Below are 57,671 nucleotides of genomic sequence, written 5' to 3'. Positions count from 1 at the left end.
ACGTTCGGGGTGCGGGCCAGCACCAGATCGCTGATCGTCACCGCGCCCGTCTCGTCGGCCGGCGGGGCGTACCAGATCGGCAGCCCAGGGCTGGAGGGGCGAGTCGATTCTTCCTGTGCCGGTGGTGGCTCGAAGAACATACTCTCACCATACGGAAAAATCCTGAGGTCGCGCGGTCCGCGGATCACGGGCAGGAGCGCGGGCGCGGCACCGGTGATCCGGCGCGACGCGTTCCCGGCACTCAGGGGAGGCCGCCCATCCCGGCGCGGTCCCCGTTCGGGCCGGGTGCGGTACGGCGCGGCCTCGGGACGCCTCAGCCGGAACCCTGGGCTCTGGCCTGGCGGTAACGCGTGGGGGAGACCCCGAACTCGGTGACGAACGACTGCCGGAGGCTCTCGGTGGAGCCGAACCCGCAGCGGGTCGCGATGTCCGCCACGGAGAGGGAGGACGAGACGAGGAGCTGCTCGGCCGCTCGCGTGCGCGCGTGCCTGACGAAGCGGCCGGGTGTCTTGCCCAGGTGCTCCAGGCTGAGCCGGGTCAGGTGGCGCTCGCTCACGTTCAGCTGGGCGGCCAGCGTCGCGGGGCTCAGATCGCCGTCGAGGTTGCTGACGACGTGGTCGACCACCTGCCGGACCAGCGGGTGTTCCGGCGGCGGCGCGCCCACGAACATGCTGATCTGCGCCTGGTCGCCCGGCCGCTGCAGGTAGGTCACCAGGGCGCGCGCCACGATGCGGGCCAGGTGAGGACCGTGGTCCTCCTCGATGAAGGCGAGCGTCAGGTCCAGGGCGCTGGTGACGCCGGCCGCGGTCGACACGCGTCCCTCGCGGATGTAGAGCGGGCACGGGTCGACGGTGACGTTGGGATGGTGGGCGGCGAGCGCTCCCGCGTACCTCCAGTGCGTGGTGGCGCGATGCCCGTCCAGCAGCCCGGCGGCGGCGAGCAGGGTCGCGCCCGTGCACACCGACGCCACCCGCCGGCTGACCGCGGCGAGCCGGCGGATGTGCGCCAGGAGCACGGGATTGCCCGCGGCGGCCTCGTGACCGATCCCGCCGGAGACGACCAGGGTGTCGAGCGGCCCGGTGACGCGTTCGAGGGCCACCTGGCTCTCCAGCGTCAGGCCCGAGTCGCAGGACAGCGGCCTGGCGCCCGAGGTCGCGAGGCGGGTCAGGTAGGGGGGAGCCGCCCCCAGCTGGTTGGCCATGTGGAGCGGCGTGGTCACCGAGGCGATGTCCAGCAACTCCGACTGGGGGTACCCGATCACGACGGTCAGTCGCTCGTCCATGAATGCCCATCCTGCCGGAGAACCGACACGAATCCTCAGTTTATCGACAGGAACGCCGCTCCCGGCCGCCCTCGGCGACCGGGAGCGGAGGCGGGGACCCCGGTGCGGTGGCGTACCGGCGTCCCGGGCATGCCGTCCACCGGTGCCGGCGGATCACCGCTTCGTCAGGCCGCCGACGCTGAGCAGGAAGTCTCCGCCGCGTTCGTCGACACCGGCCATGATCGACGCCTGCCGCCCGCCGTCACTCGCGACCGTCCAGAACGTGAGCGTGGTGGTCCCCAGCGCGGTCTCGCAGGTCTGGACGGCCGGTTCGAGTTTGGCCGTGTTCCCGCGCGCGGCCAGCGTCCAGTCGCATCCGTTCTCGGTCCGGGCCGTCATGACGCTCTTGCGGCCGCTCGTGAACGTGACGAGACCCTGCTGCGCCGTCTGGACGGAGCGCACCTGGCCGTCCGGGTCGGTGTACCGGGTGGTGAGGAGGTTCACGCGGGACCGCGGGTCGGACGCGTCGTACCGCCATGTCCCGGGAAAGACCTCGCGCGCCCGGGCCCAGGCGTCTTTCGTCACCTTGGTACGGCTGCCCTTGTCGAGACGGAACGCGTAGTCGCCGTTCGGCTGGTGGCTGACGGCCTCGATGGCCTCCCGCTCGCGGTTCCCGGACACGGTGACCGACCACTTCGTGATGGTGTACGTCGAGCCGATGACGCGGTTGAAACAGTTCTGGGAGGGGGGATCCAGCTCCAGCGAGGTGGAGCGCACCGCGAACGTCCACGTGCACCCCTGGTCGGTGCGTCCCACGATCCCGCCGCCGGCCGCCCTGGAGAACACGATGTCCCCGATCTGCGGGACGTGGAGCTGCGGGATGGGAGAGCAGTTCGTGCTCGTGTCGGGGCAGCTGACGACCGCGATGTTCCGCATGCTCTCGCGTACGGGCTGGTCGTAGTTCCACGTCCCCAGATACTGGTGCGAGCGCGGGTTTCCGGTCTGCGCCAGGGCCTGCCACGGCCCCGCGACGCCGACGGCGATCCAGGCCATCAGGCTCAGGGACAGGGCGACCACCAGTGGTGCCGGACGTGACGGCAGGTGCCGGCGCCGGGTCGTGACACGCGTGTCGAGCATGGGAATGCCTCCTGTACGGGGGTACGCGCTGAAACGGTGACGAGAGCCACCGGGAGGGCGGTGCCGGGCGGTGCCGTATGCCGTGCGCCCGTTGCGATCAACCGCGATTCAGCACTTTACGGACGGGTCACCCCTCGCTCATCGGCGCTGCGTCCCATCTTCGGGATACTCCGCGTGCCGTAGCCCGGCCGGCTCCTCGTCCCGGCGCCGTACGAGCGTCCCTGCTCGCCGGGGTGACCACTTCGGCCATCCGGGCGAGGCGCGACCGGCGCCTTTGCCCGCCCGTTCACGGGGCGGATCCGGCCGCCCGACGTCACCAGCGGGCGATGGGCGGACATGAGGTTCCGGCCGCGCGGGAGACGCCGGAAACGAGCGTGGGTCCCCGGAGGCAAAGCCTCCGGGGACCCACGGGTGTGGCCGACTGCGGCCGGGCGTCGCTACTTGGTGAGCGGGGCCAGCTTGGGGTCGTTGGCGTACGCCTCGACGACGTTCTCCTTGGTCACGATCAGCGGCTCAAGCAGGTACGACGGGACGACCTTCACCCCGTTGTTGTACGACTTGGTGTCGTTGACCTGGGGGGCCTTGCCGGCCTGCAGGTCCTTGGCCATCTGGATGGTCTGCTTGACCAGCTCGCGGGTGTCCTTGTTGATCGTCGAGTACTGCTCGCCGGCGACGATCGACTTGACCGACTCCGCCTCGGAGTCCTGACCGGTCACCACGGGGAGGTCCTTGCCGGCACCCTTGACCGAGGTGATGATGGCGCGGGCCAGCGTGTCGTTGGGGGAGAGCACCCCGTCGAGGGTCTTGCTGCTGTAGGTGGAGGTCAGCAGCGAGTCCATCCGGCGCTGGGCGTTCTCGGCCTTCCAGCCGTCGGTGGCGGTCTGCTTGATGTCGGTCTGGCCGGAGCCGACCACCACGGTGCCGTCGTCGATCTTCGGCTTCAGCACCTCGATCGCGCCGTCGAAGAAGACCGCCGAGTTGTTGTCGTCCGACGAGCCGGAGAACAGCTCGATGGTGTAGGGGCCGTCGGCCTTCTTGGCCTTCATGCCGTCGAGCAGGGCCTGGCCCTGGAGCTGGCCGACCTTGAAGTTGTCGTACGCGATGTAGTAGTCGACCGCGTCGGTGTTCTTGATGAGCCGGTCGTAGGCGATGACGGTCGCGCCGGCCGCCTTGGCGGCCTCGACCTGGGTGCTCAGCTGCGCGGCGTCGGTCGCGCCGATGACGATGACCTTGGCACCCTTGGTGACCATGGCGGAGATCTGCGCCTGCTGGTCGGCGACGGTGGAGGAGGCGCCGGCGTACTGCACGTCGGACTTGAAGCCGGCCTCCGCCAGGCCGTTGGTGAACAGGTCACCGGCGAGGACCCAGTTCTCCGAGGTCTTCGACGGCAGCGCGACGCCGATCAGCGAGTCGGCGGCGAAGCCCTTGGCGCCCTCGGAGGCGCCCGCGGAGGCGCCCGTGTCGGCGGCGGGGGTCTGCGAGCGCTCGGAGGCGCACGCGGTGAGCGACAGAAGCGCGATGGCCCCGGCCGCCACGCCCTTGACGAGGATATTGCGCATTTTCAGAGGTGCCCTTCTTAGAAGAATGACGGGGTGGAAGCCTTCCGCCCCGTCGACGGTGACCGGTTAGCCGGCCACCGGACTCTTGCCGCGGTCCTGGTCCGTTTCCGTGCCGGACGCCGGGCCGCTCGGTGTCTCCCGGCGGAACGGGCGCGTCAGCGATCCGATGACCGAGAAACGCCCCTGCTTCTTGTTGTAGACGTCGAGCGCGACGGCGAGCAGCAGGACCAGGCCCTTGATGATCTGCACCCGGTCGGAGCCGACACCCATCAGCTGCAGGCCGTTGTTGAGCACGGCCATCACGAGGCCGCCGACGATGGAGCCGCTGATCGTGCCCAGGCCGCCGGTGACCGCCGCGCCGCCGATGAAGACGGCGGCGATCGCGTCCAGCTCCCAGCCGATGCCGTCCTGCGGCCCGGAGGCGGCCGAACGGGCGACGAAGATCATGCCGGCCAGCGCCGCCAGCACCGACATGTTCATCATCACCAGGAAGTTGACCCGCCTGAGCTTCACGCCGGACAGCTCGGCGGCCCGCGCGTTGCCGCCGACCGCGTAGATGTGCCGGCCGCCGGCCGTGTTGCGGGTGATGAACGCGTAGATGACGACCAGGACGCCGAGGATGATCCCGGAGACCGGGAAGCTGGTCCCGACCCGCCCGCCGGCGAACTGCAGGCTCGCGAACACCACCACGACGACCGGGACGGCGACCCGGATCGCCGAGATCCACATCGGGGCGACGTCGGCATCCATCTCCCGCCGGGTCTTGCGGGCCTTCCACTCCCTGACCACCACGGCCACGCAGACCAGCAGGCCGAGCAGGAGCGTGAGGTTGTTGTAGCCGGTGTCCGGGCCGACCTCCGGCAGGAAGCCGGAGCCGATGATCCTGAACCCCTCGGGCACGGGAATGGTGTCGGCGTTGCCGATGTACTGGTTGCCGCCCCGGAACAGCAGCATGCTGGCCAGGGTGACGATGAAGGCCGGCACCCCGACGTACGCCACCCAGAAGCCCTGCCAGGTGCCGATGAGGACACCCACCGCCAGGCCGATCAGGATGGCGAGGAACCACGGCACCGAGTAGTCCTGCATGACCTTCGCGACCACGATGCCGACGAACGCGGCGATCGAGCCGACGGACAGGTCGATGTGCCCGGCGACGATGACCATCAGCATCCCGATGGCCAGGATCAGGATGTAGGAGTACTGGCTCACCAGCGAGATGAGGTTGCCGGAGTTCAGGGTCAGGCCGTCGGTCAGGATCTGGAACAGCAGGACGATCGCCACCAGCGTGAAGATCATCCCGAACTGCCGGGCGTTGGAGGTCGTCCCTCCGAACAGGGATTTCTGGAGTTCTTTCACACGGCTCATGGTCGGCGTGCCTTCTTCGCTGAGGTCATCTGCTTCATCAGGAGTTCCGGGTTGGCGTCTCGCCGGTCGATGTTGCCGGTGATGGTCCCCTCGAACACCGTGTAGATCCGGTCGCACAGGCCGATCAGCTCGGGCAGCTCCGAGGAGATGACGATGACGCCCTTACCCTGGTCGGCGAGCCGCTGGATGATGCCGTAGATCTCGTACTTGGCGCCCACGTCGATGCCGCGGGTCGGCTCGTCGAGGATGAGCAGGTCGGGGTCGGTGAACATCCACTTGGCCAGCACCACCTTCTGCTGGTTGCCGCCGGAGAGCTTGGTGACCCCCTCGTCGACGGTGGGGGCCTTCACCCGCAGGCTCGTCCGGTAGCCCTCGGCCGCCTTGTGCTCCCGCACCGGGTCGATCACGCCACGGGTGGAGACCTTGGACAGCTTCGCGGCCACCATCGAGGTCTTGATGTCGTCGAGCAGGTTCAGGCCGATCGACTTGCGGTCTTCGCTGACGTAGGCCAGGCCGTGCGCGATGGCGTCCGACACCGACTTCAGCACGATCTCCCGGCCGTCCTTGAGGATCTTCCCGGAGACGTAGGTGCCGTAGGACCGGCCGAAGATGCTCATCGCGAGCTCGGTGCGCCCGGCGCCCATCAGCCCGGCGAACCCGACGATCTCGCCGCGTCGCACGGTGAAGCTGGAGTTCTTGACCACCAGGCGTTCGGCGGAGATCGGGTGCTGGACCGTCCAGTCGCGCACCTCGAAGAAGACCTCGCCGATCTCGGGGGTGTGGTCGGGGAAGCGGCTGTGCAGCTCCCGGCCGACCATGCCCCGCACGATCCGGTCCTCGTCGACGCCGTCCGCCTTGATGTCGAGGGTCTCGATCGTCCGGCCGTCGCGCAGGATGGTGATGGTGTCGGCGATCTGCTCGATCTCGTTGAGCTTGTGGGAGATGATGATCGAGGTGACGCCCCGCTGCTTGAAGTGGCGCAGCAGGTCCAGCAGGTGCTGGGAGTCGGCCTCGTTCAGCGCGGCGGTGGGCTCGTCGAGGATGAGGAGCTTCACGTCCTTGGCGAACGCCTTCGCGATCTCCACGAGCTGCTGCTTGCCCACGCCGATGTCCTTGATCAGCGTGTCCGGGTCCTCCTCCAGGCCGACCCGGGCCATCAGCTCCAGCGCCTGGCGGTTGGCGACCTTCCAGTCGATCACGCCGCCGCGGCCCGGTTCGTTGCCGAGGAAGATGTTCTCGGTGATGGACATGCCGGGCACCAGGGCGAGCTCCTGGTGGATGATCACGATGCCGGAGTTCTCGCTGGCCCGGATGTCGGCGAACCGGCTCTCCTTGCCCTGGTAGCGGATCTCGCCGGAGTAGGTGCCGTACGGGTAGACCCCGCTGAGCACCTTCATCAGGGTCGACTTGCCGGCGCCGTTCTCCCCGGCGATCGCGTGGATCTCACCGGCCCGGACCACCAGGTTGACGTCGGAGAGCGCCTTGACCCCGGGGAACTCCTTGGTGATCGAACGCATCTCCAGCAGGACGGGTGCGTCGCTCATGACCGGCCCGCCCGAGCGGCCCGTGCCGGGTAGGGCCTCGGGACGGCGGTGTCGCCGTCTCTGGGCCGGCAGCGGGATCCGCGCGCGTCCGGCTGCAGGGGACCGCGCCAGGTCACCACCGACATGGTTGCCTCCGGGAGGTTCGTCATCAGTTCGTTCGCCTTGCTGTGGCCTGAACCACATCTGGAAGCCAAGGACTTTCCGCAAAATCTAAATTAATTCATTCTTCGCGCGGTTCGCCGCGAGGCGGTGACGGGTGCCGTCGCCCTGGTCGCACGTGTGCCATCTCGTCGTACCTGGTCACACGCCGCGCCCGGCCGCCGTCGGAAGGCGGCTCGGCCGGTCGTCGCGGCGCCCGCCGGGGGGCGTGTCCGTGCGCGGTCCCGGCCGTACGCGACGCCGAAGGAGGGCGGAAGTCAATGATCATAACGATTCCGGTTCCCTCCGATCGGCCATGACATCGTTGTCAGCAGGCAGCGGGTAGAGACTCCACCCGCGTTACGGGTGTGTCAATCGGCCCCCTCCCAATGTGGCCATTTTGTAACGTATCGTGACGCCAAGTGAGATTTACGGCACATGATCCTTTGGCTGGTTCGCCGGTCCGGGCGGCGCGACGCGCGCCGGACCTCCGGTGACCGGCCGTGCCGGCCCGGCTCGGCCGGGTGAGCATGACCCGGCTCGGCATGGTGTGGCTCGGCATGGCCCGGCTCGGCCCGGTGTGGCTCGGCCCGGCATGGCCCGGCATGGCCCCGGCCCGGTGCGGCTCAGTGCAGGGAGATGCCCCGGTCGACCAGTTTGGTGGGCAGCACCACGGTGCGCGGCCACGACCGGTCTCCCTCGATCCGCCGGAACAGCAGCTCGGCGGCCGTCCTGGCCAGCTCGCGGGCGTCGTAGGCGATCACCGTCAGCGGGTACGGCACCAGGTTGGCCATGTCGAAGTCGTCGAACCCGAGCACCGCGGCGTCGCTGCCGCGCCGGTGCAGCTCCTCGATCACGCCGAGGGTGATCCGGTTGTTCAGGCTGAAGAAGGCGGTCGGCGGGTCCGGCCGGTCGAGCAGCTCGGAGACGACCCGGGCGGCCGCCACCGGGTCGCGGACGCCGTCGCGCACCAGCCGGGTGTCGTACGGCGCGCCGGCCGGGGCCAGCGCGTCCTGCGCGCCGTCGAGCCGCTCGCGCATCGTGTAGACGCCGATCGAGTCGAGCAGGATGCCGATCCGGCGGTGGCCCGCCTCGACGAGGCGGGCCACCCCGGCCCGCGCGCCCCCGCGGTTGTCGAGCAGCACCGTGTCGGCGAGCAGCCCCCCGGCCGGCCGGTCGAGGAAGACCACCGGGGTGCCGAGCTCGACCTCGGCGCGCATGAACGAGTGGTCGTCGCCCGCCGGCACCACGAGCAGCCCGTCGACGCGGCGGGCGCACATGTCCCGCAGCAGCTGCTGCTCGCGCGCCGGGTCCTCCTCGGAGCTGGCGATGATGAGCATCGTGCCGTGCTGCCGGGCGACCTCGGCGGCGGCTCCCGCGATCGTCGCGTAGAACGGGTTGGCGATCTCCTCGATCAGCAGCCCGATCGTGGCGGTCGCCTGCCCCGAGCGCAGCGAGCTGGCCAGGTGGTTGCGGCGGAAGCCCAGCTCGGCCACGGCGGCGAGCACCCGTTCGACCAGTTCGGGCTGGACGTGCGGCGCGTTGTTCACGACCCGCGAGACGGTCTTCAGGCTCACTCCGGCCCGGGTCGCCACGTCCACCATGGTGGGCCGCCTCGTACGGCCGCCGTCGCTGGTCATGCCACGAACCATACCGACACGCCGTCCGGCGCGGTGACAACGTTGTCCGAGCCGCCGGGGCCGCAGGCCCCGGCGGGGCGCCACCGGGCGCCGGCGCGGGCGGACGACCGTGCTCGCCGACCGTGATGTCGCCTCGCTCACCCGGTTGGAGGGTGGTCCGGGAGGCTCGTCCGGCCCGGCCGGGCGGCCCGGGAAAGCGAGTGGTTTCGGGAAGGTTACACGTCCAGCTCTTGACAACGTTGTCTTCCGAGGGAAACGTTGGGCCGCGATCACACCCGGGTGCGCTCCTTTGTGCGCCCGCCGTTCTCTCACGCCCCCATGGAGCTTCCCGCATGGTCTGAGACCCATGTCCCGGCACCGGTGACGACGCCGACGCCCCCACCGGCGCGCGGCGAGCCCTCCCGAGGTGCCGGCAGGTGCCCACGCGGCCGATCGGCCGCGACGGTCACGCTCCTCACCTCCGACGTTCGACGTTCTCGACGCCCCTATCGAGTCAAAAGGCACCCGCCATGTCGCATCCCCCCATTGCCCGAATCCTGTCCCTGCGGCGGTTCGCCGCGGCCACGGCACTGTCGCTGCCGCTGTGCCTGCTGGTCGCCGTACCCTCGGCGAGCGCCGCGGCCCCGCCCGGCGACTTCGGCTCCTCCTTCGAGTCGTCCGACCCGCAACCCGCGACGAGCACCGTCGAGGCCGGTACGGACGGCAAGCCGATCCAGGCGAACCTGAGCGGATCGAGCCCGACCGGACTGCCCGGCAGCCTGCTCGGCCAGGTCAGCGCGGTGTCCGCGAGCGCGGAGAACGCGCCGAACGAGACCGCCGCGGCCCTCAAGGACGGCAACCCGACGACCAAGTGGCTGGCGTTCGCCAGGACCGGCTGGGCGGCCTACAGGCTGGCCAAGCCCGCGGCGGTGGTGAAGTACTCGCTCACCTCCGCGGACGACGCGCCGGGCCGCGACCCCAGGGACTTCACCCTGCAGGGGTCGGACGACGGCGGCACGTGGACCGACCTGGACAGGCGGACGGGACAGAGCTTCGGCGGGCGGTTCGCCACCAACGTCTACGAGTTCACCAACACGACCGCCTACGAGCACTACCGGCTGAACGTCACCGCGAACTCCGGTGACTCGATCATCCAGCTCGCCGACTGGAACATCAGCGACGGCTCGGACGTCAGGCCGCCGGTCACCCCGATGGTCAGCGTCACCGGTACCGGCCCGGTCGGCGGCCACACCATGAAGCCGCGGGCCGGGTTCACCGGGACGGCCTCGATGCGCTACTCGGGCGGCGCCGAGACGGCCGGACGCTCGTACGCGACCAACCGGCTGTTCGACGTCGACATCCCGGTCGGGCCGAAGACGCGGCTGGCCTACAAGGTCTTCCCCGAGTTCACCGGCCAGGACGCCCAGTACCCCTCCACCTACGTGGCCGTCGACCTGCACTTCACCGACGGCAGCTACCTGAGCCGGCGCTCGCCCGTCGACCAGCACGGCTACCCGCTCACCGCCGCCGGGCAGGGCGCCTCGAAGGTGCTCTACGCCGACCAGTGGAACGCGGTGCGCTCCGAGATCGGGGCGGTCGCGAACGGCAAGACGATCGACCGCATCCTGCTCGCCTACGACAACCCCCAGGCGGCCGCCGCGACCCGCTTCCAGGGCTGGCTCGACGACCTCGTCCTGACGGGCGTCCCGGCGCCGATCGACGGCTCCCGGCTGACCGACTACGTCGACACCCGGCGCGGGACCAACTCCACGGGCGGGTTCTCGCGCGGCAACAACCTGCCGATCACCGCGGTGCCGAACGGCTTCAACTTCCTCACGCCGGTCACCAACGCCACGTCCAACTCCTGGGAGTACGACTACCAGCGGGCCAACAACGCGGCCAACCTGCCCATGCTGGAGGGGCTCGCGATCTCGCACGAGCCCAGCCCGTGGATGGGTGACCGCAACCAGATGTCGATCATGCCGGTGCCGGCCGGCGGGCCGCTCACCGGGACTCCCGGCGGCCGGGCGCTCGCCTTCAGCCACGACGACGAGATCGCGCGGCCGGACCTCTACCGGGTCAAGCTGCAGAACGGCCTGGTCGCGGACATGACCGCCACCGACCACGGCGGGATCATGCGGTTCGCCTTCCCCTCCGGGCAGGCCACCGGAAGCCTCGTCTTCTACAACGGCACGTTCACCATCGGCACGGACGGCACCTTCACCGGCTGGGTCGACAACGGGAGCGGCCTGTCGGCCGGGCGCAGCCGGATGTTCGTGTCCGGTACCTTCGACCGGGCGCCCAAGGAGTCCTCCGCCACGTCGGCCACCTTCGACGTCTCGGAGAAGCGGGAGGTGACGCTGCGCCTCGCGACGTCGTTCCTCTCGGTCGACCAGGCACGCCGCAACCTCGACATGGAGGTCACCGGCAGGAGCTTCGACCAGCTCCAGGCCGCCGCCACCGCCGCCTGGAAGGACCGGCTCGGCCGGGTCGAGGTGCGGGGCGCGACCGAGACGCAGCTGGTGACGCTGTACTCGAACCTGTACCGGCTGAACCTCTACCCGAACTCGCAGTCGGAGAACACCGGCACCGCCGCCAAGCCGCGCTGGCAGTACGCGAGCCCGGTGTCGGCGCCGACCGGCACGTCGAGCGCCACGCAGACCGGCGCGAAGATCGTCGACGGGCAGATCTACGTCAACAACGGCTTCTGGGACACCTACCGGACCGTGTGGCCCGCGTACTCGCTGCTGTACCCGGACGTCGCGGCCAGGATCGCCGACGGGTTCGTCCAGCAGTACCGCGACGGCGGGTGGGTCGCCCGCTGGTCGTCGCCCGGTTATGCCGACCTGATGACCGGCACCAGCGCGAACGTCTCGCTGGCCCAGGCCTACCTCAACGGCGTCAGGCTGCCCGACCCGCTCGGCGCGTACGACTCGGCGGTCAAGGACGCGACCGTCGCGTCCGGGCGCGGCGAGGTCGGCCGCAAGGGCATCGAGACCTCGCTGTTCCTCGGCTACACGCCGACCTCCACCGGCGAGTCGGTGTCGTGGGCGCTGGAGGGCTACATCAACGACTACGGCCTCGGCAACATGGCCGCGGGCCTGGCCAAGGACCCGGCCACCCCGAAGGCGCGGCGCGACGGGCTCAAGGAGGAGTCGGAGTACTTCCTGCAGCGGGCCCGCAACTACGTCAACCTCTTCGACCCGAGCGCGAAGTTCTTCCGGGGCCGCGACGCCGCCGGCAACTTCCTCGCCGCCGACCCGCTGGACTGGGGCGGCGTCTACACCGAGACCAACGGCTGGAACTTCGCGTTCACCGCGCAGCAGGACGGCCGGGGACTGGTCAACCTGCACGGCGGGCAGAAGGCGCTGCGGCAGAAGCTCGACCAGTTCTTCGCCACCCCGGAGAACGCCGACAAGCCCGGCGGGTACGGCGGCACGATCCACGAGATGCTGGAAGCCCGCGCGGTGCGGATGGGCCAGCTCGGCATGAGCAACCAGCCGTCGCACCACATCCCGTACATGTACAACTACGTCGGGGCGCCGGCGAGGACGCAGGCGATCGTCCGGGAGATCCTGCAGCGCCTCTACGTCGGCGGCGAGATCGGCCAGGGCTACCTGGGCGACGAGGACAACGGCGAGATGTCGGCGTGGCACGTCCTCAGCTCGCTGGGCCTCTACCCGCTGCAGGCGGGCTCGTCCAACTGGGCCATCGGCTCGCCGCAGTTCACCCGGATGACCGTCCGGCGCAAGAACGGCGACATCGTCGTCAACGCGGCGGACAACAGCACGCGGAACGTCTACGTGCAGAGCGTGAAGGTCAACGGCAAGACGCAGCGCGAGGTGTCCGTCGACGCCTCCGAGCTCGCCCGCGGCGGCACGATCGACTTCAAGATGGGTCCGAACCCGTCGTCCTGGGGCACCGGCGAGAAGGACGCGCCGCCGTCGCTGACCAGGGGCGGAGAGGTGCCCAAACCGCTGCAGGACACCACGGGCCCCGGTCTCGGCACCGCGACCGCGAGCGGCGGCCAGGACGCGTCGAAGCTGTTCGACGACTCGTCGACCACGCAGATGACCTTCACCTCCGGCACGCCGCAGGTCGGCTGGGACTTCCGCGGCGGCAGGCAGGCGCCGGTGTACTACACCCTCACCTCCGCGGCGAGCACGGGCGAACCTGCGGCCTCCGGGGCGTCTGGTGAGCGGAAGGGCGGCGGGAAGGGCGACCCGGTCTCCGGGGCGACCACCGGCGACCCGGTGGACTGGCGGCTGCGGGGCTCCAACGACGGGATCACCTGGACCACGGTCGACTCCCGCAAGGGCGAGGTGTTCTCCTGGCGCAACCACACCCGGCCGTTCAAGATCGACCGTCCGGGGCGGTTCGCGCGGTTCCGCCTGGACGTGACGAAGGCCGTCGGGGGCGAGCGGACGAACCTCGCCGAGATCGAGCTGCTCGCCGGCGGCGATGTCCAGCTCGGGGGCGGCGACATCACGGTCACCCCCGCGAGCGGCGCGCACGCGACGTCCGGCGTCGAGGCGCGGGTGGAACTCGCCTCCGTCACCGGGGGCACCGCGAGCGGCTACCGGGCGACCATCGACTGGGGTGACGGCTCACCGGCCACCGCGGGCACCCTGGCCCTGAGCTCGCGGGGCGTGTACGGCGTCAGCGGCTCGCACACCTACGCCAAGCCGGGCCACTACCAGGCGAGCGTCACGGTGAACGACGGCACCGGCCAGGGCGCGGGAACGGCCGGGGTCGAGGTGGCCTACGCGCCGGAGTCCGGCCTCGTCGCGGCGTTCGACACCGTCTGTATCGGCGACGAGGGCGTCCTCGCGGCGAACTGCGACGCCAAGTCGTGGGCGTACTCGCGGGCGGCCCTCGCGGCGGCCGGCGTGACCCAGGGCGAGCGGCACGAGGTGCCGGGAACGGCGCTGAGCTTCACGCTGCCGGCGATCCACGCCGGGCAGCCGGACAACGCGACCGGCAACGGCGAGAAGATCGTGCTCAACCTGCCGGCCGATGCCAGGAGCGTCTCGTTCGTCGGCGCCGGCACGCAGGGCAACCAGAGCACCACCGGCAAGGCCACCTTCGACGACGGAAGCACGGCCGACATCCCGATCCAGATGAGCGACTGGACGTTGGGCGGCAACCCCGGCGGCACGCCGTCCTACGGCAACATCGTCGTCGCGAAGTCCGCGTACCGGCTGCTCGGCACGAGCCGGAACAGCGCGCAGCCGTTCCTGTTCGCCACCGCGCCGTACCGGATCCCGGACGGGAGGAAGCTCGTGTCGGTGACCCTGCCGGAGCAGACCGGGGATCCGGGCGCGGCGGGCAGGATCCACGTGTTCGCCGTCGCCGACGACGGCACGCCGGGCGCCGCGCTGGAGAGCGCCGCGCCCAAGGACCAGAAGGCCGTCGCCGGGCAGGTCCTGTCGGCCGACCTCGGTTCGGTGACCGGTGGCGTCACCGGCCCGGCGGGCTACCAGGCCCGCGTCCAGTGGGGCGACGGCACGGTTCCCGCCGACGTCACGGTCGGCCCGTCCGGCGCGATGAGCGGGCGGCACACGTACGAGAGGGAGGGCACCTACACGGTGCGCGTCACCGCCTGGGACACGCTGTCGAGCGTCACCACGACGTTCACCGTGACCGTGACGCGGGCCGGGGCGCAGCCGTCGATCTCGGTGTCGGCGACCGCCCCCGTCACCGCCGGTGAACCGATCACCGTCAAGGGCAGCGGGTTCGCCGCCGGAGAGCGGGTGACCCTCAGGATCGGCACCGGTCCGCAGGACGGCTCGACGGTCGTGGCCTCGGACAAGGGAGAGGTGCAGGCGTCGCTGAAGCCGTCCGGCGACACGCGGCCCGGCCGGTACGCCGTCACCGCCGACGGCGCGTCCTCCGAGGCCGCGGCGGCGGCGACGGTCCAGGTGGCCGAGGAGCCGGTGGCGCGCACGTACCGGCCGAGGGTGATGCTGTCGACCACCTCCGGGCCGCGCGGCACGGCGATCGTCGTCGACGGTTCCGGGTTCGCGCCGAAGGAGGCGGTCACGATCGGCTTCGGCGACGGCCTCGACTCCGTCACCGTGCACGCGAACGGTGACGGCGTCATCTCCGGCCATACCGTCAGCGTGCCGGGTACGGCGAAGCCGGGTGCGACCGGCATCACGCTGGCCGGCGCCGACTCGGCGACCCGGGTCGAACTGGCCTTCACGGTCACCGGCTCGAACTGAGCCGGCCGAGGCCGCCGGTGGGCGGGCCGTGCTCACGGCCCGCCCACCGGCGGCCTCCCGGTCGATGCCGTCACTCCCGCGAGGGTGAAGCACGTCCGGCCCGGACGAAAACCGGGGAACCGGGGGAACTGGGGAACTGGGGAACTGGGGAAATCGCCGTATTCACGTCGGCCTGTGTCGCGCCGGGTGCGGAAACCCGGCGAGACGCGACGAAAAGACCTCACATTCGGCGGACGGTCGGCGAATATGAGATTTCCGCCAGATCATCATGTGATCGCTATAATTCGGTCATGAAGGCTGCGGTCCGCACCAGGTATGGCCCACCGGAAGTGGTTCGTTTCGCGGAGGCGGAGAAGCCGGCGGTCAAGGACGGGGAGCTTCTCGTCAAAGTCCACGCGACGACGGTCAATCGCACGGACTGCGCGTTGCGGGCCGCGAAGCCCTTCATCTGGAGACTGCTCACCGGGCTCGTCAGGCCGAGGATCAGGATCCTGGGGAACGAGTTCGCGGGAGAGGTCGAGGCGGTCGGCGCCGGCGTCACCTCCTTCAAGGCCGGCGACCGGGTGTTCGGATACAACGAGGGCTCGTTCGGGGCCCACGCCCAGTACATGTCGATCTCCCAGGACGGCGCGCTCGCGATCATTCCGGAGGGCCTGACCTACGAGGAGGCCGCTCCCAGCACCGAGGGCTCCCACTACGCCCTCACGATCATCAGGAGGGCGGGTGTCCGGAGCGGGCAGGACGTCCTCGTCTACGGCGCGACCGGGGCCATCGGCTCGGCGGCGGTCCAGCTCCTGAAAGGGCTCGGCGCCGACGTGACCGCGGTCTGCGACACGAGGAACGTCGAGCTGGTCAGGGGGCTGGGGGCCGACAGGGTCGTCGACTACACGGCCGGGGACTTCACCAGGGACGAGCGGGAGTACGACGCCGTCATCGACGCGGTCGGCAAGAGCTCGTTCGGCCGGTGCAGGCGGCTGCTGAAGCCGCGCGGGGTCTATCTCGCCTCCGACCTGGGCACCCTGTCGCAGAACCTGTTCCTGGCGCTCGTCACCCCGCTGTTCGGCGGCAGGAAGGTCGTGTTCCCCATCCCGAAGCAGGGCGACCCCGAGGTGGCCCGGTATTTCAAGGGGCTCATCGAGTCGGGGGAATTCACGCCGGTCATCGACAGGCGATATCCGCTGGAGGAGATCGTCGAGGCGTATCGGTACGTCGAAACAGGCCAGAAAATAGGAAATGTTGTGATTACCGTCAGCCATTAGAGCTGTCGGGCATCAGAGTTGTAGTGCATCAGAGTTGTCGGGCCTCAGAGCTGTCGCGCATTCGAGCCGGAGCCGGTGGGCGCCGACACGGCAGATGTCCCGCTACGCCCTCTCCGACGTCGTCACCGCTGCCGCTGCCGCTGCCGCTGCCGCTGCCGATGTTGATACCGACGCCTATGCCGGTGCCCGTACCTGGGCCATCGGGGCGAGGCCGAGGCCGGCGAGCGCGGCCGCGCCGCGCTCGGCATGGTCGCCACCGGCGAGCACCAGGCTCCGTGCGGACTGGTAGCGGCAGCCGGCGGCGTCGAACGTGTCCGCCGTGACGAGCAGCGCCTCCCGGTCGCCGTCGAGCAGGGCTCCGGCTCGCTCCACGATGGCGGCGGCGACCGGGTTGCCCGCCACGGTGTCGCGGGCCTCTGCCAGGCGGTCGCGGGCGCCGGGGCTCCCGGCCAGCACGGCGGCCTCGGCCCGCAGCGCGACGTACCAGTGGTGCCAGATCCAGGTGACCCACTTCCAGACCTGCTCGGGCTCGGGGGCCATTCGCTCCAGCGCCTCCGGTGCCCGCCCCCGGTGCAGCAGGACCATCGCGTCGAAGACCGCCCCGTAGCCGTAGGTGTGCTCCGGCGGGGTGCCGAGCCGATCCAGCACCTCCCGCCATTCGCGCCGGGCGTCGTGGTCGTCGCGGAGGTCGTGGATCATCGCCACGGCGGCCACCGCCGGGCAGAGGATCGACAGGGCGGGGCCGCCCGCCCGCCGCCACGCGTCGAGGAACCGGACGCCGCCGGTGAGCACCTCGCCGACGTCGCCCGCCAGCGCGTCGACCATCAGCAGCCGGCACGTGGCGCGGTGACCGACCTCCGCCAGCGACGGATGGCCGGCCAGCCGGCGTGCCCACAGTCGGGCGCCCGGCATGTCCCCCGCGCCGAGGCAGGCCTCGGTGGCCATGCCGAGCGCGTCGATCAGCTCGTGGGTGCCGGCCGGCGAGATGGGCAGGGACGACAGGAGCGTGATCCGGCGCCGGGCCGTGACCGCGGTGGCGAACGTGTCGCCGGCCCAGCACTGGGCGCCGGTGAGCGCGTCGAGCGCGGCCGACTCGGCGAGCGGGTCGCCGGTCCGGCGGGCGAGGTCGACCGCGTGCTCGGCGCGCGCGATCGTCGCCGGCACGGCGTTGTCGGGCGGGCCCTGGGCGGAGCCGAACGCGTCGGTGAGCACCGCGGCCTCGGCCAGTGCCACCGCGGCCCGCGCGGCCGGATCGTCGACGGCGGGCTCTCGCGCCTCGGTGATCAGCGCGAGCGCCTCCTCGTGGGTCGGGATCCGCACGAACGTGCTGGAGAACCGGTACGCGACGGTCGCGGCGGCCGCCAGGTCGGCGGCGGCGCCGGCCGTGTCGCCGGAGCCGCGGGCGGCGTCCGCGGCCGCGCGGTGGAGGCGGTACATGTCATCGCCGACCGTCCGGCAGCCGGCCACGGCCGCGGCCCGCCGGAGCATCGACGCGGCGGCGGCGGGGGCGGTCGCGAGCGCGGCCGCCTGCTCGTAGCGCCGCTGGGACTCGCCGGTCAGGTTACGGGCGAAGGTGAGTTCCGCCAGGTGCCCGGCGAGGTCGTAGGCGTCCGCGCGCCGCTCCGGCCGGTCGGCCGCCCACGCCAGGGCCGCGCGGAGGTCGTCGGCCACCAGGTCGAACCGGGCCCGCCAGTCCTGCCGTACCACCGCCAGGCCCGCCGCTTCGGCCAGGCACCAGCGAAGGTGCCGGGACCGGGCGTCGGCCAGTTCACCGGCCTCGGTGAGCCGCTCCGTCGCGTACTGGCGGATGGTCTCCAGCGCCCGGTACTCCGTGCCGCCGGGGGAGGCCGCCACCACCAGCAGGCTCTGCTCGGCGAGCCGGGCCAGCCCGTCGGCGACCAGGCCCTCCGGCGACCCGGTCACCTCCGCCGCGGCGGGGGCGGTGAACGGCGCCACGAACACCGACACCCGGCGCAGCAGCGCCCGGTCGACCGGCTCCAGCAGGGCATGGCTCCAGTCCAGCGCCGCGCGCACCGACCGGTGCCGCTCGTCGGCGCGGGAGCCGCCGGTGAGCATCCGGAGCGGGTGGGACAGGGCGGCGGTGACGCCGTCCAGCCCGAGCGCGGGGTACCGGGCGGCGGCCAGCTCGATCGCGAGCGCCATCCCGTCCAGCCGCTCGCAGATCGCGGCGATCCGGTCACGCGAGGGAGGGTCCGGCGGCCGGCCCGCCGCCGTCGCCCGCTCCACGAACAACGCGACCGCGTCCGACCCGCCGTCGGCGGCCAGCGACAGCGGCGGGACCGGGTACACCCTTTCGAACGGCACCATCAGCCGTGCCCGGCTGGTCGCCAGCACCGTCACGCGAGGGCACGCCGCCAGCAGCCGCTCGAGAAACAGCGCCACCCCGTCCAGCACCTGCTCGCAGTTGTCCAGGACCAGCAGGGCGTGACGGTCGGCCAGCGCGGCGACCACGGACTCGGCCATGTCGCGGCCGGGCTGCTCACCGAGGCCGAGCGCCCCGGCGACCGCGGCCGCGATCATCCCCGGGTCGGCGACCGGGACCAGGTCGGCGAACCACACCCCGTCGGCGTACTCGCCGGCCGCGTCCGCGGCCACCGCCAGCGCGAGCCGGGTCTTGCCCACCCCGCCGGGTCCGGCCGCGGTGACCTGGCGGTGCGCCCTGATCATCTCGCTCAGCTCGGCCCGCTCGCCCGCCCGGCCGACGAACGAGGTCAGCGCGGCCGGCAGGACCGGCGCCGGGTGGGACGGGCCGGGGCCGGCCCGCTCGGGCGCCCGCCGGGCGAGCGCCCGCCGGTCCGGGACCTCCAGCTTGCGCAGCAGCGAGGAGACGTGGCTCTCCACGGTCCGCACCGAGATGTACAACCGTGCCGCGATCTCGGCGTTGCTGAGATGGGCGCCGACCAGTTCCAGCACCCCGGCTTCCCGAGGTGAGATCTCCACTCCTGCCGCCACTGTCCCAGTTTGCCGCATCCCCTTCGCGTCCTCCTCGCGTTCTCATCGGTGATGTCGCCGTACGCGGTCTGTGCCATCGATCCGTGCAGCCGATCCGTGCCGTCGATCCGTGCAGCCGATCCGTGGTCGGTTCCGTGGTCGCCACGGATGTGACCGGGCGGGCCGGGAGAGAGGCTGTGAACACGAACACGGCGGGTCGATGTGGCCCACGACCGAAGGAGTGACCATGACCGGCTCTTCCACCCGGGGAATCAAGACCGTGCTGCACCCCGTGTCCGACCTGGCGAAGGCCAAGGCGGTGTACGCGGCCCTGCTCGGCATCCCGCCGCAGACCGACTCGTCCTACTACGTCGGCTTCGAGGCCGAGGGCCAGCACATCGGGCTGGTGCCGGGCGGCGGACCGCAGGACATGACCTCGCCGGTGGCCTACTGGCACGTGCCGGACATCGAGGCGAAGCTGGCCGACCTGGCCGCCGCGGGGGCCACCGTGCGGGAGCCCGCGCACGACGTCGGCGGCGACCGCCTGGTGGCCACCGTCACCGACCCCGACGGCAACGTTCTCGGGCTCCTGCAGGACCGGTGAGCGCTCGCACCCGCCGTTCTCCGACGGCCGCCGACAAGACGACGAACCCCCCTCGACCGAAGGACCTGCCATGACCTCCCTCGAATCCGTCATCCTTGAGGTTTCCGACCCCGCGGCCGCGGACGCCTTCTACGAGGCCCTGGGCCTGGGCCCCTACGTGGACGTACGCGCCTCGGACACGCCGGCGAGCGGCTTCCGCGGGTTCACGCTGTCGCTCGTGGCGTCCCAGCCGGGCGACGTCGACGCCCTCGTCGGCGCCGCCCTCGACGCCGGCGCCACGACGCTGAAGCCGGCCACGAAGAGTTTCTGGGGGTACGGCGGCGTCGTGCGCGCCCCGGACGGGACGATCTGCAAGATCGCGACCTCGAGGAAGAAGGACACCGGCCCCGCGGCCCGGCGGTTCGACCAGGTCGCGCTCCTGCTGGGCGTGGCGGACGTCAAGGCGAGCAGGCGTTTCTACGTCGACCGGGGCCTGGCCGTGGCGAAGAGCTTCGGCGGTAAGTACGTCGAGTTCGACACCCCGTCCTCGGCCGTCACGCTGGCGCTCTACCCGCGCCGCGCCCTCGCCAGGGACGCCGGCCTCCCCGAGGAGGGCGGCGGATCGCACCGGATCGTGATCGGCGGCGACGCCGGGCCCTTCACCGACCCGGACGGGTTCGTGTGGGAGGCCGCGCCCGTCTGAGGCGGGGCTCTCTCGCGGCGACGGGAGACGGGCCGGGGCCACGCGGCGTCGTACGGCCGGATGGTTTGCCGCACCTCTCGCGGGGCAGGCGGGCGAAGATCGGAGATATCGCCTCCGGTCGCCGTCGGCGCCGAGGGAGGTGCGATCCCGATGAGCGTGCAAACACTGTCCGTCGCGTTCAGCTGGGCCTTGTTGGCGGTCGGGTGCGTCATGGTCGCGCACAGCGTCCACGTGCTGGTGACGGGCCGGGCCCCGCGCGTGGTCGCCGGGCCGGGCCATGTCCTGCGGGTGAGGCTGTACGCGTGGTCGATGCTGTTCTTCGCGCTCTTCGCCGTCTCGACGGCGTCGCCCCGGCTGCTGGGCTGGACGGACGAGCTGTCGCTGACCGTCTTCACCCTGCTGGCGCTCGCCTTCGCGGTGGTGGCGCTCGCCCTGATGGCGAAGGCGAAGAAGGTACTGGTCTCCACGACCTCCACGACCTCGCCCGACCGGGAGAAGTGACGACGCCCCGCCGGGCCCGCCCGGCGGCCACCGGTCCCGGCAGGGGGCGGTGGCCGGGCGCGAACCCGCCGGGCGGGCGTCAGGTGGCGGGAACCTCGGCGACGAGCCTGGAGCTCCAGGGGCAGAAGACACAGCCGGGCAGGAAGGCGCCGCACGCCTCGTCGAGGTGCTCCTCGACGTAGGTGAGCGTGGCGTCGCAGACCTCGATGGCCATCTCGAAGAAGTCGATCGTGTTCGGGTCGAGGTGGAAGCCGTAGGCGGGGCTGTACGGGGCCGGCCGCTTGATGATCCGGCCCATGACGTGCGTCCGCTCGGTCTCCTGGCCGCTGAGGATCCGCCGGGCGTGATCGATCTTCTTGGGGTCGGTGAGCTTGATGACGAGCGGCGCACGGGAGCCGACGGTCGTCATCGTGAAGTAGGCCGGCTCGGTCGCGGCGACCGGTGAGGGCGCATCGGTCCCGGCGGAGCCGGCCTGGACGGCGAGGGGCGTCGCGCAGGCGCGCGTCGCGGGCGCGGCCTGGGCGGGCACGGCCATCATGGTGGCGAGCATCGCCATGGCGGCCAGACAGCCGGTCCTGGTGAAGAAGCGTCGCACGGGTTCCTCCTGGGCCCTGCGGGCCGTGACCACCACGGCCTCACCGCTCTTCTAGAGCCCCTCTCCCGCCGATCACCCGATCCCACGCCGATTTTGATCAATGAATCTCCGCCCCTTGCCGGGACTTTCCCCGCCGCCGCTCCAGTGCCCCCCGCTCACCGGACCCGGCCGTCCTCGCGGGGGCCGGACGTTCTCCCACGTATCCGCCACTCTCCGTGGCCGCGACGGCGTTTCTCGTTACTCGGGGCGATCGCTGCTGGTAGTGGTGGCACATGCTGACACGACAATGGCGCCGTACGGCCGCCGCTCTCACAGCCCTGCCCGCCCTCCTCGTCACCCTCGCCGGGCCGTCGGCCGCCACGGTCAGGCTGCCCGAGCCGTCGGTCCCGCCGATCGCCCGCGCCGAGCTGAACCTGCTGGTCGTCGCGGAGCCGCGGTCGATGGACGGCTACAGCCGGGACCGCTTCCCGCACTGGAGCCTGCGCAGCCCGGCCTGTGACGCCCGCGAGACCGTGCTGGCGCGCGACGGCCAGAACGTGCAGCGCGACGACGACTGCCGGGCGGTGTCGGGCTCCTGGTACTCGGCGTACGACGGGCGCACCCTCAGCTCGGCCAAGGAGGTCGACGTCAGCCACATCGTGCCGCCGGCCAACGCCTGGCGCTCCGGCGCCGACACCTGGAGCGACGCCGAGCGCGAGAACTTCGCCAACGACCTGGAACGGCCGCAGCTGCTCGCCGTCTCCGCCGCGTCGAACAAGGACAGGGACGACCGGGGGCCCGAGTCGTGGAAGCCGCCGCTCGCCGCCTCCCGCTGCATGTACGCCCGTGCCTGGGCGGACGTGAAGTACCACTACCGCCTCACCGTCACCGCCGAGGAGAAGGCCGCCCTCGCCGAGATGCTCGACACCTGCCGTCCCCAGCCGTCCGGCGAGAACCGCAGGTGAGCGCCGTGGCCGGCCGCGAACACTACGACAACCAGGTGCTCGCCGGGCCCGGCGGGGTGATGACCGACGAGGTGGGGGTCATCACCGGCGACCTCGTCGTCCGCACCGAGGTCCACGACGACCAGGCCCACGTCGCGGTGCAGTACCTCGGGGCGGAGGAGTGGTACACCCTGACCGGCAGCCCCGCACCGCTGGCCGGTCACACCGGCGAGGAGGTGCACGAGGCGGTGCTGGCCGCCGTCCAGGCGGGCCTGCCCGGCGGGCTCGGCTGATCCTGACCGGTCCCTGCTCCGGCTCCGGTCCCGGCCCTGGTTTCGGTCCCGGCTCCGGTCCCGAGTCGGCTCCGGTCCCGTTCCCGGCTCCGGTCCCGTTCCCGGCCTCGCTCCTGGGCGTGGCTTCGGTCCCTGGCGTGGCTCCGGTCCCGGGCGCGCGCCGGAGCGGGGCCGGAGGTCCTCACGCCGGTCTGGCGAGCCGGGCGAAGGAGAGCACGACGACCGTCGACAGCAGCCAGCCCAGCAGGCCGGCCACGTTCAGCAGCGCCGAGGTCAGCGCGCCCGCCCGGCTGCGCGTCTCGGGGTACCACGTCGCGCGCTGGCCCAGCGAGATGAGCGGGACGACGGTGTCCACCGTGTAGAACAGCGGGTCGAAGCAGCGCACCTGCCCGTCCCCGCACGGCCCGGGACGGGCGCCGCGCCCCGATGCGGTGGCCGTGCCGTCCGCCGGTGCCGTCACGTCGTCCACGGTGACGAGCCTGCCGTCCACCGCGTAGACGTTCCCGCGCGGATCGGTGGCCCGCAGGGTCTCCTGGACCGCGGGGACCAGCATCATGACGCCGACCAGGGCGAGCAGGGCGCCCAGCAGCCACAGCACCCGGCCCGGCCGGTAGCCGTAGCCGACGGTGAGCCCGTAGAGCAGGTCGCGGGCGTTCCCGAGCAGCCGGCGCGGCGAGCGGCCCCCCGAGGGCGCCCGCCTGGCCTGCCGGCGCTGTTCGATGAGGAGCCGTTCGGCCTCCGTGGGATGGCCGTGCTGCCGGAACACCCTGGCCGCCTGCTCGTACGGGCCGGCGTCGAAGGGGGCCATCCCGCGCAGCCAGTCGCGACGGGCCCGCCAGTCCCAGGCGCCGTCGAAGCGGTCGTAGACGAATCCCGCGATCATCGAGTTCCGTGGCCACCCGGCCGGGTCGTCGGCGAGCAGCGTGGTGGACGCGCCGGTCAGGTTCACCAGCGGCGGCACGTCGGCCCAGCGCAGGCGCATGCCGCCGCGCGCCGTGGCCGACACCGCCTCGACCCCTCCGGCGAAGGTGCCGCCGTCGCAGTCGATCCGCCCCTCGACCACGCACCGGTTCAGCAGCACCCGGCCCTCGGCGACGAACCCCTCCCTGAGCAGGATCGACCCCCGTACCACCGCCTGCTGGAGCAGGAGCGCCTCGGCGCCCGGGTTGCGCAGCCGGGCGTGGTGGGCGTCCAGGGCGCCGCCGATCGTCGCGGAGCGGAACCGCAGCCTGCCGCCGGTGGCCTCCATCTCCCGCAGGTCCACCATGCTGTCGACGACCACGCCCTGGGCCGCGACGAGCGAGCTCCGCTCCGGCAGGCTCCACCGGGTCCCCCGGAGGACGAGGCCGCCCCTGATGTGCGCCCCCGCCAGGCGCAGCGTGCCCTGGACCGCCACGCCCTCCTCGACGACGAGGCTGGAGCGCACCTCGGCGTTGGTCAGGTCGAGGGCGCGCCCGCCGCCGACCGTGAGCTCGCATCCCCGGTGGATCCGGACGGTGCTGAAGGAGCCCATGGAGAGGTTCAGGCCGCCGCCGATCCTGCACTCGCCCTCGACGCCGAGATCCCCGCCGACGAAGAGGCCGGGGGCGTTGATCGCGCTCCCTCCGTCGCGCCTGCTGGAGTATCCGGTGCCGCCGACCACGTCGACGGGCTCGAAGGTGGCGGCGCGGATCAGGAACTGGCCGGAGATCCGGGCGTTGCCCAGCTCGACGCGGCCGCGGACCAGCGGGCGGCGGCCCGTCTGGTCGTCGATGAGGAAGACGCTGCCGCCGATCTGCGCGTCGCCCAGGTCCAGGGCCAGCCCGCGGTCGGGACGGGTCAGCCGGGCGCCGGTCAGGTCCAGCGAGCCCGCCACCTGAACCCCCAGCAGCCGCATCCCGCCGCGCGCCTCGAAACCGTGCAGCAGCCGGATCGTCCCGCCGACCCGCATCCGGTCGGCCTGGACCGCGCGCATCGCGGAGTCGATGACCGTGTCCAGGCAGAGCAGGCGCCCGCCGATCTCCGACTCGCACAGCCAGACGGCCGCGCTGCGGGAGGTGCTGGCCGAGGTCCACAGGTCGCCGGTGACGCGCGACCTGGACAGGTCCAGGTCGCGGCGGACCCGTAGCCCGTTGGCCAGCAGGCCCGGCACCGTGCAGCCGTCCAGCACCAGCAGGTGCAGGTCGGCGCCCTCCAGCCGGACGGGCCGCTCGAACACGCACCCGGTGAAACGCAGCGGGAAGAGCACCTCCATCCCGCTCAGGTCGAGATCGCCGCCGATCCTGGCGCCCTGGATCTCCAGCCCGCGCGGGTCGATCTCCTCGCGGCCACGCCGGCACAGCTCACGGATCAGGCCGCCCTCGACGGCGAGTTCCTCGCCGTCCCGCGCCCGCAGGGCCCGGCCCGCCGCGCAGGCCCGCAACAGGGTCACCTCGTCGATCACGGTCACGCCGTGCGGCCTCCCGTCGGGCACGAGAAACAGGGGGAAGCCGGCTCCTCGGCGGGGAGTCGGCCCGGCCACCTTACCCAGAGGGACCCGGAGGATCTGGGGGATCCGGGTACGGCCTCGACCGCCTAGGCCGGCGGCGCGAGCCGGGTCACCTGGTCGCGGGCGCTCTCGTCGAGGCTCGCCTGGAGCAGCCCGTTGTCGACGCCGGGTTCGCAGGCCGTCAGGACCCGGACGGCCGCGGGTGGCCCTTCCCGGTAGCCGAACAGGAACAGGAGGGTGTCGCCCTGCGTCCCCCGGCACGTGTTGTCGCCCGTCCGGGTGTCCAGGGAGTTCAGTGTCGCCGCCAGGGTCCTGGCCGTCCGCCCGTCGTGCTCCAGCCGGGGGGCGGGCCCTTCGTACGGGGCCCGCCCGCAGACCAGGACCGAGACGGGGTCGCCGGGCACCATCCGCTCGTCCTGGCCCCGGCGCCCGGGGAATCCCCGGCAGGGGTTGTCCGGGCGTGTGAGAGCCCACGTTCCGGTCCGGTAGGCGGCGGTGATGTCCCGCCCGATGTAGGAGGGGCTGTCGACGGTGCCGTTCGTCGTCGTCACGCAGGAGTTGACCTCCTCGGCGCTGCCCACCCACAGGGCCTCGCCGTGGGGGTAGGCGAACCTGATGAGGTAGTTGGTCGTCGCCCCGCCCACCCGGGTGCACGGGCCTTCGGGATCGGCCGTGGTCACCGGGAGGTAGCCCAGGTCGCGGGCCATCGCCCCGGCCCCGCCGGTCAGGGTGAGGGTCCGGGATCCGGCGAGCCGCCCGCCTCCCGGGGGCGCGTTGCCGCCCGGGTAGGCGCAGATCATCGCGGTGATCGGCTCTCCGGGGACGAGCGACTCCCCGACCCCGTCGAGGTCGGCGGCGGCGGGTACCCAGCCGCCGGGCCCGTCGCCGCCCCATCGCTCCGGGCACGACGCCGGAACGGAGGACGGCGCGCGTACCGCCTGTGAGATCAGGACGGCCGCCGCGCATGTCGCCGTCAGGGCCAGGGCGACGCGGACACCATGGAGAGGCCTCACGACACTGGAACGTCAATCACCCGGGAAAGGTCCGGACGGCGGTGGAAAGGGGCCGTGTCTCTCACCGGCGGGGGAAACTCCCGCGCGCGCGTGAGGTGCCGGCTCGTCACTTCTTGGGGGCGAAACCATGCCTGACCTCGCCCTTCACGCAGCGGGGGCAGGGGCGGTACTGGCGGGGGAAGAAGGTGGCTTTGAGCGTGCCGGACCCTCGACATTTACGGCATTTCGATAGGTAGTTACGCGCCCAATCATAAAAAACCCATATGACGAGCACGGCGACGACGAGCAGCGCGGGTTCCACGGTGAACTCCCGGTGAGGGTTGCGTGAGGCCTTCCCTCATAACACCCCGTGTTCGCGCCGACGCGTTACGTTTTGACGGACGGTATATCGCCTGCTCATATCGGTTGCGGCGACCAGCGGAGCTGTGATTACCCCTCTTGCGGGGTTTTCGGGCCGGGATGACGGCGGTACGAGCCGGTCGTCACCGGGAACATCGGGACGCCGGGCCCCCGTCCCCGGCTCCCCCCGTTGGAGCCGGGACCGGGCGCTCAGCCGGTCGCGAGGTGCTCGGCTTCGTGGTGCAGTACCTCGACCAGGATCAGCTCCAGATGGAGATCTGGATCCGCGAGGTCGTCGGACGGTGTCATCGGATACCTCCAGCCTCGCTGGTGGGGACGCCCCGCCCGCCTCGGGGGTGTATCCGCCATACCAGGCCGGTATGAAGGCGAGGGCCCCGCCCGGTGTCCCGTGCGGGGCCCTCGCCCTTCGGTCCCGGCGCCCTCGGGGGCGGCCGGGAGACATGTCAGTCGGTTCCCGGTTCGGCCCAGAAGACCGTTCCCGGGCCGCGCACCTCGACGGGCCCGTGGGCGGCGGGGACGAAGGCGGAGTCGCCGGGGCGCAGGGTGTGCCCGCCGGTCTCGACCTCGCCCTCGGTGCACACCAGGATGCGCGGCACCCCGCCCTCCAGGGTGAGGCCGGGACCGGGGACCGCCGTACCGAGGCGGAACTCGGGGACCGGGACCCGGTAGAGATTGCCGGACGGCTCGATCCGCAGGGCCGGGACCGAGGGGTCGGTGACCCGCAGCAGCTCCTCCACGTCCATCGGCTTGCCGGTCAGCCCGGCGCGCAGCACGTTGTCGGAGCCGCCCATGATCTCCACGCCGAACCCGCTCAGGTAGCAGTGCAGCACCCCGGCGCCCAGGAAGAGCGCCTCGCCGGGCCGCAGCTCGTGGCGCCGCAGGAACAGCGGGGCCAGGCAGGCGGGGTCTTCCGGGTGGATCTCCGCCAGGCGTACGACCAGCTCGTTGTCGGGGCCGCCGGCGGCCGAGGCGGCCCGCGTGATGGCGGTCACGAGGTCCGCCCTGCCGTCCTTCGGCCACTCCACCAGCGCGCGGAGCGCGGCGGAGGCGTCCCCGGCGGCCAGCGGCGCGACGACGGGCTCCAGCTCCGCGACGCCCAGGGCGCCGATGAGGGCCGCCGCCTCCCGGGGAGGGCGGAATCCGGCCAGCGCGGTGAACGGGGTCAGCGCGCAGATCAGCTCGGGCTTGGGGAACGGGTCGACGTAGGTGCCCCTGGCGAACCCCTCCCGCGCCTGCTCCTGCGAGGGGTGGACCTGGAGCGAGAGCGGCAGGTCCACCGCGATCAGCTTCAGCAGGTACGGCAGCCGCGAGCCGAACCGCTCGACGGTCTCCCGCCCCAGCTCGGAGACCGGGTCGGCGGCCACCGTCTCGGCGAGGGAGTGCCACGTCCCCCGGCGCAGCACCGACGAGGAGCCGGACGGGTGCGTGCCGAACCACATCTCCGCCTCGGGCAGCTCCGCGGGGGAGGGGCGCCCGGCCAGCGTGGCGATGGCCGTGCGCGAGCCCCAGTCGTAGTTCTTCACGGGGTTGCGCAGGAGGTCCGTCATGACGCCTCCACCGATGCGGGCGCGGCGGTGCCGGGCCGCCCGCGCCGTCCGCGGCCGTTCTCCGGCCGGGAGGACCGCCGCGCGGCGGTGCCGCCGGGCCCGGCCTTGCCTGCCGCCGCGCGGGCGGCGGGGATGAAGGAGTCGTTCATGATCCTCTGAGTCCGTGTGAGTCCGGGTGGGTCCGTGAGCAGGAGTCGAGTGAATGCCACAGAACGCCGATGTTACGCGTCCTCGGTCCGGCACGGCTGCCGGGGCGTGCCGATCGGAATCGCGGCCCGGCACCCTAGCAGCCCGCCCCGGCCGGTCGGCCAGGACGAAAGTCCCGGTTTCCGGAGCGGACGGGTCCCGGTTTCCGGACCGGGAGGGCCGGGGCGAGGCCGGGTCGCGGAGCTCCCGTGAGAGGAGAGTGAGACGTGGTGAAAATGGTGTTTACTGCAGGTCTGCGCAGCGCGGACGGGACCGTCGCTCGCGGCGTGTCAGGGGACAGGAGGATCACCGTGGGAGCAGGCCGCCGCGCGAATCGTGAACGCGGGTTCCCGGAGCGGTACCCCTGGGGCAGGCAGACGAGGTACGTGGTTCTCGCGGTCGCCGTGGGAGCCGTCGCGGTCGGGGTCCCGCCGCTGCTGATCCCCGGGCAGGACGGCCTGTTCACCGCGCGGTCCCGGAACGTCCCGTCCGGAGCGTCCACACCACCGGCCTCGTCCGGAGCGCCCACGGCCACGTCCGAGGGCGGAGACGGCACCGACGCCCTCCGCACCCCCGGGGAGACCGCGGACCGGCCCACCGGCGCACCCGCCACGGGGTCCGCCACCGCACCCACTGCCGTCCCCACCGCTGGGCCCGCCGTCACGCCCGCTGTCACGCCCGCCGTCTCCCCGAGCGCGTCGCGGAGATCCCGGCCGGCCGTCCGGCCGGAGGCCTCGCCGACCGCGCGGTCCGTTCCCCGTTCCTCCGGTTCCCCGGGGCTCTCCTGTGTGGCCCCTACCGGGTCCGGCGCGGGCGGCACCGTCGAGATCACCTCCACCCGGCCCTCCTGCGCCGTCTACACCACGGTCCTGAGCACCGGGTGGCAGGCTCTCGGCACCGGGACGAACGTCACGCCCGGCCAGAAGCTGCCCGACGGCGAGCAGACCGCGATGAGGGTGCAGAAGAGGGTCAAGAAACGGGAGGACCCGGCGACGGTGACGCTGCTCGCCTCCTCGCCGTTCACGGTCGGCCGGAACACCACGCTGCGCCTGAGGGTCTTCGGCGGCAGGGAGTTCGGCACGATCCTGCGGGTCTCCGCCTCGCCGTCCGCCGATCGCGCGGGCACCCGGACCATGGTGCTCGAGGCGCCCCCGCTCCGCTGGTCCACCTTCACGCTGCGCGCCGGGGCGCTGTCCCCCGGGCGGCTGCGCCGGGTCGACCTGGCCATCGCCACCGACCAGATGCCGCAGGCGTACGAGTTCTTCGTCGACGACATCGTGTTCAGGGGCTGAGGGGGGCCGGACGGTGACACGCTTGCACGCCTACGCGGTGGACCCCGTGGTGGCGGCGGCGGCGCTGTGCCGCGCGGTGATGCTGGGCCGCGCCGCGGTCGTGCTGACCGCGGCCGGAGCCGGCCTGCTGCTGGTGACCGACCGCTGGCGGGTGCTGGCCGTGCTGGCCGTGACCGTCCTCGCCACGGTCGCGGAGGTGACGGTACTGACCCGGTGGCCGGCCGTCGTACGCAGGGCCCTGCTCGTGATCGCGGTCGACTGGCTCGTCGCCCTCGCCGTCCTCGCGCTCAGCAAGGGCGGGATGGCCTACTTCTGCTACGCCGCGGGCTCGGCCGCCCTGGGCGGCGCGCTGCTGGGGATGCGGGCGCTGGCCATCTGGGCGGTCCAGGCCGCGTGCGGCTTCGCGGCCGCGGCCTGGACCCTGCGGGAGAGCATGCCCCCGCCGGACGTCGCCGCCTTCGTGATGGCCTTCCCCATGACCAGCGTCCTCGCGGGCGTGGGCGGCGCGGTGGCCACCGCGGCCCTGGTCCGCTACATGGACCTGGCGGTGGAGGTGGTGGCCTCCGCCCAGCGCTCGGCGGCGGCCGACGAGCGTGCCCGGCTGGCGAGGGAGCTGCACGACTCCGTCAGCAAGACGCTGCGCGGGGTGTCCTTCGCGGCCCTGGCACTGCCCTCCTCGCTGCGCCGCCAGCCCGCTCTCGCCGAGCAGCTGGCCGACACCGTCTCCCGGGGCGCGGAGGCCGCGGCCAGGGAGGCCCGGCAGCTGCTGGAGGGGCTGCGGAGCGACGTGCCCGACCAGGCGTTCGAGGAGACGGTCCACGGGCTGTGCCGCTCCTGGTCGCGCGGCTCCGGTATCGGCGCCAGGGTCACCGCCGCCCGCTGCGACCCCGGTGTCGCGGTGCGCTACGAGGTCACCCGCATCCTGCAGGAGGCCCTGGCCAACGTGCAGCGGCACGCCGGGGCCCGGGAGGTCGTCGTACGGCTGATCCAGTTCGACGGTTTCCTGGAGCTCACCGTCGCCGACGACGGCGTCGGCTTCCACGTCCCGCGCGAGCTGGGCGGGCTGCAGGCCCGCGGGCACTTCGGGATCGTCGGCATGTCGGAGCGGGCGCGGGCCCTGGGAGGCTCGCTGCGCGTCGTGTCCGGCCCGCGCGGCGGTACGGTGGTGACGCTGCGGGTGCCGATCTCCGAGGGCGGGCCGGACGCCGGTGAGTTCCCGCACCGCGCGGGCTCTCCCGCCCTCCTCACGTCACCGAACCCCGTGGAGCCGTCCCTGTGATCGACGTGCTGGTCGTCGACGACAACCCGATCGTCCGCGCCGCGATGTGCGCCTTCCTGGACGCCAGCGACGGGGTACGGGTCGTGGGCGAGGCCTGCAACGGCCGTGAGGCGCTCGCCGCCGCCCGGCGGCTGAACCCGACGGTGACCCTGCTGGACCACCGCATGCCGATCGCGGACGGGCTCTCCGTCCTGGGCGAGCTGGCCCTCCACACGACCGTCCTCGTGCTCACCAGCGACTCCGGGGAGGAGCTCATCACCGCGATGCTGCGCGGCGGGGCGCGCGGTTACCTGGTGCACGGCCAGTTCGACCCGCCGGACCTGCTCCGCGCCGTCCAGGCCGTCGCCGCCGGACGGGGCTGGCTCTCGCCCGCCGCCGCGTCCGTGGCCACCTCGCTCTTCCGCAGCCAGGCGGAACAGGAGCGCGAGCAGCGCGAGCGCGCCGAGCGCCGTCGTGCGGCACAGGCCCACTACGGGATCACCCGGCGCGAGCGCGACGTGCTGACCCTGCTCTCCCAGGGCCTGTCCAACGCCTCCATCGCGGTACGCCTGGGGCTGACGGAGAAGACCGTCAAGAACCACCTCAGCCAGATCTTCGCCAAGCTCCGGGTGAGCAGCAGGACCGAGGCCGTCATCGTCTGGGCGGGGGACCATCCCGCCTGACACCCCGCCGGGCGCGGATCCGGGAAGCGGACCCGGGGGGCCGGCGCACTCCGCAGAAGCGGCTCCGGAGGCGGGCACGGACCCGGGAAGTAGGCCGTGGTCAACGGCCGGACCGGGACCTTTGGCCCGGGTCGTACCGTCCCGCTCGCCGTTAGCGTACGACCCGCCGCCGCACGGGGCACTCGCTCACCGGACCGGACGCAGCAGGGTGTCTCCGGTGATCGGCCGACCACGGGACCGTGGCCGCGCGGCGGCCTCACGTTCCACCGGCGGGCTCGCGGGCCCGCCGGCATGCCTCGTAACAGTCATCCGAAAGGACCTTCATGGTCGACCAGAAGCGACGACCGGCTCGGGCCGCCGCCGATCCGCCGGGTGCCTCCGAGTTCCGGGCCCTCGCGCCGCGGGGACGTCGCCCGGGCCGGATCGCCGCGGCCGCCCTCCTCGCCGCCGGGCTCGCCGTGGCGGTGAGCCCGCAGATCCCGCCGGACGCTGTCCTGGCCGCGGGAACGACGGAACTGGCCGCCGCCGCGTCGCCCGCGTACCTCGCGAAGGGGGAGCGGGTGCGGGCGCTGCCCACCGCGTCCCCCAGCCCCACCCCCAGTGCCACCCCCAGGCCCACCGTGTCCACGACTCCCACCCCCAGGCCCACCGCGTCCCCGAGCCCGACGTCCTCCGGGCCGCCGCCGCGGGCGCAGTATCGGGAGTTCGCGGCGAACTGTACGGTGACGCATTACCTGCCGGACGACCCGATCGTTTATCCGGGCCTGGCGGGTGCGGCCCACAATCACACGTTCTTCGGGAACAAGGGGACGGACGCGAAGTCGACGAACGCGTCCCTGGTCTCCGGGGCGACGAGTTGCCAGGATCCGAAGGACGGTTCGGCGTACTGGTCGCCGACGTTGTTGCAGGCCGGCAAGCCGGTCAAGCCGGAGAGGGCGACGATCTATTACAAGTCGGGTGTCTCGGATTACCGGACGGTGAAACCGTTCCCGGTGGGATTCCGGTTGATCGTCGGTGACACGAAGATGACGTCGGCCGCGGATTTCAAGGGTTACTGGAGTTGCGGCAACGCGAAGTCGAAGGACTTCCCGGCGTCGTGCCCTTCGGGCTCGTCGTTGATCATGCGGCATCAGGCGCCGAGCTGCTGGAACGGCACCGACCTCGACAGTGCGAACCACAAGGGTCATGTGACGTATCCGGTGGGCGGGGTGTGTCCGGCGAGTCATCCGGTGGCGGTGCCGATGCTGGAGATGAAGATCCCCTACAAGCTTCCCGGCGGCAGGACCGAGGGGTTGTCGTTCTCCTCGGGGGTGAGTTACTCCTTCCACTACGACTTCATGAACGGCTGGGACCAGCAGCGCCAGGTGGCCCTGGTCAAGCACTGCATCAACGGCGGCCGCCAGTGCAACGGCGTCGGCTACGACCAGCACAAGCCCTGACGGACCATGGCGAACCCCGACGGATCCAGATGGACCCTGACGGGGGGAAGGGTCCGCCCCGGTCATCGCCCGTGCCCGTGCGGGTGGGTGACCGGGGCCGGTGGACGGTCCCCCGCCGTCCGGCCGTATCGGCGGGAACGCGGGGGCGCGCCGTCCAGGGGTGACGGGCGCTCGGAAGAGGTCCTCGGAGGGGGTCACGCGGTCGCGTGACCCCCTTCGCCGTCTCCGGTGGCCGGAAGTGGCCAGATCGGCCGGTCAGCGGCCCGATGGGGGTCTACCTGGAACAACCCGGCCAAAGGCCTCTGGAACGGTCCCGCGGAAGGTCGCGCACGCCTTCATGGCGGGCGGCGGCGGGTTCACAACGGGCCGGGGGTCCTGGAGACTCCGCTGGGGAGTACCCGGCACCCGGCACCCGGCACCCGGCAACCGGCACCTGGCTGGCACCTCGCGCTCTCGCCGAGCCGGTGGGAACCGCCACTCCCCGGACGGGGCAGGGTCACGGAGGGAGAGGTGAGCATGCGTTCGCTCGGCATCGAGGGTGCGTGGGTGTTCGAACCGAAGGTGTTCCTCGACGACCGGGGCAGTTTCCACGAGTGGTTCCGCGCGGAGACCTTCCGCGAGAGCACCGGCCAGACGCTGGCCCTCTCGCAGGCGAACTACTCGGTCTCGTGCCGGGGGACACTGCGCGGCGTGCACTTCGCCGACGTCCCGCCAAGCCAGGCCAAATACCTCAAATGCGTCAAAGGTGCGGTTTTTGATGTGGTCGTCGACATCCGCGTCGGGTCGCCCACCTTCGGGCAGTGGGAGTCGGTGATCCTGGACGACGAGGACCACCGGGCCGTCTACGTCTCCGAGGGGCTCGGCCACGCCTTCATGGCGCTGACCGACGACGCGATCGTGGTGTACCTGTGCTCCGAGGGATACGCGCCGGGGCGCGAGCACGGGGTCGACCCGCTCGACCCGGAGCTGGGGATCGAGTGGCCCGCCGGGGTGGCGCCGCTGCTGTCGGACAAGGACGCCGCGGCCCCGACCCTCGCCGAGGCCCGGCGGCGGGGCATGCTTCCCGCGTACGAGGAGTGCAACCGCTTCTACGCCGGGCTCCGGGCCTGAGGGCTCCGGGCCGTGCCCCGGTCACGGTCGGCGGCGCCGGCGGGATCCGGGCGGGGTCCGGGCGGACTCCGGGTGAAGAGGGCTTTGCCGAACAAGATTCGGGAAGCTAACGTCGAAGGCGCGGCCGACCCGGATCGGCGAGTGACCGGGCACCCATCCGGAGGTGGCATGTCGATGCCCGAATGGGAGATCTTCTGGATCAAAGACTAGCTCGCCTGCCCGTTGAATCTCGGATGAGAGCTGGCGGGAGCCATGTTCGGGTCTCGGCCGGCCGACCCCCGAAGCGCGTTCCCCCGTGCCCATATGCCACGCGGTGACTTGATGGAGCGGGATGGTGACCATGTCGGGACGGATCTTCCACGGCGAGGCCAAACCGGTGGGCCGCGAGGCGGAGTTCCGCACGCTGGTGTCCGGGCTGGACCGGGCCGCGGAGGGCGGGGCGTGCCTGATGCTGATGCGGGGGCCGGCCGGGTCGGGCAAGACCGCCCTGCTCGACGCCCTCGAACGGTATGCCCGGCGTGTCGGAGTGGTGATCCTGCGCGGCTCCTGCTCGCCCGCCGGGGCCCGCCTGTCCTGGCACGCCGCGGAGAGCCTGTTCGGCGAGGCGCCGTTCCACGCGGAGGAGAGCACCGCGCCGCTGTCGCACCGGTTGTTCCGCAGGGTCAGCGAGGCGACCGTGTCGGGACCGGTGGCCGTCATGCTCGACGATACGCAGTGGTGCGACGAGGAGTCGCTGACCTGGCTGGACTTCCTGATGAACCGCGGGCATCATCTCCCGCTGTTCGTCCTGCTCGCCCAGCACCGCTCCGGCCTGACGAGCGGGCGGCGGACGGTCCCCGGTGTCGTCGCGCGCGGGCACCGCGTGGTCGACCTCGGGCCGCTGTCGGAGGAGGACGCCGGGAAGATGGCCCGGCTGTGCTGGGACGCCGTACCGAAGGAGCCGTTCGTCCGCGTGTGCGCCAGGAGGTGCCGGGGCAATCTGGCACTGCTCGCGGGGCTGTTCAAGCGCCTGAGCGAGGAGGGTGTGCCGCCCGACGCCCGGGGCGAGTCCAGGGCCGCCGAACTCGGGGCCGAGCTCTACGCCGGGCACCTGCTGGCGACGCTCGACCGGCAGCCCGCGTACGTGCGCGGGGTCGTGGAGGCCTTCGCGGTGCTGGGGCGCCCCGACGCGGAACTGCTGGGCATGCTGTCCGGGGTCTCCGAGCCGCTGGTGGCCGCCGCGGTCGGCATCCTGCGCGACGAGGAGATCGTCGACGCCGGCCTGGCCGAACTGGACGAGGACGGTGTGCGCGCCGCGGTGCTGGGCGGCATGCCGGCCGCCACGCTCGACCGGTGGCGGGGGCTGGCCGCCAGGCTCCTCAACGACGGGGGCCGGCCGGCCGAGGAGATCGGCGCGCAACTGGCGCTGCTGCCCGACCTTCCGGAGACCTGGATGCGGGACGCGCTCAGGGAGGGGGCGCGCCGCGCCGAGCTGAACGGGACGCCGGAGGTGGCGGCGCGCTACCTGGGCCGGTTGGTCGCGGCCGATCCCGCCGACGTCGGCACGCGGGCCGAACTCGCGCGGCTGATCGGGCACGACGATCCGGCGAGAGCGTACGCGATGCTCCGCGACGGCCTGCGGGAGGCCGCCGACGTGCGGGGGAGGGCGCGCCTGGCCATCCAGCTGGCCAGGGTCGCGCCGCCCCTGGGAAGGGAGCCGGAGGCGGTCGCGGTGCTGAACGCCGTCCTGGCGGAACTCGACGACGCGGCCGACGCGGCCGGCGAGGACCGCGAGCCGCGGACGCCGGTCGAGTCGGCGCTGCTGCTGATCGGATGGAACCGCAGGTCCACCGCGAAGATGGTCGCCGAGTGGTCGGTGACGTTGCGGACCCCGGAGGTGGCCGCCGGGAGCGAGCGCGAACTGCTCGCCGGGCGATCCCTGATCTTCGCGATGTCCGGCTTCTCGGCCCAGACCTGCGTGCCGCTGGCCCGGCAGGCGCTCAGCGGCCCGGACGAGAACTTCTGGAGCCAGGCGTTCGGCGCCGCCGCGTACGTCCTCTCGCTCGCCGGCGAGGTCGAGGAGGCGGTACGGGCCATGGGCCGGATGATCTCGTACGGCGTCGGCAAGGGGGACATCTGGGGTCAGGTGGCGGCCCTGTCCAGGAGGTCGTGGATCCTGGGCGAGGCGGGCGACGTCGACGGGGCGCTGGTGGACGCGGTCAGGGCCGTGAGGCTGGCGGACGGGCGGCCGTGGTCGAGAAGCGTGACGGCGCCGAAGACGACCCTGGCCGTGGTGCTCGCCCGGCGGGGCGACCTCGGCCAGGCCGCCTCCGTGCTCGACCAGATGGCCTCGCCGGTCGTGGAGGGCTCCCTCCTCGACTATCCGCGGGTGCTGATGACGAGGTCGTACCTGGCGGCGGCGCGAGGCGACCACGCGGGCGCGCTGTCGTCCCTGGCCGACTGCGGCGCGCTGCTCGCCGAGTTCACCATCAGGAACCCGATGTTCGCGCCGTGGTGGCTGGAGGCGGCCTGTCTCCTCGCGGACCTGGGCCGCGGGAGCGAGGCGGGGGAGTTCGCCGAGCACGGCGAGGAACTCGCCGAGGGCTGGGGGAACGCCTCCGGGCGGGGGCTCGCCCTGCTGGCCAGGGGGGCGATCGCCGAGGGGCGCGACGGGGTGGAGACGCTCACCGAGGCGGTGGAGACATTGGCGGGGACCCAGGTGCGCTGGTATCTGGTCCGGGCCGAAACCCTGCTCGGCGAGGCGCTGTTACGGGTGGACGACCGTGAGGCGGCGCGCGCGCGTTTCCGCCGTGCCGTGCACCTGTCGGTGCGGTGCGGATTTCGCGGGCTGGCCGAGAGGGCCCGCGGCCGGCTCGTCGCCGCGGGCGGCCGGATGTACCAGGGAGCGGGGGGAGTCAAGAACGTGCTGACCACGGGGGAGGGGCGCGTCGCGGAACTCGCGGCGGCCGGCGCGACCAACCAGGAGATCGCCCAGACCCTGCGCATCACGCTGCGCACCGTCGAGAGCCACCTCACCAGCGTCTTTCGCAAGCTGGACGTGGGTGGCCGGGCGGATCTGGGATGGGCGCTGGAAACGCTGGGCAGGGCGGGCCGGGGCACGCCGGCGGGCGGGTGACGCGCGCCCCGGACCGTCCCGGGCGGTGTGTGATCGGGAGTTGACAGGCCGTGTCAGCGCCGGGACCGCCGACGCGGCCGTCGCCGTCGTACGGAGCGCTTCTCCTCGCCGGGAAGCTGGCCGGGAAATTCGCGGAATCTCGCCAGGGAATTCGCCGAACACTAAGCAAACCCCTAGGAATCGGTGAGGACAATCAGCAGACCCTCGCGGGGGCGGCGAGCGCGACGAGATCGCGGGGTGAGGGACAGCGGTGATCCCAGCGACATGATCATTTTCCGCCGTCGCGCGATCTCGATGTCAGATGACCTTTCGAGAGCAGGTGAGACCCCGGCGATGTCCAACGGCAGGAGGCGGCGACGGCGATACGCCGACAAACCGAAGTACTCCCCTTCCGCCTTCGGCGGCTGGGGTGACTACAGGACCTGGGCCGAGCACCAGTTCCTGCCCAGACCCGCGCAGGCGGAGGCGGAGGAAGCGGCGGACGACGGCACGCGGGACGACGAGTCGCGGGTCGCCGGCTCGCGGGTCGCCGGCACGTGGGACGACGGCTTGCGGGACGACGGCTCGCGGGATGCCGGGGCGGGCGTCGTCGACGTCGGCGGGGAAGGGGCGCACGGCGACCCGGAGACGCCGGGGGCCGGTGCCGGCGACCGCCACGCCGGGCTCCTCCCGGACGCGGTGCCTCCCGCCGGCCCCGGGCCGGTGACGGGCCCGGACCGGGCGGCGCCGCACCCCGCGCCGTACCCGCGGGACTCACGGCAGGACTCACAGCAGGACTGGCGGCCGGTCGGGCCGCGGCCGTACGTGCTCGCCGGGGGGCGTACGGGCGGTGAGGGCCTGCCGCGGATGGACGCGCTGATCTCGGTGACGCCGGAGGGCACGCTCAGCGTCGGCGATCCCGCGCTGTCCCCGGAGTACCGCCGGATCTGCGACATGTGCCAGGAGCCCATGGCGGTGGTCGAGATCGCGGGACGCCTCAGGGTGCCCATCGGGGTGGCCGCGGTCCTGGTCGGCGACGCGATCGGCTGGAACCTGCTCAGGGAGCACACCCCCGCCGAGGTCGACGGCCGGCCCTCGATCGGCGTCATCACGCGCGTGCACGAGGGACTGCTCCGGCTGCGCTGACGCGAGAGGTTCGCGCTCCGGCGGGGCGCGGTGCGTGGGAGGGGGCGGGGGCCGGTCGAGAACTCGCGGTGTCCGTGAGTTGGGCGGGGGCTGGCCGGGAGGTCGCGGTGCATCGGGGACGTGAGTGCAGGAACCAGTCGTTTCCGGGCGGCCAAGACTAGGGGTTTCACGGAGTCATCACTGGTTCACTTGCGTCTCGGACAATGGGCGATTCGCAGAGGTGGGCGATGACACTTCCCTCAGTTGCTGTGGTGGACCGGGACGAGCCGCCCCTCGACCATCGCGACCCGGCGGTCCGGATGTCACGGCTGTCGGATCCGGGCTCGCTTGAGATCATCCACCGGCGCGAAGGCGTGGGGGTGGTGGTGGCCTACGGGCGGGTCAACGGTGTGAGGGTGGTCATCTACTGCACCGACGCGACGCTGAAGGGCGGTGCGATCGGGGTCGACGAGTGCCCGCTGATCGCCGGCGCCATCGATCTCGCGGTGCGCGAGCGGTGCCCGGTGATCGGCGTGTGGCACTCCGGCGGCGCGAAGCTCCACGAGGGCGTGGCGGCGATGCACGAGATCGGGGAGATGTTCGCCGCGATGGTCCGCGCCTCGGGCGAGGTCCCGCAGCTGTCCGTCGTGCTCGGCCCCGCGGCGGGCGGCGCGGCCTACGGCCCGGCGCTCACCGACATCGTGATCATGTCCGACGCCGCCCGCGTCTTCGTCACCGGCCCGGACGTCGTCCGGTCGGTCACCGGCGAGCAGATCGACATGGAGAGCCTCGGCGGGCCGGACGCGCACAGCCGCAGGTCCGGGGTGGCCCACATCAGCACGGGTTCGGAGGAGGCGGCCTTCGCCCGGGCCCGCCAGGTCGTCACGCTGCTGGCGAAGCCGGGATTCGTCGACGTGGACGCGGTGCGCGGGCACCGGCCGCTGCGCCACCTGCTCCCCGACTCGCCCAAGCGCGCGTACGACGTGCGCCCGCTGGTCAGGGCGATCCTGGACAAAGGGGACGAGGAGGGCGGGGAGCCGGGATTCGTCGAGCTGCAGCCGCGGTGGGCGCCGAACATGGTGACCGGGTTCGGCCGGCTGGCCGGGCGGACGGTCGGGGTGATCGCGAACAATCCGCTGCGCAAGGGCGGCTGCCTCGACTCGCTGTCCTCGGACAAGACATCCAGGTTCGTGCGGATGTGCGACTCGTTCGGCGTGCCCCTGCTCGTGCTGGTCGACGTCCCCGGCTACCTGCCCGGCGTCGGGCAGGAGTGGGAGGGGGTGGTCCGCCGGGGGGCGAAGCTGCTGCACGCGTTCGCCGAGGCCAGCGTTCCGCGGGTCACGCTGGTCACGCGCAAGTCCTACGGCGGCGCCTACATCGCGATGAACTCCCGCTCCCTCGGCGCCACCGCCGTGTTCGCCTGGCCGGAGGCCGAGGTGGCGATCATGGGCGCGAAGGCGGCGGTGGAGATCCTGCACCGCAAGAAGCTCGCCGCCGTGGCGCCGGACGAGCGCGAGGGGCTGCTGTCCGGCCTGGCCGCGGAGCACGAGAGGATCGCGGGCGGCGTGGCCAGGGCGGTGAGCATCGGCGTCGTGGACGAGGTGATCGACCCGGCGCACACCCGTCTGCGGCTCGGCGAGGCGCTGGCCGCCGCTCCGGTGCGCAGGGGCCGCCACACCAACATCCCCCTGTGAGCGTGAGGCCGCCGGGCGCCTCGCCGTACTGATCCGGTGTGGGGTCGCCCGGTGTCGTCGTGCCCCGCCACCTGCTTGTCTCCGGGAGCCACCCGCTTCCCGGAGGCGTTGTCCCGGCGTATCCGATCGCCGGTCGGAGAGGTGGTCAGGCCGCCGAACACAGATAAATAAAGGTAATCACAGGCAAATCCAAGGCAAACGCTTGTAAACCAACATTTTGCTGATTAAGGTCTCCTCAGAAGGCGATCGGAGTGCTTGAGATTAGGCGCATGCGTCGTCGATTCGAGGTGCGAAATGTTCAGCGATACTGGACAAAGGGTCGAAGCCGAGGTCACAGGCAGAGTTCCCGCGGTTCCCGCGCCCGTCCGTGACACCGAGGCGATCGTGGCCGGAAGTCCGGACCCGCGCCGGAGGGTTTCGGTCTGTTCTCGTGTCACGGAGGTTCCCGGCAGGGAGTCCGAAATCCGTCCTCGCGTCACGGCGGGCTTCGGCGAGGAGCCCGCGACGGTCTCGTCGGCCGCGGGCGAGCTGGTGTCACGCGCATGGCTTTAGCGGAGGAGACGGCCGCGACGTACGGGCCGACACGCGTGCGGTCGGCGGGTGTCACCGAGCGAGGCACTCGCTGGAGGGATGTCGCACCGGAGTTCCTGGCCGAGCGGGAGCGGCAGATAAGCCTGCTGGGCAAGCAGGTGGCCGTGCTGCGCCGCGGACGCCCGGGCGTGGTGACCGTGCTCGGGGAGCCGGGTACGGGAAGGAGCGCCCTGCTCAGGGTGGTCGTCGCCCTCGCCAGGGAGGCCGGTCTGCCGGCCGTCCTCGCCCGCTGCTCGCCCGCCGAGGCCGACCTGCGCTACAGCGCGGTCTCGCAGATCACCGCCGGGCTGGCCGGCGCCGGATACCCGGCCTTCGCGCGGCGGCTGTGGGCCGAGGAGCAGCCGGCCGCGACCCTGATCCCCGCGCTGTGCGGGGAGTTCGTGGCGCTCGCCGGAGACCGCCCGCTGCTGATCGCCCTGGACGACGCCCGGTGGGCGGACGAGGGATCGAAGGCGTGGCTGGCGGCGATGACGCACCGGCTGCGCTACGCCCCGATACTCCTGGTCCAGGCCGGCGCCCCCGGCGAGGAGTGCGCCGTCGAGCCGGTCGCCGAGCCCGGCCCGGTGCCCCGCAGCGTGATCCACGTGCCGCCGCTGCGCGAGCACGGGGTCCGGCAGGTGATCGTCTCCCGGTACGCCGGGCCCGTCGACGGGGCCTTCGTGACCGCGGCCACCGAGGCCACGGGAGGCAGCCCGGCGACCCTGCTCGCCGTACTCGACCATTTCGTGTGCGCCTCCCTGCCGCCCGTCGCGCGCCACGTCCCGGTCCTGCTGGAGCGGGCCGCAGAGGTGAACGGCGACCGGGTGGCGGGGGTCATCTCCCACCTGCCCGCGGACGCACTCGCGCTGCTCCTGGTGATAGCGGTCTGCGAGGGCGGCCTCGACTTCGACCTGCTCGCCTCCCTGGCGCCGCCGAGGACGATGTCCTCCGAGCAGGCGCTGTCGGTCCTGGTGCGGCTGGGCCTGGTGACCGGCGGCAAGGACCCGTGGCCGGCCAGCCCTCTCGTCGCCGACAGGGCACTGGCCGGGATGGCGCTCGGGGAGCGGCAGGCACTGGCGATGCGCGCCGTCGAGCTCGGGTACCGGGCGGCGATCCCCGAGGAGCGGCTGGCACGGCTGCTGCTCAACACCCGGCCGGTCGGTGCCGGATGGGTGGTGAGCCTCCTGAGCCGGGTGGCCACCCGGCGCCGTCTCGACGGGGACCACGAGGGCGCCGCGGCCCTGCTCGGCCGGGCGCTCCGGGAACCGGTGAGGGACGAGCAGCGGCAGCGGCTGCTCATCGAGCTCGCGATGATGGAGGTGGACCGCAGCTCGGAGACGAGCGACCGGCGGCTGCAGCAGGTGCTGCTGAACAGCGGGACCGAGGTGCCGGTCGGGGCGCTCGTCCGGGCGGCCGACCTGCTCGGCTCGCGGGGCGACGCCTCCGCCACGTACCGCGCCGTCGCGACGGCCTACGCGCGGCGGAAGGCGGGGGGAGCGGAGCTCGGGTCGCTGGCGGCCATGGGCTGGCTCGCGGAGAACGAGTGCACGACCGACGACTCGGCGCTGCCCGCGCACTCGTTCCCCGACCCGTCCGACCTGCCGGGAGATCCGGTGCGGGCGGGCATCGCGGCCTGGATGCTGGCCGTCCGGGGCGAGCGCCTGCCGTGGGCGCGGGAACTGGCCAGGACGGCCTTCCAGGTCAGAGGCGAGGACCAGCCGTTCGGCCCGAGGATCCACGCGGCCAGGACGCTGCTGCTGGCCGACGAGGTCGCCGAGGCGGTGATCGGGCTGGACGAGGTCCTGGCCGACGCCCGGCGCTGCGGCGCGCGGGCACCGGCCGCGCTGGCGCTGATCCATCGCGGCCACTGCGAGATGCGGCGGGGCAACCTCGGGCAGGCGGGGTACGACGTCGAGGCGGCGCGGGCGGAGCTGCCGCTCACCTCCTGGCACCCGCGGCGGGTTCCCTTCCTCGTCGCGACGGAGGCGTGCCTGCACCTCGCCGGCGGTTCGGTGGAGAGGGCCGAGCAGTCGCTGGCCTTCGAGTTCCCCCCGGGAGCGGACCTGGGCGTGTCCTGGGCGGCGCTGCTGTACGCGCGTGCCCGGGTGCGCATGGAGCTGGCCGACCCGGTGACCGCGCTGCGCGACATCAACGAGTGCGGGCGCGTGCTGCTGGCCAGGGGCTGGACGAATCCCGCCGTGCTGGCGTGGCGATCGGTGGCCGCCGCCGCGTACGGCGCGTGCGGGAACGCCGAGGCCGCCAGGCGGCTGGCGGTGGAGGCGGTGGAGCGGGCCCTGGAGTGGGGCGCCCCCAGCGCGCTGGACGAGGCGCGCCTGCGCGCGTCACACGTGCTGGGCGGCATCGAGGCGACGGACGGGCGCGAGCACGCCGTACCGTTGCCGCGGGACCCGGCGCCTGGCGGCCGGCACGCGACGGCACAGGCCGGGCCCGCCGGGGCGTCCCCGGTGGCGAGCCCGCCGGAGACGGCGGTGAGGATCGGCGCGCCTGCAGGTAGACTCACCGGGCGGTCCCGTCGCCCTGTCACGAAGCTTGTCGCGGAAAGAACGTCGGTGCTGGACGAAGCGAGGTACCTACTGACCACCCATGAGGAGCGGGTCGCGGGGCTGACCGCCGCAGGCCACTCGAACGCCTACATCGCGAGCATCCTGTCGGTGAGCGTCCGGACCGTCGAGCTGCGCCTGACCACCATCTACCGCAAGCTCGCCGTCACCAACCGTGCCGAGCTCGCCTCGCTGCTGGCCTCGATCCCGGCGCCGCGGAACATGGGTGACTGACCTCATGCCGCTGCTGGAACGGGAGAAGGAGCTGGCTCGGGCGGAGCAGGCGGTCCAGGCGGCCGTGGCGGGCAACGGGTCCATGATGGCGGTCGTCGGCCCGCCCGGCGTCGGCAAGTCGGCACTGCTGCGCACCCTGGCCGACGCGGCCACCCCGCACGCCCGGGTCCTGCGCGCCGGCGGCACGCTCCTCGAACAGGACTTCACGTTCGGCATCGCCCAGCAGCTGTTCGAACCGCTCCTGGCCGGGGTGGAGAGGACCCGCAGGGAGAGCTGGTTCCGGGGCGCGGCGAACCTGGTGCGGGGGATGTTCTTCGGCGACTCGTCCTCCACGGGGCCGAACCGGTCGCTCAGGCAGGAGACGATCCTGCACGGGCTGAACTCGCTGATCACCAATCTCAGCGAGGACGGGGCGTTGCTGGTCGTGGTCGACGACCTCCAGTGGGCGGACGCGCCGTCCCTGCGCTGGCTGGCCTACCTCGCCAGGCGGCTGGACGGCACGCGGGTCCTGGTCGCCGGGGCCTTCTCCGAGGAGTGCGCGGCCTCGGACCAGATCCTGCTCAGGGAGATCGCCGCCTCGGGGGCGCGCACGCTGCACCCGAGGCCGCTGTCGGCCCAGGGAGTGGGCCGGCTGGTCGGCGAGGAGTTCGGCGAGCCCTGCGACCCCGAGTTCGCCAGGGCCTGTCACGAGGTGTCCGGCGGGAACCCCGCCTCGCTGGCCGCGATGCTGCCCAGGTTGCGCGCGGCCGGCTTCCAGCCGGTCGCGGCACGGGCCGCCGAGGTGCACGCCGCGAGCCAGCCGCTCCTGCGCGACCGGCGGATGTTCTGCCTCGGCATCCAGCCCGCGGTCGTCCGGGACCTCGCGCAGGCGATGGTCGTGCTCGGGGACCTGGCGGAGCCGGAGCTGATCAACGAGCTGGCCGGCCTGGACAGCATCGACTACAAGTCCGCGATGCAGACCCTCGACCGCCTCGGCCTGCTCGACGGCGGCGAGGCCCCGCGGTTCGTCCACCAGAGCGTGCGGTACGGCATCGAGTCGGCGATGAGCACCGACACCCGGGCCCTGATGCACCGCCGGGCGGCGACGCTGCTGCACACCGTCGGGCACCCGGCCGAGCACGTCGCCGACCAGCTCCTGCAGGTCACCTCCGGGTACGAGGCCTGGGAGACCGGCGTCCTGCGCGCGGCCGCCGGCACCGCCCTCGAACGCGGTGCCGCAAGGAAGGCGGCCCGCTACATCCGGCACGCGCTGCTGGACAGGCCGCCCGACAGCGAGGCCAGGGGCCGCCTCCTGGTCGACCTGGCCGCCGCCGAGCGGGGGTTCGACCTCGCCTCCTCGGTCACCCACATCGCGCAGGCCGTGCCGATGCTCACCTCGGTGACGGAACGGGCGGAGGCGGTGCTGTGGATCCCGCCCGCGATCGGCGCGGTCAACCCGTCGTCGGGCGCGCTCGTCCAGGACGTGGCGCGGCAGTTCCACGACCGGGGGCCGGCGTACGCGCGAGGAGAACTCGGCCTGCGGCTGGAGGCCCGCGTCCGCTGCCTCCAGCTCCAGGACGCCGTGCATCTCGGCGCGGCGGCCGACCGGTTGCGGGAGTTCGGCACGGAGGTGCCGGTCTCCACCGCCTCCGGGCGGGAGCTGCTGGCCGTCCTCGCGTACGCGGCGACCATGGCCGGCGGCGCCACGGCCGCCGAGATCTCCGCCCTGGCCACCCGGGTCCTGGAGCGGGAGCCGCCGCGCGCCGGGCACGCCCACACCGCCCTCCCGCTGCTGATCCAGGCCCTGGTCCTCACCGACACGGCGGCCTCGGTGGCCCCGTGGCTGGAGGCGGTGCGCGAACAGGCCCAGCGCCAGGAGCTCGACGGGGTGACCGCGCTGGTCAACGCGGAACGGAGCGTGATCCTCCGCGCGTCCGGGCACGTGGCCCAGGCCAGGAGCACCGCGCTGAGCGTGGCCGACAACGCCGACCCCGCCTGGCCGGAGGCCAGGACGCTGGCCATCTGGACCCTCGCCATGATCGCGCTTGAGACGCGGGACGTCGAGCTGGGCGAGCGGGTGACCCGCACCAGCCCGGAGAGCGGCGACCTGCGGGTGGTCGTCGCGCATCGCATGGTGCGGGGGATGCTGGACGCGGCGCGCGGCGACCTGTCCGCCGCGCTGTACCGGTTCCTCGACAGCGGCAGGCAGCTGGCGCGCTGCGGGTGGACGAACGCGGCGCTGTACCCCTGGCGGGTGTGGGCCGCGGCGGTGAACCACCGGCTCGGCAGGGCCCAGGCGGCGGCCGAGCTGGCCGACGAGGAACACGCCTTCGCGCGGGCCTGGGGCGCCCCCTCGGTGTACGGCCGCGCGCTGCGGCTGCGCGGCATGATCACCCCGGGCGAGGAGGGCGTCGACCTCCTCCGGCAGGCCGTCGACACGCTCCGCGGTTCGGAGGACCGGATCGAGCTGTCCCGCACGCTCACGCTCCTCGGCAGGAGGCTCGCCGAAACGGATTCCGGCGAGGCGGAGGAGTTCGGTTCCGAGGGCGTGCGGGTGGCCGGGGAACGCGGCGTGTCCTGGGCCGAGGGCGACAGGGACACGGAGCTGAACGGCCCGGCGCTGCGGCTGTTCGCGCCCGAACGCGGCGAGCTGACCAAGGCGGAGGAGACGGTCGTCGCCTTCGTGCTGCGAGGCTGGACGAACCAGCGGATCGCCGACTCCCTCGGGGTGACCCGGCGCGCCGTCGAGAAGAGCCTGACGAGCACCTACCGCAAGCTCGGCGTGAGCGGCAGGGCGGCGCTCGTCGAGGAACTGGGCGCGCGGGCCGCGGACGAGTAGGCCGGGCATCCCGCCCTCGCCCGGCCGAGCCGGGCATCCCGCCTCGGTCCCACCAAGCCGGACATCCCGTCCTCGCCCGGCTGAGCCGGGTAACCCGCCTTCGCCCGGCCGAGCCGGGTCTCCCGCCCTCGCCCGGCGAACACACCGCCGGTGGGCGGCCGGGAGGTTCGGGCCCGGCATGAAATCATCGCTTTAAGCCGGACGGCGGGAAGCGGGCGCCGAGGCGCCGGTCCGCGGCGGACATCAAGGTTCGCCGGCCGCGCATGAGCCGGATTGCCACGGGTAATTGCAGCGGGCGCGATGCCGTCCGCCGGTCCGGCACGGGGTGCCCGGCCGCATGGCCCGCTATTAGTGCGGGATGCGCGCTGCTCACCGGGGCGGGGGCGCGAGAGTTCGGTACCGAACGAGGCCGGGCCACCGCACCGCAAGGTCCGAACCGGACGCCTCACACACCACAGTCTTTTACTGTTTGTGGTGGACTTATGTTGACCTGCTTTCGGGTTAATTAATAGCATGTAAATAAGTGGATTCGGTCGTTACCCCGCAGTTATCCGGGTCATCGTCTCGTCTGCTGGAGGAGAGGAATGGTCAACAGGTGAGTATTGATATCGGCATCGCTCCGGTTGATGAGGATCAGCGGCTTCGACCGGTCGGTCAACCCGCTGACAGGATAGATCAATACCGTTCCTTTTTCGACCAGTCAGGGATTTGCGTGGCGAATCTCGATCATGCGACCAGGGTCATCGAGGCGAATCTCGAGTTCACCCGGCAGTTCGGACGCTCCCTGGCCGACATTCGCGGTCTGGCGTTCTGCGAGCTGCTCCACCTGAGCGTCCGGGACAAGCTGGGACAGCAGTTCACCCACCTGACGGACCACCAGCGCGCCCGCTTCGAGGACCGGGTCATCGCCGTACGGCCGGACCAGACGGTGCTCGGCGGCGAGCTGACCGGGATCGCGCTGCACGGCGAGGCCGGCCACGTCGAGAGCGTCATGGTCCTGGTGCGGCCCGACCGGGAGCAGCGCGACGACCTGCTGACCGGGCGGAAAAGGCTGCTGAGCACCATGGAGGCCCGCGTGCTCGAAGGCGTCGCGGCGGGCGTGTCGACCGTGCAGCTAGCGTCGATGCTGTACCTCAGCAGGGGCGGCGTGGAGTATCACGTGACGACGCTGCTGCGGAAGCTGAAGGCGACCAACCGCCCGGCCCTGGTCTCCAAGGCGTACTCCATGGGCATCTTCCGGCTCGGCTCCTGGCCGCCCCGGATCCTGCCCGACTTCGTGAAGTAAGTCTGTGTCGTCGGCGTCACCGGCGTCATCGGCCCGCGGTCGCGTGGCGACCCGGACGACCCGTCGCCGGATCGCGGTGACCGGGGGAGGGTGGCGGTGTCCGGAGCGGCCCCGGCGGCGCCGGTCCGCCCCCGTGACGCCCGTCCTGTTCCGGCACGGCGGTTCCGGGGTGACCCCGATGTCGCCGCCGCCGATCCCGATCGTGTTCTTGAAGGTAGCCGTCATGTAAGGGAGGTGTCATCGTGACCAGTGCAAAAATTGTACTCTCCGGTGGGCCGGAACGATTCTCCAATCGCGGTCACGTTCGAAGCTCGGTCAATCCGGAGGAGAAGGTGAAAATTCTCTCCGGCGCGGGGTACGAGCATTTCGTGCACAGCGGTGAATTTCTGACCGTCGACGGGGAGAACCTTCCGGTCTTCCAGTGGTCCGAGCGAACCAAGATAGCCGAATAGATGCACCCGGCTATCTGACGGGTAAAAGTGAATTGTGTTCCGAATTGCCGGTTTCGCGCTTCCCGGTCGAATCGAGAGCGAATTCCGGCGGTCGTGGAAAACGATTCAAAAGGCAAAGGTATTCATTTCGGGAACGTGGCTCTGGTGAGGTGTGGTGTGGTGGTAACCGGTAAGCTCGTCAGTTTCGATGAATTCCGTGGGTACGGTTTCATCGCCCCTGACTCAGGTGGCGAAGACGTTTTCATGCACGTCAACGACCTGGACAGCGACAAGCGTCTCATCTCGATCGACACGAGGGTCGAATTCAGGGTCGAGAACGGCGGCAAGGGGCTGAAGGCGTCCCAGGTCCGCGTGCTCGACAGGCCCGGCGCACCGAAGATCACCCTGCCCTCACAGCCCTCACCCGTCACGCCGGGACCCGCTCCGGCACCCGTACCGAGACCCGCGCCCGCGCCCGTGCCGACACCCGCCTCGATCGCGCCGGCGGTGTCACCGGGACCGGCCGCCACCACCCCCGACCGCCAGGTCAGCGACGCCGGCTTCTGTGATGTGCTGTCCGTCGGGGAGCTGACACAGGAGATCACGGAAGCACTGCTCGCGGCCGTGCCGGCGATGACGGCGGAGCAACTCCTGGGCGTCCGCAGGTGCCTCGTCGGCCTCGCCCAGACGCACGGCTGGGTCGAGGAGTAGCGTCTCCGGCCCCGGGCCGCCGATCCTGTCTGCCGGACGGCCCGGGAGCCGGTCACGCTCCCGCGGATGATTCCGCACCCCGATGTCTTCGCGATTCGCAGTGTTCCCCGACGTTCCCCGATGTTTCCCGACGTTTCCCGATGTTCCCAGGTGTTTCCCGGTTTCCGTGACCCCGGTTTCCATGACCCGGTGGCAGGCCACTGTCACCGTCGATTACCTGACACCCCGGCAGAACCTCTGCCCGGTCGTGGACCGGCGGTCCGCCGGTTCGACGGACTCGATTCCCGCTGTGGGCACGCCGCCGGCGTCTTCGCGGTCACGACGGTGTCCGAACCTGCCCGCGGTGCTGAAAGGAAAGTGCATGTCCAGGCGCGCGCTGATCACCGGTATCACCGGCCAAGACGGCTCTTATCTCGCCGAGCATCTACTGTCCCAGGGCTACCAGGTCTGGGGGCTGATCAGAGGGCAGGCGAATCCCCGGAAATCCCGCGTCAGCCGCCTCGTCAGCGACCTGTCATTCGTCAACGGCGACCTGCTGGACGAGGGAAGCCTGGTCACGGCGGTGGACAAGGTCCAGCCCGACGAGGTGTACAACCTCGCGGCCATCTCCTTCGTCCCGATGTCCTGGCACCAGGCCGAGCTGACCACCGAGGTCAACGGCATGGGCGTGCTCCGGATGCTGGAGGCGATCCGCCTGGTGTGCGGGCTGGACAAGTCCCGTGACGGCAGCAGCGGCCAGATCCGCTTCTACCAGGCGTCGTCCTCGGAGATGTTCGGCAAGGTCGCGGAGAGCCCGCAACACGAGACGACCATCTTCCACCCGCGCAGCCCCTACGGGGTCGCGAAGACGTTCGGCCATTTCATCACCCGCAACTATCGCGAGTCGTTCGACATGTACGGCGTCTCCGGCATCCTGTTCAACCACGAGTCGCCGCGCCGGGGCACGGAGTTCGTGACCCGGAAGATCTCCCTCGCCGTCGCCCAGATCAAACTCGGCCTGCAGGACAAGCTGTACCTCGGGAACCTCGACGCGGTCCGCGACTGGGGATTCGCCGGCGACTACGTCCGGGCGATGCACCTGATGCTGCAGCGGGACGAGCCCACCGACTACGTCGTGGGCACCGGGTGCATGCACTCGGTGCGCGACGCCGTGAGGACGGCCTTCGAGTACGTCGAGCTGGACTGGCGGGACCACGTCGTCGTCGACCCGGCGCTGGTGCGTCCCGCCGAGGTGGAGACCCTCTGCGCCGATCCCAGCCGCGCCCGGATCGAGCTCGGCTGGGAGCCCACCGTCGGCTTCGAGCAGCTCATGCACATGATGGTGGAGTCCGACCTCCAGCACGCCTCACGCGAGCGGGACTTCGGGGACCTCATCCACGCGTCGAGCTGGTGAACCCGCCGGTGCCTCCCGTACCCGGCGTGCGGAAGGCGGAAAGACCGACCCGAACCGTCGTTATGTGAGGCTCAGGAATGAACGAAGTGGAAGATGCCCGCCCTGGCGCCCTGGGGGTCCTGGGGGCCGGGGTGATGGGCACGGGGATCGCCGTCGTGGCGATCGGCCACGGCGTCCCGGTCGTGCTCGTCGACGTGTCGGACGACAAGCTCGCCGAGGCCCGGCACCGCGTCGACCTCCAGCTCCGGCACGCGCGGCTCGTGGGCGCCGTACCGGCGACGGGCCGGGTGGCCGATCTGACGACGACCACGGAGCTCGCGGACGTCGGCGACGCCACCGCGGTCGTCGAGGCGGTCGTCGAGGACGCCGAGATCAAGGCGAAGGTGCTGGGCGAGGCGTCGCGGCTGGTCAGGGCCGGCACCCCGCTGGTCACCAACACCTCGGGCATCCCGATCGGGGAGCTGGGCAGGTTCGCCGCCCGCCCGCACGAGCTGGTCGGCGTCCACTTCATGAACCCCGCCTACCTGATCACGATGGTGGAGGTGATCAGGGGTGCCCTGACGAGCGACGAGACGATGACCGCGGTCACCGGGCTTCTGGCGCGGATGGGACGCCAGGGGATCGTCGTCCGGGACGCCCCGGGGTTCGTCACGAGCAGGCTGCTCCACCCGATGATCAACGAGGCGGCGCGGATCGTCGCGGCCGGGGTGACCACCGCGGACTCGGTGGACGACCTGATGCGAGGCTGCCTCGGACATCCCACCGGACCCCTGCGCACGGCCGACCTGATCGGGCTCGACAACCTGGTCGACGCGCTGCGGACGCTGTGGGAGCGCACCGGCAACCCGAACTTCCAGCCCTGTGAGCTGCTGCTGGAGAAGGTGGCCATGGGGCACCTTGGCCGCAAGTCCGGTAAGGGCTTCTACGACTACGAGAAGGTGCTTTCGTGACCACGAAACCAGAAGAGACGCTCCAGCCGACCGCCGACGCCGTCCGGCTGCAGATCCGCGACTTCCTCCAGGAGCGGATCAAGACGGAGGTCGCCGCCGACAAGGATCTGTTCGCCTCCGGGCTCGTCAACTCGATGTTCGCCATGGAGCTGGTCGTCCACCTGGAGCAGCGGTACGGCATCGCCATCCTCGGGGAGGACCTGAAGCTCGACAACTTCCGCACCGTCGAGCGGATGACCTCCCTCGTCCTGCGGCTGCGGGACGCTCCGGTGACGGACCATGCCTGAGTGGCTCGACGCGGCGCGCGAAGGGGTCACCCACCTGGTCGGCGACCAGGCGGGCGAATGGGACCTCGAAGGTCTCCTCCCCGTGGAGACGCTCCGGACCCTCGGCAAGCAGGGCCTGCTCTGCGCCGAGGTCCCGGCCGAGTACGGCGGCGTCGGCGGGAGCAGCGCGGACAACGGCGCCCTCACCGCGCACACCGGCAGCCTGTGCAGCTCCCTGCGCAGCGTGATGACGTCACAGGGAATGGCGGCCTGGACGATCCAGCGGCTCGGTGACACCCGCCAGCGGCAGGAGTACCTTCCCAGGCTGACCGGCGGAGAGCTGGCCGCCGTCGCCTTCAGCGAGCGCGAGGCCGGCAGCGACGTGACGGCGCTGAGCACCGAGATACGCGCCGACGGCGACACGGTGGTGGTCGACGGGCACAAGACGTGGACCACCGTGGCCCGCTACGCCGACCTGATCGTCGTCTTCGGCCGGTACGGCGACGAGGGCGCCGCCGTCGTCGTGCCCGCCGAGACACCGGGGGTCACCGTGCGGCCGGTGCCCAACCCGAGCGGCTGCCGGGCCGCCGGGCACGCCGACGTCGACCTCGACGCCGTACGCCTTCCCAGGAGCGCGGTGCTCGGCGGCGGCGGCCAGCAGCTCCAGCTGCTGGTCACCACGGCCCTGGCCTACGGCCGGATGTCGGTGGCCTGGGGCTGCGTCGGCATCCTGCGGGCCTGCCTGTCCGCGGCGGCCTCGCACGCGGGGACCCGCAGGCAGTCCGGCCGCCCGCTGGCCGAGCACCAGCTCGTCGCCCGCCACCTGGCCGAGCTCCTGGCGGCCGAGCAGGCGGCGACCCGGGTCTGCGAGCACGCGAGCCGCTGCTGGGACGACAGGTCGCCGGAGATGGTGATCGCCACGGTCCTGGCCAAGTACGTCGGCTCGACCGAGGCGGCGCGCGGCGCGGCGGCGGCCGTGCAGGTGCTGGCCTCGGCGGGCGCGCGGGACGGCCACGTGGTGGCGCGGGCCTACCGCGACGCGAAGCTCATGGAGCTCATCGAGGGCAGCACCGAGATCTGCCAGCTCGTTCTCGCCCGGCACGCCGTCGCGCAGTCACACTGACCAAGACGAGGAGGACAGGTGCCCGACAAGACATCGGTCGTGAAATGCCTGGTATGGGACCTGGACAACACGCTGTGGCAGGGAACCCTGCTGGAGAACGACGAGATCCGCCTGGCGGAGCCCGTCCACGAGCTCATCCGGCTGCTCGACTCCCGGGGTGTCCTGCAGTCCGTCGCGAGCAAGAACGACCACGACCACGCCTGGGCGAAGCTTGAGGAGCTGGGCGTCGCCGAGTACTTCGTGCTGCCCCAGATCGGCTGGTCGCCCAAGTCCGGCTCGATCCGGCAGATCGCGGAGGAGCTGCGGTTCGCCCTCGGCACGATCGCGTTCGTCGACGACCAGGCCGCGGAACGGGCCGAGGTGGCCTTCCACCTCCCCGACGTGCGCTGCTACTCCGCCGAGCAGGTCGCCGAGCTGGCCGGGCTGCCGGAGTTCAGCCCGGAGACGGTGACCGAGGACGCCAGGAGCCGGCGGCGGATGTACCAGGCCGGGTTCCGGCGGGAGGCCGCGAAATCCGGCTTCACCGGCCCGGACGAGGAGTTCATCCGCTCGCTCGGGCTGGTGATGCGCATCGAGCACGCGACGGCGGAGCACCTCGCCCGCGTCGAGGAGCTGACCCTGCGCACCAGCCAGATGAACGCCACCGGCGTCCACTACTCGGGGGAGACGCTGGAGCGGCTGCTCGACGACCCCCGGCACCACGTCCTGGTCACCTCGCTGAGCGACCGTTTCGGGCCGCACGGGGCGGTCGGGGTCATCCTGCTGGAGCGGGGACGGGAGACGTGGCACCTGAAGCTGCTCGCCACGTCGTGCCGGGTCGTGTCCTTCGGCGCGGGCACGGTGATCCTGCGCTGGCTGGTCGACCAGGCCGCCCGCGCCGGCGCGCACCTGGTGGCCGACTTCCGCCGCACCGACCGCAACCGGATGATGGAGATCGCCTACAGGTTCAGCGGGTTCGCCAACGGGGACTGCCCGTGCGTCGGGAGACTGCCCGCCTCGGACGTCGAGGGCCTGGAACGGCTCCACCTCGTCCCGGCGCCGCAGCACCCGCCCACCACGATGACCCTCGTCGCGCCGGACCTCGGATCCTCGACCGAGACCCGGCTCTCCGGCCTCCGCAGCCCCTCGCCCGCCGTCTAGCCGGCGGGTTCTGGTCAGTGGGCCGGTTCGGCCGGCCCCTTCTTGCGGGCGAGGGTGATGCCGTCCGCCATCGGCAGCAGCGAGATGTCCACCCGGCGGTCCTCCAGGAGGAGAGCGTTGAACCCGCGGATGGCCTCGGTGTCCGCGTCCCGCGCCGCCGGGTCGACGACCTTGCCGAAGAACAGGGTGTTGTCCACCACGATCAGCCCGTTGTCCCTGAGCAGCGGCAGGGCGGCCTCGTAGTACTTCGGGTAGCCGGGCTTGTCGGCGTCGATGAACACGAGGTCGACCGACCCGGGCCCCTCGTCGAGCAGCAGCGCGGCGAGGGTGTCCGAGGCGTCGCCGATCCGCAGGTCGATCCGGTCGAGCACGCCGGCCCGGCGCCAGTGGGGCACCCCGACGCGGGGCCACCGCTCGGTGATGTCACAGGTGATGACGCGCCCCTCGGGGGCGACCGCGCGGGCCAGGCACAGCGTGCTGTAGCCGGTGAAGGTGCCGACCTCCAGCACGGTCCGCGCGCCGGTGAGCCGGGCCAGCAGCGTCAGCAGCTGCCCCTCCTCGGCCATCACCTGCATCGCCCTGCCCGCGGGCAGCGCCGCGGTCTCCTCGCGCAGCGAACGCAGGATCTCGTCCTCCCGCGACGACATCCGCTGGACGTACTCCGACAACTCTGACGTGATGTGCAGCTGACCGGCCATTGCGCGAGTGTACGGCCCGGTTCGCTGGTCATTTCCCCAGATTGAGGCTCGTCAGACGGGGCTCGCGGCCACGCGGGAACGGGCACGTCCCGGCACCGGGGTTACTAATGATTTTCGGGGAGCGCGGCGCCGAGACTGAGCCGATGCGGGTGGAGCTCGTGGACTCGACCGCGGCTTCGAGGCCCGGCGAGTTCATGGGTTCGTGCTGGTCGTCGAAAAGGGTTGAGCTGATATGGACAACGAAGCGAAACTCCGGGAATACCTCAAGCGGGCGACCACCGATCTCCGGCGCACCCGGCAACGTGTCCACGACCTCGAGGAACAACACCGGCAGCCGGTCGCGATCATCGGGATGACCTGCCGGTACCCCGGCGGTGTGGCCTCGCCGGAGGACCTGTGGCGGCTGCTCGCCGAGGGCGGCGATCCGATATCCGAGCCGCCCGCCGACCGTGGCTGGGACCTCGACAGGCTCCGCGACGAGTACGGCGGCGCCGTACCGCCGTCGTTGTCCGGCGGTTTCCTGCGCGACGCGGCGGAGTTCGACGCCGGTTTCTTCGGCATCTCCCCCCGGGAGGCGCTGGGCATGGACCCGCAGCAGAGGCTGCTGCTCGAAGCCACCTGGGAGGCCGTCGAGAGGGCGGGCATCGACCCGGTCGCGCTACGCGGCAGCCAGACGGGCGCCTTCATCGGCGCGATGTCCCCGGACTACCGCGACAACCTGCCGCGCGACATCGACGCCTTCGGGCTCACCGGTACGGCGAACAGCGTGATGTCCGGCAGGCTGTCGTACACGCTCGGCCTGGTCGGGCCGGCGGTGACGGTGGACACGGCCTGCTCGTCGTCGCTGGTCGCGCTGCACTGGGCCGCGCACTCGCTGCGGACGGGCGAGTGCACCCTGGCGCTCGCGGGCGGTGTGACGGTCATGTCGACGCCCAGCACCTTCATCGAGTTCAACCGCCAGGGCGGCCTGTCGCCCAGCGGGCGGTGCAGGGCGTACGCCGACGGCGCCGACGGCACGGGCTGGTCCGAGGGCGTGGGCGTGCTCGTGCTCGAACTGCTGTCGGACGCGCGGCGCAACGGGCACGAGGTGCTGGCGGTCATCCGCGGCTCGGCGGTCAACCAGGACGGCGCCTCCAACGGCCTGACCGCGCCGAACGGACCCTCGCAGCAGCGGGTGATCCTTGACGCCCTGGCCGGTGCGCGGCTGTCGGCTGCGGACATCGACGTGGTGGAGGGACACGGGACCGGTACGACGCTGGGCGACCCGATCGAGGCCGAGGCGTTGATCTCCACGTTCGGCGAGGACCGAGAGCGCCCGCTGCTGCTGGGCTCGGTGAAGTCGAACATCGGCCACACACAGGCGGCGGCCGGTGTGGCCGGCGTGATCAAGATGGTGCTGGCGATGCGGCACGGGGTGCTGCCGAAGACGCTGCACGTGGACGCCCCCTCGTCGCGGGTGGACTGGTCCGCGGGCACGCTGGAGCTGCTGACCGAGCAGCGGCCCTGGCCGGAGACCGGGCGGCCGTACCGGGCGGGGGTGTCGTCGTTCGGGGTCAGCGGCACCAACGCCCACGTGGTGCTGGAGGAGGCGCCGCCGGCCGAGGCGGACGCGCCCACGGCGGACCTGGTGGACCCGGCGCCCTCGGGTGTGGTGCCCGTGCTGCTGTCGGGCCGCACGGACGAGGCGCTGCGGGCCCAGGCCGCGCGCCTGCTCGCGCATCTGGACGGCACCCCCGGGACGGCCCTGGCCGACGTGGCGTTCTCGCTGGCCACGACGCGGTCGGCGTTCGAGTACCGGGCGGGGGTCCTCGCCGCCGACCGCGCCGAGCTGCGCGCGGGGCTGGCGGCGCTGGCGGACGGCGGCGCCACCGGTGTGATCAAGGGGCACGGCAGGCAGGCCAGGACGGCGATGCTGTTCACCGGCCAGGGCAGCCAGCGGGCCGGGATGGGCCGGGAGCTGTACGAGCGTTTCCCGGTGTTCGCGGCGGCGCTGAACGAGGTGATCGCCGGGCTGGACCCGCTGCTTGAGGGGTCGTTGCGGGACGTTTTGTTCGGTGATCGGGCGGAGGCGCTTGACCAGACGGGGTGGGCGCAGCCCGCGTTGTTCGCGCTGGAGGTGGCGCTGTTCCGGCTGGTCTCCTCATGGGGTGTCAAGCCGGGGGTGCTGGCGGGGCACTCGGTCGGGGAGATCGCTGCCGCCCATGTGGCCGGGGTGTTGTCCCTGAAGGATGCGTGCGCGCTGGTGGCGGCGCGGGCGCGGTTGATGCAGGCGTTGCCGGTCGGTGGGGCGATGGTGGCCGTGGCGGCGCCGGAGGAGGAGGTCGCCGGGCTGCTGGCGGGCCGTGAGGGAGAGGTGTCGGTCGCGGCGGTGAACGGCCCGTCCTCGGTGGTGGTGGCCGGGGCCGAGGAGGCGGTGCTCGGGATCGCGGCCGTTTTGGAGGAGCGGGGGGTCAGGACGAAGCGGCTGCGGGTGTCGCACGCGTTCCACTCGCCGTTGATGGACCCGATGCTGGAGGACTTCCGGGCGGTGGCCCGGACGCTGACCTACGGCCCGCCGCAGATCCCGGTGGTGTCGACGGTGACCGGGGAGGCGGCCACGGCCGAGCGGCTGTGCTCGCCGGATTACTGGGTGGAGCAGGTGCGCCGGACCGTCCGGTTCTCCGACGCCGTCCGGACGCTGCACGCGCAGGGGGTACGGGCGTATCTGGAGCTCGGCCCCGATGGCGTGCTGACCGCGATGGCGGCCGACACCCTCGCCGCCGGTCAGGCCCCGCGTGACACCGGCTCGGCGCCGGACGCGCACCCGGGCGCCACGGACCCCGAAGGGGAGGCGGGCGCGGTGCTGGTGCCGGTACTGCGCGGGGGCCGCGACGAGCGGACGACGGCCATGGCGGCGCTGACGGCCCTGCACGTGCGCGGGGTGCCGGTGGACTGGCGGGCGATCTTCCCCGGTGCCCGCCGGGTGGAGCTGCCGACGTACGCCTTCCAGCGCCGGCGGTACTGGCCGGACCCGACCTGGACCGGGGACGCCCGGGGGCTGGGCCTGACGGCTGCCCGGCATCCGCTGCTGGGTGCCGCGGTGGGTCTGGCCGACAGTGATGAGGCGGTGTTGACCGGTCGTATCTCGTTGGGGTCGCATCCGTGGCTGGCCGATCACGTGGTGGGCGGGAGGGTGGTGTTCCCGGGGACGGGGTTCTTGGAGTTGGTGGTGCGGGCGGGTGATGAGGTGGGGTGCGATGTGGTCGAGGAGCTCACCTTGACCGCGCCGCTGGTGCTCGGTGAGCGGGATGCGGTGGCGGTGCAGGTGCGGGTGGGTCCGGCGGATGGGGCGGGTCGGCGTGAGGTGAGTGTTCATGCCCGGCCGGTGGGGTCGGGGGATGGGGTGTGGGTGCGGCATGCCGGTGGTGTGCTGGCCGGTGGGGGCCGGGTCGGGGAGCGGTTCGATGTGGAGGTGTGGCCGCCTCGGGGTGCGGCGGTGATCGAGCTGGATGGGGTGTATGAGGGGTTGGCTGGGGGTGGGTTGGAGTACGGGCCGGTGTTTCGGGGGTTGCGGGGGGCGTGGCGGGG

At 72.2% G+C, this 57,671-nt stretch carries 40 protein-coding genes (1 of these 40 running past the window's edge); 26 read left to right on the top strand and 14 right to left on the bottom strand.

All coding sequences use genetic code 11. The features are described from left to right. From AC5L38_RS39495 to AC5L38_RS39465, 7 genes are all read right to left on the bottom strand, one after another. On the bottom strand, positions 1 to 140 hold the 5' portion of the coding sequence (locus AC5L38_RS39495; protein WP_495247931.1) for a hypothetical protein. The gene continues 514 nt to the left of window position 1, outside the view; 140 of the gene's 654 nt are visible here — the first part of the coding sequence; it begins with the start codon at positions 138 to 140; its stop codon lies off the left edge, out of view. A 173-nt stretch (positions 141 to 313) separates the two neighbouring features. Continuing rightward, positions 314 to 1,282, bottom strand: coding sequence for a GlxA family transcriptional regulator (locus AC5L38_RS39490; protein WP_495247930.1), 969 nt, complete (start codon positions 1,280 to 1,282; stop codon positions 314 to 316). Positions 1,283 to 1,435: 153 nt separating this feature from the next. Continuing rightward, positions 1,436 to 2,398, bottom strand: coding sequence for a hypothetical protein (locus AC5L38_RS39485; protein WP_495247929.1), 963 nt, complete (start codon positions 2,396 to 2,398; stop codon positions 1,436 to 1,438). Positions 2,399 to 2,835: 437 nt separating this feature from the next. After that, a complete protein-coding gene (locus AC5L38_RS39480; protein WP_495247928.1) occupies positions 2,836 to 3,957 on the bottom strand; it encodes a substrate-binding domain-containing protein in 1,122 nt (373 codons plus the stop codon). Positions 3,958 to 4,023: 66 nt separating this feature from the next. Next, a complete protein-coding gene (gene mmsB / locus AC5L38_RS39475; protein ID WP_495247927.1) occupies positions 4,024 to 5,322 on the bottom strand; it encodes a multiple monosaccharide ABC transporter permease in 1,299 nt (432 codons plus the stop codon). Continuing rightward, positions 5,319 to 6,866, bottom strand: a complete 1,548-nt coding sequence (mmsA, locus tag AC5L38_RS39470) for a multiple monosaccharide ABC transporter ATP-binding protein (protein WP_495247926.1) — start codon at positions 6,864 to 6,866, stop codon at positions 5,319 to 5,321. The genes mmsB and mmsA overlap by 4 nt, the downstream gene beginning before the upstream one ends. A gap of 764 nt (positions 6,867 to 7,630) precedes the next feature. Then, positions 7,631 to 8,644, bottom strand: a complete 1,014-nt coding sequence (locus tag AC5L38_RS39465) for a LacI family DNA-binding transcriptional regulator (RefSeq protein WP_495247925.1) — start codon at positions 8,642 to 8,644, stop codon at positions 7,631 to 7,633. 509 nt (positions 8,645 to 9,153) lie between these two features. On the opposite strand from AC5L38_RS39465, the gene AC5L38_RS39460 reads away from it, so the two are divergent. Together AC5L38_RS39460 and AC5L38_RS39455 are read left to right on the top strand one after the other, a co-directional pair. Continuing rightward, complete coding sequence (locus AC5L38_RS39460; protein ID WP_495247924.1) at positions 9,154 to 14,847, top strand: GH92 family glycosyl hydrolase; 5,694 nt, start codon at positions 9,154 to 9,156, stop codon at positions 14,845 to 14,847. A gap of 290 nt (positions 14,848 to 15,137) precedes the next feature. Further along, a complete protein-coding gene (locus AC5L38_RS39455) occupies positions 15,138 to 16,106 on the top strand; it encodes an NAD(P)-dependent alcohol dehydrogenase (RefSeq protein WP_495247923.1) in 969 nt (322 codons plus the stop codon). Between the two features lie 174 nt (positions 16,107 to 16,280). Here AC5L38_RS39455 and AC5L38_RS39450 read toward each other — a convergent pair whose 3' ends face one another. Beyond that, positions 16,281 to 19,079: an ATP-binding protein gene (locus tag AC5L38_RS39450; protein WP_495247922.1), complete on the bottom strand. Its 2,799-nt coding sequence runs from the start codon at positions 19,077 to 19,079 to the stop codon at positions 16,281 to 16,283. A 226-nt stretch (positions 19,080 to 19,305) separates the two neighbouring features. On the opposite strand from AC5L38_RS39450, the gene AC5L38_RS39445 reads away from it, so the two are divergent. The 3 genes from AC5L38_RS39445 to AC5L38_RS39435 all read left to right on the top strand — a co-directional run bounded on the left by AC5L38_RS39445 (position 19,306) and on the right by AC5L38_RS39435 (position 20,845). Further along, complete coding sequence (locus tag AC5L38_RS39445) at positions 19,306 to 19,662, top strand: VOC family protein (protein ID WP_495247921.1); 357 nt, start codon at positions 19,306 to 19,308, stop codon at positions 19,660 to 19,662. Between the two features lie 70 nt (positions 19,663 to 19,732). Further along, positions 19,733 to 20,344 carry a glyoxalase gene (locus AC5L38_RS39440; RefSeq protein ID WP_495247920.1) on the top strand — a complete coding sequence of 204 codons (612 nt, stop codon included), beginning with the start codon at positions 19,733 to 19,735 and terminating at the stop codon, positions 20,342 to 20,344. 150 nt (positions 20,345 to 20,494) lie between these two features. Further along, positions 20,495 to 20,845, top strand: coding sequence for a hypothetical protein (locus AC5L38_RS39435; RefSeq protein ID WP_495247919.1), 351 nt, complete (start codon positions 20,495 to 20,497; stop codon positions 20,843 to 20,845). Positions 20,846 to 20,924: 79 nt separating this feature from the next. On the opposite strand, the gene AC5L38_RS39430 is transcribed toward AC5L38_RS39435, so the two are convergent. Then, on the bottom strand, positions 20,925 to 21,440 hold the full coding sequence (locus AC5L38_RS39430; RefSeq protein WP_495247918.1) for a BP74-related protein: 516 nt from the start codon (positions 21,438 to 21,440) through the stop codon (positions 20,925 to 20,927). A 272-nt stretch (positions 21,441 to 21,712) separates the two neighbouring features. On the opposite strand from AC5L38_RS39430, the gene AC5L38_RS39425 reads away from it, so the two are divergent. Together AC5L38_RS39425 and AC5L38_RS39420 are read left to right on the top strand one after the other, a co-directional pair. Then, entirely contained in the window at positions 21,713 to 22,384 is a 672-nt protein-coding gene (locus AC5L38_RS39425; RefSeq protein ID WP_495247917.1) for a GmrSD restriction endonuclease domain-containing protein, read from the top strand. Between the two features lie 5 nt (positions 22,385 to 22,389). Continuing rightward, the gene (locus AC5L38_RS39420) at positions 22,390 to 22,656 is read left to right on the top strand and encodes a hypothetical protein (RefSeq protein ID WP_495247916.1); all 267 of its coding nucleotides are present in this window, start codon (positions 22,390 to 22,392) and stop codon (positions 22,654 to 22,656) included. A 181-nt stretch (positions 22,657 to 22,837) separates the two neighbouring features. Here the strand turns inward: AC5L38_RS39420 and AC5L38_RS39415 are convergent, their stop codons facing one another. From AC5L38_RS39415 to AC5L38_RS39400, 4 genes are all read right to left on the bottom strand, one after another. Beyond that, complete coding sequence (locus AC5L38_RS39415; RefSeq protein ID WP_495247915.1) at positions 22,838 to 25,084, bottom strand: hypothetical protein; 2,247 nt, start codon at positions 25,082 to 25,084, stop codon at positions 22,838 to 22,840. A gap of 125 nt (positions 25,085 to 25,209) precedes the next feature. Beyond that, positions 25,210 to 26,136, bottom strand: a complete 927-nt coding sequence (locus AC5L38_RS39410) for a hypothetical protein (RefSeq protein WP_495247914.1) — start codon at positions 26,134 to 26,136, stop codon at positions 25,210 to 25,212. 803 nt (positions 26,137 to 26,939) lie between these two features. Beyond that, a complete protein-coding gene (manA, locus tag AC5L38_RS39405; RefSeq protein WP_495247913.1) occupies positions 26,940 to 28,043 on the bottom strand; it encodes a mannose-6-phosphate isomerase, class I in 1,104 nt (367 codons plus the stop codon). Then, the gene (locus AC5L38_RS39400) at positions 28,040 to 28,192 is read right to left on the bottom strand and encodes a hypothetical protein (protein ID WP_495247912.1); all 153 of its coding nucleotides are present in this window, start codon (positions 28,190 to 28,192) and stop codon (positions 28,040 to 28,042) included. The genes manA and AC5L38_RS39400 overlap by 4 nt, the downstream gene beginning before the upstream one ends. A gap of 825 nt (positions 28,193 to 29,017) precedes the next feature. Between AC5L38_RS39400 and AC5L38_RS39395 the strand changes: the two genes are divergently transcribed. From AC5L38_RS39395 to AC5L38_RS39310, 18 genes are all read left to right on the top strand, one after another. Continuing rightward, positions 29,018 to 29,521: a hypothetical protein gene (locus tag AC5L38_RS39395; RefSeq protein ID WP_495247911.1), complete on the top strand. Its 504-nt coding sequence runs from the start codon at positions 29,018 to 29,020 to the stop codon at positions 29,519 to 29,521. 13 nt (positions 29,522 to 29,534) lie between these two features. Continuing rightward, a complete protein-coding gene (locus AC5L38_RS39390; protein WP_495247910.1) occupies positions 29,535 to 30,800 on the top strand; it encodes a sensor histidine kinase in 1,266 nt (421 codons plus the stop codon). Next, positions 30,797 to 31,462, top strand: coding sequence for a LuxR C-terminal-related transcriptional regulator (locus AC5L38_RS39385; protein WP_495247909.1), 666 nt, complete (start codon positions 30,797 to 30,799; stop codon positions 31,460 to 31,462). The genes AC5L38_RS39390 and AC5L38_RS39385 overlap by 4 nt, the downstream gene beginning before the upstream one ends. 323 nt (positions 31,463 to 31,785) lie before the next feature. Next, on the top strand, positions 31,786 to 32,901 hold the full coding sequence (locus tag AC5L38_RS39380; protein ID WP_495247908.1) for a DUF1996 domain-containing protein: 1,116 nt from the start codon (positions 31,786 to 31,788) through the stop codon (positions 32,899 to 32,901). Between the two features lie 516 nt (positions 32,902 to 33,417). Then, positions 33,418 to 34,011 (top strand): dTDP-4-dehydrorhamnose 3,5-epimerase, encoded by a 594-nt coding sequence (gene rfbC, locus AC5L38_RS39375; RefSeq protein ID WP_495247957.1) that lies wholly within the window; start codon positions 33,418 to 33,420, stop codon positions 34,009 to 34,011. A 331-nt stretch (positions 34,012 to 34,342) separates the two neighbouring features. Further along, positions 34,343 to 37,126 (top strand): BREX system ATP-binding domain-containing protein, encoded by a 2,784-nt coding sequence (locus AC5L38_RS39370; RefSeq protein ID WP_495247907.1) that lies wholly within the window; start codon positions 34,343 to 34,345, stop codon positions 37,124 to 37,126. Positions 37,127 to 37,459: 333 nt separating this feature from the next. Next, entirely contained in the window at positions 37,460 to 38,251 is a 792-nt protein-coding gene (locus AC5L38_RS39365; RefSeq protein WP_495247906.1) for a DUF742 domain-containing protein, read from the top strand. A 227-nt stretch (positions 38,252 to 38,478) separates the two neighbouring features. Further along, the gene (locus tag AC5L38_RS39360; RefSeq protein WP_495247905.1) at positions 38,479 to 39,924 is read left to right on the top strand and encodes an acyl-CoA carboxylase subunit beta; all 1,446 of its coding nucleotides are present in this window, start codon (positions 38,479 to 38,481) and stop codon (positions 39,922 to 39,924) included. Positions 39,925 to 40,466: 542 nt separating this feature from the next. Further along, positions 40,467 to 43,289 carry an AAA family ATPase gene (locus AC5L38_RS39355; protein ID WP_495247904.1) on the top strand — a complete coding sequence of 941 codons (2,823 nt, stop codon included), beginning with the start codon at positions 40,467 to 40,469 and terminating at the stop codon, positions 43,287 to 43,289. After that, positions 43,282 to 46,107 carry an ATP-binding protein gene (locus tag AC5L38_RS39350; RefSeq protein WP_495247903.1) on the top strand — a complete coding sequence of 942 codons (2,826 nt, stop codon included), beginning with the start codon at positions 43,282 to 43,284 and terminating at the stop codon, positions 46,105 to 46,107. Before AC5L38_RS39355 ends, AC5L38_RS39350 begins: the two co-directional genes overlap by 8 nt. 523 nt (positions 46,108 to 46,630) lie before the next feature. After that, complete coding sequence (locus tag AC5L38_RS39345) at positions 46,631 to 47,392, top strand: helix-turn-helix transcriptional regulator (RefSeq protein ID WP_495247902.1); 762 nt, start codon at positions 46,631 to 46,633, stop codon at positions 47,390 to 47,392. Between the two features lie 242 nt (positions 47,393 to 47,634). Beyond that, positions 47,635 to 47,844, top strand: a complete 210-nt coding sequence (locus AC5L38_RS39340; RefSeq protein ID WP_389927194.1) for a DUF5988 family protein — start codon at positions 47,635 to 47,637, stop codon at positions 47,842 to 47,844. A 27-nt stretch (positions 47,845 to 47,871) separates the two neighbouring features. Then, complete coding sequence (locus tag AC5L38_RS39335; RefSeq protein WP_495247901.1) at positions 47,872 to 48,534, top strand: cold shock domain-containing protein; 663 nt, start codon at positions 47,872 to 47,874, stop codon at positions 48,532 to 48,534. Positions 48,535 to 48,895: 361 nt separating this feature from the next. Next, entirely contained in the window at positions 48,896 to 49,927 is a 1,032-nt protein-coding gene (locus AC5L38_RS39330) for a GDP-mannose 4,6-dehydratase (protein WP_389927198.1), read from the top strand. A 77-nt stretch (positions 49,928 to 50,004) separates the two neighbouring features. After that, positions 50,005 to 50,877 carry a 3-hydroxyacyl-CoA dehydrogenase family protein gene (locus tag AC5L38_RS39325; RefSeq protein ID WP_495247900.1) on the top strand — a complete coding sequence of 291 codons (873 nt, stop codon included), beginning with the start codon at positions 50,005 to 50,007 and terminating at the stop codon, positions 50,875 to 50,877. Continuing rightward, complete coding sequence (locus AC5L38_RS39320) at positions 50,874 to 51,164, top strand: acyl carrier protein (RefSeq protein WP_495247899.1); 291 nt, start codon at positions 50,874 to 50,876, stop codon at positions 51,162 to 51,164. The genes AC5L38_RS39325 and AC5L38_RS39320 overlap by 4 nt, the downstream gene beginning before the upstream one ends. Then, positions 51,157 to 52,266 (top strand): acyl-CoA dehydrogenase family protein, encoded by a 1,110-nt coding sequence (locus AC5L38_RS39315; RefSeq protein WP_495247898.1) that lies wholly within the window; start codon positions 51,157 to 51,159, stop codon positions 52,264 to 52,266. Before AC5L38_RS39320 ends, AC5L38_RS39315 begins: the two co-directional genes overlap by 8 nt. An 18-nt stretch (positions 52,267 to 52,284) precedes the next feature. Then, a complete protein-coding gene (locus tag AC5L38_RS39310) occupies positions 52,285 to 53,406 on the top strand; it encodes an HAD-IIIC family phosphatase (protein ID WP_495247897.1) in 1,122 nt (373 codons plus the stop codon). Between the two features lie 14 nt (positions 53,407 to 53,420). On the opposite strand, the gene AC5L38_RS39305 is transcribed toward AC5L38_RS39310, so the two are convergent. Next, a complete protein-coding gene (locus AC5L38_RS39305; protein ID WP_495247896.1) occupies positions 53,421 to 54,104 on the bottom strand; it encodes an O-methyltransferase in 684 nt (227 codons plus the stop codon). Between the two features lie 232 nt (positions 54,105 to 54,336). Here AC5L38_RS39305 and AC5L38_RS39300 point away from each other — a divergent pair. Continuing rightward, positions 54,337 to 57,671, top strand: a 3,335-nt coding sequence (locus tag AC5L38_RS39300; RefSeq protein ID WP_495247895.1) for a type I polyketide synthase, incomplete at its 3' end; no start/stop codon positions are given.

Source organism: Streptosporangium nanhuense (assembly GCF_059358815.1).
This window is presented reverse-complemented; position numbering and strand designations above follow the sequence as displayed.

Bases quoted from the DNA above. Each gene is read 5' to 3' on its own strand.
- AC5L38_RS39490 (WP_495247930.1), bottom strand. From the start codon at position 1,282: ATGGACGAGCGACTGACCGTCGTGATCGGGTACCCCCAGTCGGAGTTG.
- AC5L38_RS39485 (WP_495247929.1), bottom strand. From the start codon at position 2,398: ATGCTCGACACGCGTGTCACGACCCGGCGCCGGCACCTGCCGTCACGT.
- AC5L38_RS39480 (WP_495247928.1), bottom strand. From the start codon at position 3,957: ATGCGCAATATCCTCGTCAAGGGCGTGGCGGCCGGGGCCATCGCGCTT.
- mmsB (WP_495247927.1), bottom strand. From the start codon at position 5,322: ATGAGCCGTGTGAAAGAACTCCAGAAATCCCTGTTCGGAGGGACGACC.
- mmsA (WP_495247926.1), bottom strand. From the start codon at position 6,866: ATGAGCGACGCACCCGTCCTGCTGGAGATGCGTTCGATCACCAAGGAG.
- AC5L38_RS39465 (WP_495247925.1), bottom strand. From the start codon at position 8,644: ATGACCAGCGACGGCGGCCGTACGAGGCGGCCCACCATGGTGGACGTG.
- AC5L38_RS39460 (WP_495247924.1), top strand. From the start codon at position 9,154: ATGTCGCATCCCCCCATTGCCCGAATCCTGTCCCTGCGGCGGTTCGCC.
- AC5L38_RS39455 (WP_495247923.1), top strand. From the start codon at position 15,138: ATGAAGGCTGCGGTCCGCACCAGGTATGGCCCACCGGAAGTGGTTCGT.
- AC5L38_RS39445 (WP_495247921.1), top strand. From the start codon at position 19,306: ATGACCGGCTCTTCCACCCGGGGAATCAAGACCGTGCTGCACCCCGTG.
- AC5L38_RS39440 (WP_495247920.1), top strand. From the start codon at position 19,733: ATGACCTCCCTCGAATCCGTCATCCTTGAGGTTTCCGACCCCGCGGCC.
- AC5L38_RS39435 (WP_495247919.1), top strand. From the start codon at position 20,495: ATGAGCGTGCAAACACTGTCCGTCGCGTTCAGCTGGGCCTTGTTGGCG.
- AC5L38_RS39425 (WP_495247917.1), top strand. From the start codon at position 21,713: ATGCTGACACGACAATGGCGCCGTACGGCCGCCGCTCTCACAGCCCTG.
- manA (WP_495247913.1), bottom strand. From the start codon at position 28,043: ATGACGGACCTCCTGCGCAACCCCGTGAAGAACTACGACTGGGGCTCG.
- AC5L38_RS39400 (WP_495247912.1), bottom strand. From the start codon at position 28,192: ATGAACGACTCCTTCATCCCCGCCGCCCGCGCGGCGGCAGGCAAGGCC.
- AC5L38_RS39380 (WP_495247908.1), top strand. From the start codon at position 31,786: ATGGTCGACCAGAAGCGACGACCGGCTCGGGCCGCCGCCGATCCGCCG.
- rfbC (WP_495247957.1), top strand. From the start codon at position 33,418: ATGCGTTCGCTCGGCATCGAGGGTGCGTGGGTGTTCGAACCGAAGGTG.
- AC5L38_RS39370 (WP_495247907.1), top strand. From the start codon at position 34,343: ATGGTGACCATGTCGGGACGGATCTTCCACGGCGAGGCCAAACCGGTG.
- AC5L38_RS39365 (WP_495247906.1), top strand. From the start codon at position 37,460: ATGTCCAACGGCAGGAGGCGGCGACGGCGATACGCCGACAAACCGAAG.
- AC5L38_RS39360 (WP_495247905.1), top strand. From the start codon at position 38,479: ATGACACTTCCCTCAGTTGCTGTGGTGGACCGGGACGAGCCGCCCCTC.
- AC5L38_RS39355 (WP_495247904.1), top strand. From the start codon at position 40,467: ATGGCTTTAGCGGAGGAGACGGCCGCGACGTACGGGCCGACACGCGTG.
- AC5L38_RS39330 (WP_389927198.1), top strand. From the start codon at position 48,896: ATGTCCAGGCGCGCGCTGATCACCGGTATCACCGGCCAAGACGGCTCT.
- AC5L38_RS39325 (WP_495247900.1), top strand. From the start codon at position 50,005: ATGAACGAAGTGGAAGATGCCCGCCCTGGCGCCCTGGGGGTCCTGGGG.
- AC5L38_RS39315 (WP_495247898.1), top strand. From the start codon at position 51,157: ATGCCTGAGTGGCTCGACGCGGCGCGCGAAGGGGTCACCCACCTGGTC.
- AC5L38_RS39305 (WP_495247896.1), bottom strand. From the start codon at position 54,104: ATGGCCGGTCAGCTGCACATCACGTCAGAGTTGTCGGAGTACGTCCAG.